The 57,671-nt window shown below is 51.4% G+C and carries 52 protein-coding genes (2 of these 52 running past the window's edge); 43 read left to right on the forward strand and 9 right to left on the reverse strand.

Annotated features, from left to right (window positions below; translation table 11 throughout):
- The 14 genes from L1N82_RS23375 to glnA form a co-directional block, all read left to right on the forward strand.
- On the forward strand, positions 1-118 hold the end of the coding sequence (locus tag L1N82_RS23375; protein ID WP_235285925.1) for a putative amidoligase domain-containing protein. It extends 1,238 nt beyond the left edge of the window; the window shows 118 of its 1,356 coding nt (coding positions 1,239-1,356); the start codon falls outside the window, past its left edge; it ends in the stop codon at positions 116-118.
- Between the two features lie 95 nt (positions 119-213).
- Entirely contained in the window at positions 214-2,928 is a 2,715-nt protein-coding gene (mutS, locus tag L1N82_RS03440; protein WP_235285926.1) for a DNA mismatch repair protein MutS, read from the forward strand.
- Positions 2,929-2,952: 24 nt separating this feature from the next.
- Positions 2,953-5,046, forward strand: coding sequence for a DNA mismatch repair endonuclease MutL (gene mutL / locus L1N82_RS03445; RefSeq protein ID WP_235285927.1), 2,094 nt, complete (start codon positions 2,953-2,955; stop codon positions 5,044-5,046).
- Complete coding sequence (locus L1N82_RS03450; protein WP_235285928.1) at positions 5,043-5,816, forward strand: class I SAM-dependent methyltransferase; 774 nt, start codon at positions 5,043-5,045, stop codon at positions 5,814-5,816. Before mutL ends, L1N82_RS03450 begins: the two co-directional genes overlap by 4 nt.
- Positions 5,817-5,827: 11 nt before the next feature.
- Positions 5,828-6,787 carry a tRNA (adenosine(37)-N6)-dimethylallyltransferase MiaA gene (miaA, locus tag L1N82_RS03455; protein ID WP_235286153.1) on the forward strand — a complete coding sequence of 320 codons (960 nt, stop codon included), beginning with the start codon at positions 5,828-5,830 and terminating at the stop codon, positions 6,785-6,787.
- Positions 6,788-6,823: 36 nt separating this feature from the next.
- Positions 6,824-7,063, forward strand: a complete 240-nt coding sequence (hfq, locus tag L1N82_RS03460) for an RNA chaperone Hfq (protein WP_111149308.1) — start codon at positions 6,824-6,826, stop codon at positions 7,061-7,063.
- 190 nt (positions 7,064-7,253) lie between these two features.
- The gene (locus L1N82_RS03465) at positions 7,254-9,980 is read left to right on the forward strand and encodes a PBP1A family penicillin-binding protein (RefSeq protein ID WP_235285929.1); all 2,727 of its coding nucleotides are present in this window, start codon (positions 7,254-7,256) and stop codon (positions 9,978-9,980) included.
- A 250-nt stretch (positions 9,981-10,230) separates the two neighbouring features.
- On the forward strand, positions 10,231-10,788 hold the full coding sequence (locus L1N82_RS03470) for a DUF402 domain-containing protein (RefSeq protein WP_235285930.1): 558 nt from the start codon (positions 10,231-10,233) through the stop codon (positions 10,786-10,788).
- Positions 10,785-11,462, forward strand: a complete 678-nt coding sequence (locus tag L1N82_RS03475; RefSeq protein ID WP_235285931.1) for a YdcF family protein — start codon at positions 10,785-10,787, stop codon at positions 11,460-11,462. The genes L1N82_RS03470 and L1N82_RS03475 overlap by 4 nt, the downstream gene beginning before the upstream one ends.
- 153 nt (positions 11,463-11,615) lie before the next feature.
- Positions 11,616-12,611 carry an AAA family ATPase gene (locus tag L1N82_RS03480; RefSeq protein ID WP_235285932.1) on the forward strand — a complete coding sequence of 332 codons (996 nt, stop codon included), beginning with the start codon at positions 11,616-11,618 and terminating at the stop codon, positions 12,609-12,611.
- Positions 12,612-12,650: 39 nt separating this feature from the next.
- Positions 12,651-13,958 (forward strand): GTPase HflX, encoded by a 1,308-nt coding sequence (hflX, locus tag L1N82_RS03485; RefSeq protein WP_235285933.1) that lies wholly within the window; start codon positions 12,651-12,653, stop codon positions 13,956-13,958.
- A 62-nt stretch (positions 13,959-14,020) separates the two neighbouring features.
- Positions 14,021-15,265, forward strand: coding sequence for a methionine gamma-lyase family protein (locus L1N82_RS03490; RefSeq protein WP_407946683.1), 1,245 nt, complete (start codon positions 14,021-14,023; stop codon positions 15,263-15,265).
- Between the two features lie 60 nt (positions 15,266-15,325).
- Positions 15,326-15,739, forward strand: a complete 414-nt coding sequence (locus L1N82_RS03495) for a MerR family transcriptional regulator (protein ID WP_235285935.1) — start codon at positions 15,326-15,328, stop codon at positions 15,737-15,739.
- Between the two features lie 23 nt (positions 15,740-15,762).
- Complete coding sequence (gene glnA / locus L1N82_RS03500; RefSeq protein WP_235285936.1) at positions 15,763-17,091, forward strand: type I glutamate--ammonia ligase; 1,329 nt, start codon at positions 15,763-15,765, stop codon at positions 17,089-17,091.
- 155 nt (positions 17,092-17,246) lie between these two features.
- On the opposite strand, the gene lexA is transcribed toward glnA, so the two are convergent.
- Complete coding sequence (lexA, locus tag L1N82_RS03505; RefSeq protein WP_235285937.1) at positions 17,247-17,870, reverse strand: transcriptional repressor LexA; 624 nt, start codon at positions 17,868-17,870, stop codon at positions 17,247-17,249.
- A 191-nt stretch (positions 17,871-18,061) separates the two neighbouring features.
- On the opposite strand from lexA, the gene L1N82_RS03510 reads away from it, so the two are divergent.
- The 5 genes from L1N82_RS03510 (at position 18,062) to L1N82_RS03530 (ending at position 21,252) form a co-directional block, all read left to right on the forward strand.
- Entirely contained in the window at positions 18,062-18,466 is a 405-nt protein-coding gene (locus tag L1N82_RS03510; RefSeq protein WP_235285938.1) for a LysM peptidoglycan-binding domain-containing protein, read from the forward strand.
- 181 nt (positions 18,467-18,647) lie between these two features.
- A complete protein-coding gene (locus L1N82_RS03515; RefSeq protein ID WP_235285939.1) occupies positions 18,648-18,839 on the forward strand; it encodes a DUF896 domain-containing protein in 192 nt (63 codons plus the stop codon).
- Between the two features lie 44 nt (positions 18,840-18,883).
- The gene (locus L1N82_RS03520) at positions 18,884-19,870 is read left to right on the forward strand and encodes an aldo/keto reductase (RefSeq protein ID WP_235285940.1); all 987 of its coding nucleotides are present in this window, start codon (positions 18,884-18,886) and stop codon (positions 19,868-19,870) included.
- A gap of 42 nt (positions 19,871-19,912) precedes the next feature.
- Positions 19,913-20,446 (forward strand): hypothetical protein, encoded by a 534-nt coding sequence (locus tag L1N82_RS03525; RefSeq protein WP_235285941.1) that lies wholly within the window; start codon positions 19,913-19,915, stop codon positions 20,444-20,446.
- Positions 20,447-20,466: 20 nt separating this feature from the next.
- Positions 20,467-21,252, forward strand: a complete 786-nt coding sequence (locus L1N82_RS03530) for an HAD family hydrolase (RefSeq protein ID WP_235285942.1) — start codon at positions 20,467-20,469, stop codon at positions 21,250-21,252.
- A 93-nt stretch (positions 21,253-21,345) separates the two neighbouring features.
- Here the strand turns inward: L1N82_RS03530 and L1N82_RS03535 are convergent, their stop codons facing one another.
- Positions 21,346-21,885 carry a 1,2-dihydroxy-3-keto-5-methylthiopentene dioxygenase gene (locus L1N82_RS03535; protein ID WP_235285943.1) on the reverse strand — a complete coding sequence of 180 codons (540 nt, stop codon included), beginning with the start codon at positions 21,883-21,885 and terminating at the stop codon, positions 21,346-21,348.
- A 158-nt stretch (positions 21,886-22,043) separates the two neighbouring features.
- Between L1N82_RS03535 and metH the strand changes: the two genes are divergently transcribed.
- Both metH and rnz read left to right on the forward strand, forming a co-directional pair.
- Entirely contained in the window at positions 22,044-25,484 is a 3,441-nt protein-coding gene (gene metH / locus L1N82_RS03540) for a methionine synthase (RefSeq protein ID WP_235285944.1), read from the forward strand.
- A gap of 158 nt (positions 25,485-25,642) precedes the next feature.
- Positions 25,643-26,584 (forward strand): ribonuclease Z, encoded by a 942-nt coding sequence (gene rnz / locus L1N82_RS03545; RefSeq protein WP_235285945.1) that lies wholly within the window; start codon positions 25,643-25,645, stop codon positions 26,582-26,584.
- Positions 26,585-26,708: 124 nt separating this feature from the next.
- Here rnz and tlp read toward each other — a convergent pair whose 3' ends face one another.
- Complete coding sequence (tlp, locus tag L1N82_RS03550; RefSeq protein WP_235285946.1) at positions 26,709-26,930, reverse strand: small acid-soluble spore protein Tlp; 222 nt, start codon at positions 26,928-26,930, stop codon at positions 26,709-26,711.
- 224 nt (positions 26,931-27,154) lie between these two features.
- Between tlp and L1N82_RS03555 the strand changes: the two genes are divergently transcribed.
- Positions 27,155-28,129 carry a metal-dependent hydrolase gene (locus L1N82_RS03555; RefSeq protein WP_235285947.1) on the forward strand — a complete coding sequence of 325 codons (975 nt, stop codon included), beginning with the start codon at positions 27,155-27,157 and terminating at the stop codon, positions 28,127-28,129.
- A gap of 59 nt (positions 28,130-28,188) precedes the next feature.
- On the opposite strand, the gene L1N82_RS03560 is transcribed toward L1N82_RS03555, so the two are convergent.
- Positions 28,189-28,602 carry a hypothetical protein gene (locus L1N82_RS03560; protein ID WP_235285948.1) on the reverse strand — a complete coding sequence of 138 codons (414 nt, stop codon included), beginning with the start codon at positions 28,600-28,602 and terminating at the stop codon, positions 28,189-28,191.
- Positions 28,603-28,804: 202 nt separating this feature from the next.
- Here L1N82_RS03560 and L1N82_RS03565 point away from each other — a divergent pair, with 202 nt between their 5' ends.
- From L1N82_RS03565 to L1N82_RS03630, 14 genes are all read left to right on the forward strand, one after another.
- Positions 28,805-30,781 carry a M28 family peptidase gene (locus L1N82_RS03565; protein WP_235285949.1) on the forward strand — a complete coding sequence of 659 codons (1,977 nt, stop codon included), beginning with the start codon at positions 28,805-28,807 and terminating at the stop codon, positions 30,779-30,781.
- A 311-nt stretch (positions 30,782-31,092) separates the two neighbouring features.
- Complete coding sequence (locus tag L1N82_RS03570; protein WP_328284419.1) at positions 31,093-33,378, forward strand: DEAD/DEAH box helicase; 2,286 nt, start codon at positions 31,093-31,095, stop codon at positions 33,376-33,378.
- Positions 33,375-34,658, forward strand: coding sequence for a ribonuclease H-like domain-containing protein (locus L1N82_RS03575; protein WP_235285950.1), 1,284 nt, complete (start codon positions 33,375-33,377; stop codon positions 34,656-34,658). The genes L1N82_RS03570 and L1N82_RS03575 overlap by 4 nt, the downstream gene beginning before the upstream one ends.
- Positions 34,655-35,740, forward strand: a complete 1,086-nt coding sequence (locus L1N82_RS03580) for a Gfo/Idh/MocA family protein (RefSeq protein WP_235285951.1) — start codon at positions 34,655-34,657, stop codon at positions 35,738-35,740. The genes L1N82_RS03575 and L1N82_RS03580 overlap by 4 nt, the downstream gene beginning before the upstream one ends.
- Positions 35,740-36,570 (forward strand): TIGR01457 family HAD-type hydrolase, encoded by an 831-nt coding sequence (locus L1N82_RS03585; protein WP_235285952.1) that lies wholly within the window; start codon positions 35,740-35,742, stop codon positions 36,568-36,570. The genes L1N82_RS03580 and L1N82_RS03585 overlap by 1 nt, the downstream gene beginning before the upstream one ends.
- Positions 36,571-36,622: 52 nt before the next feature.
- Positions 36,623-37,441 carry an Fpg/Nei family DNA glycosylase gene (locus tag L1N82_RS03590; RefSeq protein WP_235285953.1) on the forward strand — a complete coding sequence of 273 codons (819 nt, stop codon included), beginning with the start codon at positions 36,623-36,625 and terminating at the stop codon, positions 37,439-37,441.
- A 7-nt stretch (positions 37,442-37,448) separates the two neighbouring features.
- On the forward strand, positions 37,449-38,294 hold the full coding sequence (locus L1N82_RS03595) for a deoxyribonuclease IV (protein WP_235285954.1): 846 nt from the start codon (positions 37,449-37,451) through the stop codon (positions 38,292-38,294).
- 28 nt (positions 38,295-38,322) lie between these two features.
- Positions 38,323-38,667, forward strand: a complete 345-nt coding sequence (locus L1N82_RS03600; RefSeq protein WP_235285955.1) for a cyclic-phosphate processing receiver domain-containing protein — start codon at positions 38,323-38,325, stop codon at positions 38,665-38,667.
- A gap of 19 nt (positions 38,668-38,686) precedes the next feature.
- Positions 38,687-39,469 carry an ABC transporter ATP-binding protein gene (locus tag L1N82_RS03605; RefSeq protein ID WP_235285956.1) on the forward strand — a complete coding sequence of 261 codons (783 nt, stop codon included), beginning with the start codon at positions 38,687-38,689 and terminating at the stop codon, positions 39,467-39,469.
- Positions 39,469-40,485 (forward strand): SAM-dependent methyltransferase, encoded by a 1,017-nt coding sequence (locus L1N82_RS03610; protein ID WP_235285957.1) that lies wholly within the window; start codon positions 39,469-39,471, stop codon positions 40,483-40,485. The genes L1N82_RS03605 and L1N82_RS03610 overlap by 1 nt, the downstream gene beginning before the upstream one ends.
- A 115-nt stretch (positions 40,486-40,600) precedes the next feature.
- Positions 40,601-42,259 carry a serine/threonine-protein kinase gene (locus tag L1N82_RS03615; RefSeq protein WP_235285958.1) on the forward strand — a complete coding sequence of 553 codons (1,659 nt, stop codon included), beginning with the start codon at positions 40,601-40,603 and terminating at the stop codon, positions 42,257-42,259.
- Positions 42,260-42,412: 153 nt separating this feature from the next.
- Positions 42,413-43,969, forward strand: a complete 1,557-nt coding sequence (locus L1N82_RS03620) for an ABC-F family ATP-binding cassette domain-containing protein (protein ID WP_235285959.1) — start codon at positions 42,413-42,415, stop codon at positions 43,967-43,969.
- Positions 43,970-44,051: 82 nt separating this feature from the next.
- The gene (locus tag L1N82_RS03625) at positions 44,052-44,750 is read left to right on the forward strand and encodes a response regulator transcription factor (RefSeq protein ID WP_111149339.1); all 699 of its coding nucleotides are present in this window, start codon (positions 44,052-44,054) and stop codon (positions 44,748-44,750) included.
- Positions 44,747-46,105 carry a HAMP domain-containing sensor histidine kinase gene (locus L1N82_RS03630; RefSeq protein ID WP_235285960.1) on the forward strand — a complete coding sequence of 453 codons (1,359 nt, stop codon included), beginning with the start codon at positions 44,747-44,749 and terminating at the stop codon, positions 46,103-46,105. The genes L1N82_RS03625 and L1N82_RS03630 overlap by 4 nt, the downstream gene beginning before the upstream one ends.
- A 39-nt stretch (positions 46,106-46,144) precedes the next feature.
- Here L1N82_RS03630 and L1N82_RS03635 read toward each other — a convergent pair whose 3' ends face one another.
- Entirely contained in the window at positions 46,145-46,636 is a 492-nt protein-coding gene (locus tag L1N82_RS03635; protein ID WP_235286155.1) for a C40 family peptidase, read from the reverse strand.
- Between the two features lie 197 nt (positions 46,637-46,833).
- On the opposite strand from L1N82_RS03635, the gene L1N82_RS03640 reads away from it, so the two are divergent.
- Complete coding sequence (locus tag L1N82_RS03640; protein ID WP_235285961.1) at positions 46,834-47,613, forward strand: MBL fold metallo-hydrolase; 780 nt, start codon at positions 46,834-46,836, stop codon at positions 47,611-47,613.
- Here the strand turns inward: L1N82_RS03640 and L1N82_RS03645 are convergent.
- Both L1N82_RS03645 and L1N82_RS03650 read right to left on the reverse strand, forming a co-directional pair.
- Positions 47,578-49,155: a PH domain-containing protein gene (locus L1N82_RS03645; RefSeq protein WP_235285962.1), complete on the reverse strand. Its 1,578-nt coding sequence runs from the start codon at positions 49,153-49,155 to the stop codon at positions 47,578-47,580. The two genes, L1N82_RS03640 and L1N82_RS03645, sit on opposite strands and share 36 nt — an antisense overlap.
- On the reverse strand, positions 49,142-49,624 hold the full coding sequence (locus L1N82_RS03650) for a PH domain-containing protein (protein ID WP_235285963.1): 483 nt from the start codon (positions 49,622-49,624) through the stop codon (positions 49,142-49,144). Before L1N82_RS03650 ends, L1N82_RS03645 begins: the two co-directional genes overlap by 14 nt.
- A 480-nt stretch (positions 49,625-50,104) precedes the next feature.
- Between L1N82_RS03650 and L1N82_RS03655 the strand changes: the two genes are divergently transcribed.
- Complete coding sequence (locus tag L1N82_RS03655; RefSeq protein WP_235285964.1) at positions 50,105-52,099, forward strand: endonuclease MutS2; 1,995 nt, start codon at positions 50,105-50,107, stop codon at positions 52,097-52,099.
- Positions 52,100-52,133: 34 nt separating this feature from the next.
- On the opposite strand, the gene L1N82_RS03660 is transcribed toward L1N82_RS03655, so the two are convergent.
- Positions 52,134-52,772, reverse strand: coding sequence for a thiamine diphosphokinase (locus L1N82_RS03660; protein ID WP_235285965.1), 639 nt, complete (start codon positions 52,770-52,772; stop codon positions 52,134-52,136).
- 149 nt (positions 52,773-52,921) lie between these two features.
- Between L1N82_RS03660 and L1N82_RS03665 the strand changes: the two genes are divergently transcribed.
- Complete coding sequence (locus L1N82_RS03665; RefSeq protein WP_407946672.1) at positions 52,922-53,641, forward strand: trimeric intracellular cation channel family protein; 720 nt, start codon at positions 52,922-52,924, stop codon at positions 53,639-53,641.
- Positions 53,638-54,123 (forward strand): low molecular weight protein-tyrosine-phosphatase, encoded by a 486-nt coding sequence (locus L1N82_RS03670; protein ID WP_235285967.1) that lies wholly within the window; start codon positions 53,638-53,640, stop codon positions 54,121-54,123. The genes L1N82_RS03665 and L1N82_RS03670 overlap by 4 nt, the downstream gene beginning before the upstream one ends.
- Before the next feature lie 15 nt (positions 54,124-54,138).
- Here the strand turns inward: L1N82_RS03670 and L1N82_RS03675 are convergent, their stop codons facing one another.
- Complete coding sequence (locus L1N82_RS03675; RefSeq protein ID WP_235285968.1) at positions 54,139-54,882, reverse strand: alpha/beta hydrolase; 744 nt, start codon at positions 54,880-54,882, stop codon at positions 54,139-54,141.
- A 280-nt stretch (positions 54,883-55,162) separates the two neighbouring features.
- Here L1N82_RS03675 and pdhA point away from each other — a divergent pair, with 280 nt between their 5' ends.
- The 3 genes in view from pdhA to L1N82_RS03690 are tightly spaced (at most 52 nt apart) and all read left to right on the forward strand, a layout consistent with a single transcriptional unit that may run on beyond the window.
- Positions 55,163-56,230 carry a pyruvate dehydrogenase (acetyl-transferring) E1 component subunit alpha gene (gene pdhA, locus L1N82_RS03680; RefSeq protein WP_235285969.1) on the forward strand — a complete coding sequence of 356 codons (1,068 nt, stop codon included), beginning with the start codon at positions 55,163-55,165 and terminating at the stop codon, positions 56,228-56,230.
- 20 nt (positions 56,231-56,250) lie between these two features.
- Positions 56,251-57,228 (forward strand): alpha-ketoacid dehydrogenase subunit beta, encoded by a 978-nt coding sequence (locus L1N82_RS03685; protein ID WP_235285970.1) that lies wholly within the window; start codon positions 56,251-56,253, stop codon positions 57,226-57,228.
- 52 nt (positions 57,229-57,280) lie between these two features.
- Positions 57,281-57,671, forward strand: the 5' portion of a protein-coding gene (locus L1N82_RS03690) for a dihydrolipoamide acetyltransferase family protein (protein WP_235285971.1). The gene runs 926 nt beyond the window's last position; 391 of the gene's 1,317 nt are visible here — the first part of the coding sequence; it begins with the start codon at positions 57,281-57,283; its stop codon lies beyond the right edge, outside the window.

A 57,671-nucleotide genomic window follows, 5' to 3' on the forward strand; every position in this document is an offset into this window, starting at 1 on the left:
TTCCTATTCCGGGCTCAGCGGTTGGATCGAACCTCTTGCTCTGGCGGTCAGCAGGAAAGCGACATGGGGAGAAGGGAGAGACATCCGGGTGAAATGGAAGATACCGGTTCCCTTGTGATTGCCGTTTTCCCGGGTTGATGTTTTTCTGTTATAATAGCGGTTGATATGTTAAAGGCCATATGAGGCAAACAGTGAACCTACAGGAGGGGCGGCATGACTACGTATACCCCCATGATTCAACAATATCTCGCTATTAAGGAAGAAGCAAAGGATGCGTTCCTGTTCTTCCGACTTGGCGATTTTTATGAAATGTTCTTTGATGATGCGGTTCTCGCAGCGAGAGAGCTGGAAATTACCTTAACGGGCCGGGAGGGCGGAGGCGCTGAACGCATTCCGATGTGCGGTGTGCCTTATCACTCGGCGGATAATTATATCAGCAGACTGATCGAAAAGGGCTATAAGGTTGCGATCTGTGAGCAGGTTGAGGATCCTTCCGCATCCAAGGGCGTCGTCCGCAGAGAGATTGTTCGTGTTGTTACGCCCGGTACGGTAATGGAGAGCAAGTCGCTTGAAGGGAAAGGCAATAACTTCATTGCAGGCGTTGCACGTCTGGATGGCGAATGCGGCATTGCGGTCTGTGACCTCTCAACTGGCGAAATGTATGTGACCTCGTTTCCTGAATCGCCGGAGCTCGCCGCAGACGAGGTGAATGTCTATCTGCCTGCGGAGATTGTCGGTGATGAGGAGCTGCTTGCGCAGCTGAAGACACTGGCCGGCGGCTTTGGCCGTCCGGTCGTCTTCACACCGCGCGAGCCTATGGACGAGCAGCGGCTTGAGCAGCGCTTTGGCGCAGAGTCGCTGGGGCAGCTATCGGCAGTCAGACGCCGTTCAATAAGTCTGTTAACCGGGTATTTGGAAGACACACAGAAAAGGTCGCTGAGCCATGTAACCCGGTTCTCGGCGTATGAGACTAATCAGTTCATGATTCTGGACCAATTCACGAGGCGCAATCTGGAACTGACGGAAACCGTACAGGAACGAAGCAAAAAGGGCTCGCTGCTCTGGCTGCTGGATCGTACCTGCACATCAATGGGCTCCAGGCTTCTGAAACGCTGGATCGACAAGCCGCTGCTGAACCGGACGGCTATCGAGCAGCGGCTTGATGCAGTGGATAATCTTTACCGCGACCTCATTCTGCGTGAAGAGCTCCGTTCCAGCCTCAAAGATATCTACGATCTGGAGCGGCTCGTTGGACGGGTTGCCTACGGCAGCGCCGGCGGGCGTGATCTGAATGCATTGAAGCACTCGTTGCGGCAGGTTCCAGCGATTGTGCAGCAGTGTTCAGTTTCAGCCTCTTCCACCCTCCGCGAGATTGTTGACGGCCTTGACGGGTGCAGTGACCTGGCTGATCTGATCGACACCGTGCTTGTCGAGGATCCGCCGCTGTCCATCCGGGAGGGCGGATTAATTCGTCCGGGCTATGACGAGTATCTGGATCAGCTTCGTGAAGCGAGCACGAACGGGAAGAAGTGGCTGGCTGATCTTGAACGCCGGGAGCGTGAGGCTACCGGTATCAAGACGCTTAAAATCGGCTACAACAAGGTGTTCGGGTATTATCTGGAGGTTTCCAAGGCCAATATTGCAATGCTGCCGGAAGGCCGATATGAGCGCAAGCAGACGCTGGCCAATGCCGAGCGCTATGTTACTCCAGAGCTGAAGGAGAAGGAGAAGCTGATCCTCGAAGCTGAGGAAAAGATGGTCGATCTGGAATATGAGCGCTTCATTGAACTAAGGAATTATATCGCCGAGGGACTCGACAGGCTGCAGCGCCTGGCGGCTGTTCTCGCCGCTGTGGATGTGTATCAGTCGCTGGCCGCGGTCAGCGCCGAGCAGCGTTTCGTACGGCCGGTCATATCCGAAGGTTACGATCTGATAATAGAAGAAGGCAGGCATCCGGTTGTAGAAGCCGTTATGGAAGGATCGCCATTCATAGCCAATGGTACCCGCCTGACAGCAGACGGGCCGATGCTGCTGATTACCGGGCCGAATATGGCAGGCAAGAGCACTTATATGCGCCAAGTGGCTTTAATCTGTATGATGGCACAGATCGGCTGCTTTGTACCCGCACGCCGTGCGGAAATACCGCTTACAGACCGGATCTTTACCCGGATTGGAGCGGCTGATGATCTGATCGGCGGCCAGAGTACATTCATGGTTGAGATGAAGGACATTCAGGTAATGACCGAGAAGGCAACGCGCAGCAGCCTGGTCATCATAGACGAACTCGGAAGAGGCACATCGACAGGCGAGGGGATGGCCATTGCACAGGCCGTTATTGAATATGTTCATGATTCGATTGGCTGCAAGGCGCTGGTATCCACACATTTTCATGAACTTGCACACCTGGAGGAATCCTTGCCCGGCCTGTCAAACGGCTGTATGGCCGTCCAGGAGAGCGGCGATAATGTAACCTTCCTGCGCAAGCTGGTATCGGGCGCTGCCAGTACCAGCTATGGCATCTACTGTGCCCAGCTGGCCGGCTTGCCAAGCTCTGTTATCGGACGAGCCTATGAGCTGCTTCATGCCGGTGAGCAACCGGCAGCGTCCCGCATCCAGCCGGTGAAGGTACAGTCAGCAGCAGCTGACTATGAGGCCGAAAGCGCGGCAGCAGTCGAGACTACAGCCGTACAAGAACGGCGGATGTCAGAGCTTGACGGTCTGCAGACTTCAGAAGAAGCCGGTAAGACGGCAGAGGTCATGCAGCTGGCTCTCTTCGCCGAGAATTCGGGCACCAGCACCGCCAAGTCTAAGAAAACGGTAAAGGCGGAGCAGCTGGTAGAGCAGCTAAAAAAAGTGGATTTAATGAATATGACGCCTCTGCAGGCAATGCAGTGGATTCAAGATATGAAGATGAAGTGGACGGATTAAGAAGGAAAGGAGGCTTGCAGGCTTATGGGTAAAATCAATGTACTGGACGAGCAGCTGGCAAACCAGATTGCCGCGGGTGAGGTGGTGGAGCGGCCATCCTCGGTCGTCAAGGAGTTGGTCGAGAATGCGGTTGACGCGGGGAGCACAACTATCGACGTTGAGGTTGAGGAAGGCGGACTGACCCTCATCCGGGTCAAGGACAATGGGTCGGGGATCGACCCGGACGATATTGAGACGGCATTCCAGCGTCATGCCACGAGCAAGCTGCTCTCCAGCAAGGATTTATTCCGGATCGCAAGCCTCGGCTTCCGGGGAGAGGCACTGCCAAGTATTGCGGCTGTCGCCCGTGTAGAATGTGTAACCTCACCGGAAGAATCGGGGCTCGGCCGCCGGCTGGTTATGGAGGGCGGGTCCGTCAAGGCTCTGGAGGATGCCAATACGCCCCAGGGTACCGTCATGACGGTTAAAGATTTGTTTTATAACACACCCGCCAGGTTAAAGTACATGAAGTCCATTCAGACTGAGCTGGGGCATATATCCGATTACATCAACCGCCTGGCCCTCGCGCATCCGGGTATTGCTTTCACTCTGTCGCACAACGGAAATACGCTGCTTCGCACGCAGGGTACAGGAGACAGGCTTCAAGTTATAGCAGCTGTCTATGGAACCGGCGTAGCCAAGAGTATGCTGGCGGTATCCGGCGACCATCCGGATTATGATCTGATGGGTTACATTTCCAAACCGGAATTGACAAGGTCAAACCGCAACAGCATAACCGTTATTGTGAATGGCCGGTATATTCGCAGCTTTGTGTTGAACCAGGCGATTATGCAGGCTTACCATACGCTGCTGCCGATCAACCGGTTTCCCGTAGCGGTCCTTGAGATTGGCATGCATCCCGGGCTTGTAGATGTCAATGTGCACCCCTCCAAGATGGAGGTGCGCTTCAGTAAAGAACCGGAGCTGCGGACATTCATTGAACAGGTGCTGCGGGAGAAGCTGGGCAGCATGGCGCATATTCCCGGTCAAACGGCAGCTGAGCGTTCCAAGCCGATCTATGTGCAGGAGCGGATTTCGTTTCACAAACCTGAACCCGGCTTCCAGCTGCCTGTTGATCCCGAGAGGCCAAACAGGGATTCCAGGCTGCCGGAACAGCCAAACTTGGGCATGCGAGACACCAGAGATTACAGCGGCGGCGGCACAGGGGATAGAGGCCGTTCTTGGCAGCCGGCAGCAGGTTATCGCGACCAGCAGCAGGAGCAGCCCATTCCCCCGGATGCGGCTGAACGGCTGTACAAGCCGTCGTCAGCTTCGGGGCTAACGCCCGCCGTTCAAGAAGCCGCAGCAGCATGGGAGGCGGAAGCGCCGGTCATCCCGTCCGATGAGGGGGACAACCAGCGCCCGGCAATAGATTCCGGTATGCAGCCGGGAAGCGGCACACAGCGAGCGTATTCTTCCGGGCAGGGGGACTACGGTCAGTTTGGTCCAGGGAGCCAGGCGGCGATGGCAGCAGACAGGACGGACGGTGGCGGGTTCCCCGAGCTGTCGTGGATCGGTCAGCTGCACGGCACCTATTTTGTAGCCCAGAATGAAGATGGTTTGTACCTGATTGATCAGCATGCAGCCCATGAACGGATCAATTATGAGTACTATTTTCGAAAGTTTGGTGAACCTGAATCGCTGAGCCAGTCGCTGCTTGTTCCACTGACTCTAGAATTTACGGCAGGAGAAGCGGCACTGATCAGAGACAGGCTGGATGCCTTCCGCGAAGCCGGAGTCGAGCTGGAGCCGTTCGGACAGAATGCCTTTCTGGTACGCGCTTATCCACAGTGGCTCCCTGAAGGGGAGGAGCAGCCGATTCTGGAAGAGATGGCGGACTGGATTCTGTCTGAGAAGAAAGCAGTCGATCTTTATAAGTTGCGGGAGAAAGCCGCCATACTTTGCTCCTGCAAAGCTTCGATTAAAGCGAATCACCGGTTGAGCCGTGAGGAGGCGGAGGTGCTGCTGGCAAGGTTGGCTGCTTGTGAGCAGCCCTATACCTGCCCGCATGGCCGGCCGATCGTCGTTCATATATCTACGTATCAGCTGGAGAAGATGTTCAAGCGGGTGATGTCATGATTGTGACGACCTCCGAGAAGCCGGCACCGCTGACTGAGGAGAGGGCGCGGATGCTTGCGGCTGAACTGGCTGGCCGGTTCGTCCCTCGCAAGGATTCGACGCTTGCCAACCTGCGCAGGCGATATCAAGATGATTACCTTCTGGTCGTAACAGCAAATGAACTGCGTTATTATGAAGATGAAGGCTCGCCATTATACTTCCATCCGAGCATGGCCTTCGTCCGCGTGAAGCGGCTGCGTAAGGGCGAGCAGGACCCGCTGCTTGCTGTTTCCGGCTGCATGCCGGGCGATCGGGTGCTGGATTGCACAGCCGGCCTTGCTTCTGATTCTATAGTGTTCGCTTATGGGGTCGGACCGGCAGGCCATGTAACCGCACTGGAGAGTGAACAATTGCTGTATACCATCATTAGAGAAGGTCTGCAGCAATACATAACCGGGCTTAACGATGTCGATGATGCGCTGCGCCGGATTGAGGTTGTGCAGGATAATCATCTTCTGTACTTGTCCAAATTGCCGGATAAAAGCGTTGATGTCGTTTATTTTGACCCCATGTTCCGTGACCCTATCGCTGCTTCAGCCTCGTTAAGACCGCTGCGCGGGCTAGCCAACCATCAGGCGCTTGCCAAACAGGCGGTGACCGAGGCAGTCCGGGTTGCGCGAAAATCAGTCGTCCTGAAGGAAATGGCGTCGAGCGGTGAATTTGAAAGGCTCGGATTCGAAAGGCAGCGATACGGCAACGCGAAAACCGCCTATGGAGTGATACGAATTTGACAACCGGCAGCTTGGATAATCAGAAGAAAAAACGTCTGCTCGTGCTGATTGGACCGACAGCAGTGGGAAAGACGCGCTACAGTCTGGAAATTGCAAAGGCGTGGAACGCAGAGATTATTTCCGGAGATTCGATGCAGGTTTATAAGGGTATGGATATCGGTACGGCGAAGCTCCCCTTGGAAGAACAAGAGGGCATACCGCATCACATGATAGACATATGCGAACCGGAGCATCCGTTCTCGGTGGCCGAGTTTCAGGAGCGTAGCCGGAAGCTGATCGAAGAGATTTCCGGACGCGGCAGGCTGCCATTCATTGTTGGCGGGACAGGCCTGTATGTTGAATCGGTCTGTTACAATTATGTATTCTCGGAGAGCGGGTCAGATGAAGCCTTCCGGGAAGAGATGCGCGTGTATGCCGAACAGCATGGAGCAGAAGCTCTGCACAGACGTCTGCAGGACGTTGATTCTGTAACTGCGCTGCGAATTCACCCGAATGATACCCGCAGAGTAATTCGCGCTCTAGAGGTGTTTCATACTACGGGAACAACCATGTCCGAGCAGCTCGCCGGTCAAAAAAAGGAAAGTCCTTACGAACTCTGTATCGTTGGTTTGACGATGCCGCGAGAAAAGCTGTACGATAGAGTGGAAATTCGGATCGACCAGATGATGGAAGAAGGGCTGATTGACGAAGTCAAGGGCCTGCTGGAAGCCGGGGTGCCGGAGAATGCTATCGCTCTTCAAGGCCTGGGATACAAGGAAATCGTGCCTTATCTAAAGGGTAAAATCTCACTAGATGAGGCGGTGTACACGCTGAAACGTGATACCCGGCATTTCGCCAAGCGGCAGCTGTCCTGGTTTCGCCATATGAAGGGGATACATTGGGTTGATGTTGGCGATGAGCAAAATTTCTACGGGAACCTGCAGGAAATTCATGGTATACTAGAAGGAAAGTTTAAGCACCACCTTGAATAAACTAGTAATCAATCTTTTTGACGGGGGTACGGCCAAATGAACAAACCGATCAATATTCAAGATACGTTCTTAAATCAGCTGCGAAAGGACAGTGTACCGGTTACCGTATATCTGACCAACGGGTTTCAAATTCGCGGCGTAATCAAAGCATTTGACAATTTCACGATCGTTATTGACAGTGAAGGCCGCCAGCAAATGGTATACAAGCACGCCATCTCGACGTTCACCCCCCAGCGCAACGTGTCGCTGATGCAGGATAACAGCGGAGAAGGCTAAGCCGAGGTAGTTGAAACCTTTTGATAGTTAGTTTCGTTAAGATGAATAACGGATGCAGGAGCAACCCGTTTATTGATCGCGGCTCTACCCGCAAGGGTGTGGCTGCGGCGATTGGGTTGTTCTTTTCGTTCGGGAACTATATATAGTACGGGTGCTGCAATATTCACCCGGTATGGGAGGGGAGTCTGCTGTGACAGAACCTAGATCTGCAAGGACAGGCAGCAGCGAACGCGGCAGCAAGAAATCTGCGCCTAAGAAGAAGCCAAAGAAGAAATTTTCAGTCAAGAGAATGATGATATGGATGTTCTTTACCGGAGCGGTTGCGATCGTATGTGCGATTATCGGCTACCTGCTGATCGCTCTGAACGGTGAGCGGATTCTGGCTGCGAACCAGGATGAGTTCGTATTTGCCGAAGCATCCACAATCTATGATGCCAACGGGAACGAGATTACCAAGCTCTATAGAGAGAACAGGGAGTATGTAGAATTTTCGAAGATCCCCAAACTGCTGAGGGATGCCTTTGTGGCCACAGAGGATAAGCGGTTCTACGAGCATAACGGGGTCGACTTCTTCGCAATCGGACGCGCACTCGTGAAGGATGTTATCGCACGCAGCGCAGTTGAGGGTGGAAGTACGATCACGCAGCAGCTGGCCAAAAATATGTTCCTTAGCCATGAGAAAACATTTTTCCGCAAAGCGTCGGAGGCTTCCATCGCTGTTGCGCTGGAGAATAAAAAATCCAAGGACCAAATCTTGGAGATGTACCTTAACCGGATTTATTTCGGCAAGACCGCCTATGGTATACAGGCTGCTTCCGAGCTGTATTTTGGTAAAGAAAACCTCGAAGCCCTGAAGATATGGGAAATCGCTACACTTGCCGGTATGCCGAAGGCACCGAGCCGTTACAATCCCATCAGCAACCCTGAGAAATCTCAGGAGCGGATGGCAGTGGTGCTGTCCCTGATGGTTGAACAAGGCTTGATCACGCAGGCTGAGGCAGATGAAGCCAAAGCTGAGGCAGCTAAATATGAACCGCCGGCAGCCAAGGAGGAGAAAGTAGCTCAACCCTATCCTGCATTTATTGATTACGTTATCAACGAGGCTGAGCGAGTATCCGGGTTAACGGAGGAACAGCTGCGGCTAGGCGGTTACAAAATTTATACAACTTTGAACACGAAGGCCCAGCAGATCGTGGAGAAGGAATTTGCCGATCCGAGCAATTTTGAAGAGAGCGTGGACGACCAGATCGTTCAGGGTGCGATGATTATTATTGACCATCGCAGTGGCGAAGTACAGGCGATTGGCGGCGGACGGGACTATCAGATCAAAGGCACCAACCGTGTCCTTGATACCAGACAGCCCGGCTCGGCTTTCAAGCCGATAACCGTCTATGGCCCGGCTCTTGAGACGGGCGAGTGGTTTCCTTGGTCCACTCTGAGAGATGATAAGAAATGCTATGGCGATTATTGCCCGACTGACTCCAACCGGGTTAAGTATATCGGTCCGGTGAGTATGGAACAGTCGATAAAGGAATCGCGCAATGCGTCGGCTGTCTGGCTGCTGAATGAGATCGGTATCCAGCGGGGGCTTGATTTTGCCAAGACGCTCGGATTTAATCTGGCGCCTGAGGATCGTAACCTGGCGGTTGCTCTTGGCGGCTTATACAATGGGGTAACACCGATGCAGATGGCGACAGCCTACGGTGTGTTTGCCAACGGGGGCAAATCGGTTGACCCGCATGCCATCACCCGTATTGAAACCCGCGGCGGCGGTACGGAATATGAGTACAAAGCACCGAGATCCAAGCAGCTTATTGAGCCAGAGACGGCTTACTACATGACCGATATGCTTCAGAGCGTGGTGGAAAAGGGTGGAACTGGTACCCGCGCCAGGATTGACCGTCCGGTTGCAGGCAAGACGGGAACAACACAGCATGGTGTTCCAGGTCTGGTCTCAAGCGGTAACCGGGATGCCTGGTTTGTCGGCTATACACCAGAGTGGTCGGCTGCCGTCTGGATGGGATATGTAAGAACAGATGCCCAGCATGTTCTCAAGCAGAGCAGTGCGATGTCAGCAGCAATGTTCGGCAAGGTCATGGGCCAAGCGATGGAGGGAATGCCCGTAACCAGCTTCGACAAGCCGAGCAATGTGAAGGAAGTGGAGCAGCCGCCTAGGGTCGGTGGTTTCTCGGTAAAGTGGAGCGAGGATCAGATGGGGGTTCAAATTTCTTGGAGCCGCCAGAGCGATCAGAATCTGCTCTACAATGTTTACCGGAAAGAATCTTCAGAAAGCCAATACACGCTGATAACCCAAACCTCTGACACTTCGGTCTTGGATCAAGGCGTGATGGCCAACAAAACATATGTATATTACGTGGTTTCATATAACTCTGACATGGGGCTGGAGGGGGAAGAATCAACTAAAGTTTCCATTACGGTTCCAGAGCCTACGATGGAGTCACCATCAGATCTGGATGAGCCCGAGAACATGGGGAACGAGCCGATCGATGATTTACCGGAAAATATAGAGGATCTTCCGGATAATATTTCCGAGCCCGACTTATCCGAGCCTACGGATGCAAATGATCCCGCTGCAGGCGGCAATGCCGGAGGCGGCACCAACTCCGCAGGGGGAACAAACGGAAACGGGGGCAACAATACATCCGGCAGTACAGGGGGCGAGAGCACCGGCGGAGACACTGGAGCAGGCGCTAACGGATCAACGGGAGACAACGCCGGAGGAACTAGCACTCGGCCGGGCAGCACGACTGTTGAAGAGCCGGATGGCTCTGCTAATGGCACGGAAACGCCGCCATCAGGTGGAAGCAAGCCCACCAGCCGCAGCAGCCAAAATGTGCCTAAAGTTGATGTCAATCAAGGGGAGAATAATGCGGCAGCAAATGCTGTGCAGCCTTGATCAAGCTGAACAGAGGGATCTGTTTTTGGGAGAAGTGAACGATATGACAATGGCCGGTCGGGAGACTATTCCTGACCGGCCGTTGCCGTTTATGGAGATCGCTGTATGAGCCTATTTTCTCGGTCAAACTGGAGAAGGTGATCAAGATGTGGTAAGCTTTTTTTATGGAATTGTTTAGAAGCAATGTTTTTCAGGAAGGCCCGGCTAGAATGCGGGCGTATTATGATCCCAACGGAAAGGTACGTACCTTATGAAACGAAAATTTTCAGATCGGGCTAACTGGAGGCGTATCCTTCGTAAAAGCTACACATGCCTGTCCCTCGACGGGGATGATTTCAGGGGACTGGTAACCTTCTACCGTATTCACGAGCTGCGTGAACCATTGTGGAAGGAATATAACGGCAAGAGACTTTGTCTGGCGGACAAAGGGTTTCTGTGGATGCAGCATTTTCCCCGCGGGGAGCACTTCGTCGTGACGACCATGTTTGATGACAAGGGTAAAGTTGTACAGTGGTATATTGATATCTGCAAGACGCAGGGACTGACTGACCAGAAGGTGCCATGGTTTGATGATATGTACCTGGATATTGTTGTTCTGCCCTCGGGTGAAGTCTTCCTTCTGGATGAAGACGAGCTGGAGGATGCCGTTCAGGCTGGTGAAGTGACAGTCAGGGAAGCGGAAATGGCGAAGAAGACGGCAGGCCGGCTGTTGTCGCTGATCCGTAACGGACGGTTCCGATATTTTACATTAAGCTTGAAGCATCGGAAGTCGCTTGCTGAACGTGTAAGCGGGAAGGAGCTTTCGTGAAATCAAAAATTGAGACTGTAGCTGCGGTTCAGACAGCTGGGCTTACTCGCGGCCAAAGATTGCGTCGCCTTGTGGTACGCACTGCGCTTGCCATTGTGCTGCTCTTCGTCATCTGGGTGGGCTATCTGCTCTGGATCATTAACCGGTTTGATCCTGGTCCTGTTGGAGAAAGCTATGATGCGGGGATCGTACTGGGGGCATCGCTTTGGCATGATGTGCCAAGCCCGGGTTTAAGGGAGCGGCTGGATCATGCACTTAAGCTCTATGAAGAAGGCCGGTTCGAAACCTTCATTTTGACAGGAGGATACGGCGGGGTACGCTCAAGGCTGGCCGAAGCTGAAGGAATGCGTAATTATTTGCTTGAGCGAGGCGTGCCTGAATCAGATATCCTGCTTGAAACAACATCAACGAGCACTTATGATAATCTGCTGAATAGTAAAGCCATTATGAGAGAGAATGATATAAACAAGGTTGTCATTATTACGCATGAGTTTCATTCCGCACGCGCCTATGACATTGCCCGCTACCTTGACTATCAAGACCCTGATCTGTCCCCCGCAAAGTCGGTGGTCGTGCCGGAGCTTCAGCAGCAGCCACGAGAGGTACTGGCCTTCACCAAGTGGAAAATAGACAGCGTCCTGTTAAAGTTCGGGCTTCGTCTGCCGGATAATTAGCCCCCCTGCTCGGGACATTATGCGGACAAGGGTGCTCAAATCTTCTACTATGCAGGAAATCTGCCGCATATATTGTTCAAGCGGAACAGGACCGTAGAAGCAAGGGTCCTGTTAAGTTTGCAGCTTTGCAAGTGGAAGAGAGGGGTGCCTGTAATGAACGTACGTGCTGCGGCTTCAGCCAACCAACCGGCAGCGGGAAGGCCATCGAGACAGATTAATGTCGTGCTGCGTTCGATGGAGCAGACAGCTCCTGCAGCAGCTCCGCTGCCTGCTTCCGATATACAGGAATCTGCTGGCAACAGCTCTGCGAAGGCGAGCGCCGGCAGTCCGCTGTTTGCGGAGATTCAGAAGGATTTGGACCCCATGGTCGGCATGGAGAACGTCAAGACATTAGTATACGAAATTTATGCACTTCTGCATGTCTCACAGCTTCGGTCTGATGCAGGATTAGCAGGCGGATCACACGTCTATCATATGATTTTCAAGGGTAATCCCGGGACCGGTAAAACAACGATTGCGCGTATTGTTGCAAAGCTGTTTCAGAAGATGGGCGTGCTCCAGAAGGGGCATCTTGTGGAAGTAGAGAGAGCCGATCTGGTAGGCGAATATATCGGACACACGGCTCAAAAAACCCGCGATCTGGTTAAAAAAGCGCTTGGAGGGGTATTATTCGTCGATGAGGCCTATAGTCTCGCCCGCGGAGGGGAGAAGGATTTCGGCAAGGAAGCCATCGATACGCTTGTGAAGGCAATGGAGGACCACAAGAATCAATTTGTGCTAATACTTGCCGGCTACCCTGAGGAGATAGAGACATTCCTCATGACCAATCCAGGACTGCCTTCGCGCTTTCCTATACAAATCGATTTTCCTGATTATTCGGTTGATCAATTAATCCAGATCGCTGAGCTGATGGCAAGGGAGAGGGATTACACGCTTATGCCTCAGGCTGTTCTCAAGCTGAGGCAGCATCTTGCGCAGGAGAAGGAAGAGTCCTATTTTTCCTTCAGTAATGCGCGGTATGTACGCAATGTCATTGAGAAGGCATTTCGACACCAGGCCGTGCGGCTGCTCAATCAGTATGCGACAGGCTCGCCGGGTAAGCATGAGCTGATGTCAATCCGCGCAGAGGATCTCAAATGGGATGTCTGAGCAGATGAGTTTGATTTTAACAACAAAGGGGTATTGGCTATGGCTACGACAACCTATGAAACAAGACATGATATTCAGGACAGGGCAATACTTGTGAGCCTGATTACCGATGAAATCAAACGTGGCGGAAGCGATCCCGAGCATTCGCTTGATGAGTTGGTAAGCCTCGCCGAAACGGCAGGTGTAGAGGTGCTCAGTGCGATTACCCAGAACAGGGAGACGCCTGACAGCCGCTGGTTTATCGGTAAAGGGAAGGTCGAGGAGCTTCGGGCGGCTGCCGAGGAATTAGGTGCGACAACCGCGATCTTCGACCAGGAGCTATCCGGTGCGCAGGTCCGGAATCTGGAAGAAGCACTTGATCTAAAGATAATTGACCGCACCCAGCTCATTCTGGATATCTTCGCCGGCCGGGCGAAAACCCGTGAGGGCATTATCCAGGTTGAGCTGGCTCAGCTCAGCTACCTCCTGCCAAGGCTCGTGGGGCATGGCAAGAATCTCTCCAGGCTGGGCGGCGGCATCGGTACCCGCGGTCCGGGTGAGACAAAGCTGGAGACCGATCGCCGTCATATCCGCGATCGGATTTCCGATCTGAAGCGGCAGTTGGAAGAAGTAGTGCGGCACCGGAAGCTGCACCGTGAACGGCGCAAAAAAAGCGGTGTGACCCAGGTCGCGCTGGTAGGCTATACTAATGCGGGTAAGTCTACACTGCTGCGGGAATTGACCGCTGCAGATGTCTATGTGGAAAACCAGCTGTTCGCTACCCTTGACCCTACCTCAAGAAACTGGGAACTCCCAAGTGGAAAAGAAGTTGTTCTCACGGACACGGTTGGCTTCATCCAGAATCTCCCGCATGACCTGGTTGCTGCTTTCCGTGCTACCCTTGAGGAAGTAAATGAGGCTGACTTAATCCTGCATGTTATTGACAGTTCTTCTCCGATGCGTGAAGAACAGATAACCGTTGTGGGCGATATCCTTACACAGCTCGGTGCAGGGGATAAGCCGCAGCTGATGGTTTATAACAAGAAGGATTTATGCTCTTCAGATTGCCGGGAGCTGCTTGCCGGCGGCAAGGAGGCCCTTTTAATTAGCGCCTATGATAAAGAGGACCTAGACAGACTGAGCAATGCTGTCCAGGACAAGCTAATCGGAGACACCAAGTCATTCGCAATACCGGCCGAGCGTGGCGACTTAATTGCTTTGGCCTATCGCTGCGGAGAGGTGCTTCATCAGGAGGCAGAAGAGGATCTTGTCAGGCTTACCGTGCAGTTGAACAAGCATGAGTTTGAAGTGAGCGGGTACAAGCTTGAACCGTTCACCAGTATGGATGAGTTGAGATCGGAAGGATAATCAGAGGAGAGTCGTACATTTTCATGGGATATAACAGCGCGATATGGCAGACATTAGAACGAATGGCGGAGCCGGTAGAGAATAAGATCAGCAGCCGGTTCCGGCAGATTGACCGCATTGCGGAAAAGAACCAGTGGAAGGTCATCCGTGCCTTCCAGAAGCATCAAGTCAGTGATTTTCACTTTAACGGCTCAACAGGCTACGGCTATAATGATCGCGGACGCGAGGTTCTGGATGACGTTTATGCAGATGTTTTTGGAGCGGAGGCTGCGTTGGTACGACCTCATTTTGCATCAGGAACCCACACCATCAGCTGTGCATTATTCGGTATGCTACGTCCGGGTGATGAGCTGCTGTACATAACGGGTAAGCCCTATGATACCCTGCATAAAGTAATTGGTTCGCGAGGAGACGGAACCGGTTCTTTGCAGGACTGGGGTGTAAAGTACAAGGATGTGGCACTTCTTGATCAGGGAGAAATTGACTGGGAAGCGGTTGAAGCAGCTGTTAACGCGCAAACTACAGTTATCGGTATCCAGCGGTCAAGAGGCTACGACTGGAGACGCTCCTATACAGTTGACGATATTCGAATGATGGTCGAGCGGATCAGGGCCATCAAATCGGATGTCATTATTTTCGTGGATAACTGTTATGGAGAGTTTACTGAGGAACTGGAGCCAACGCAGGTTGGTGTTGACATCATGGCCGGTTCACTAATTAAGAATCCGGGCGGCGGCTTGGCGGCAACGGGTGGTTATATCTGCGGACGAGCCCCGTTAGTCTCGAAGGCTGCTTACCGGTTGACAGCACCGGGCATCGGCGGTGAGGTCGGTGCGATGCTGGATACATTGAGAAGCATGTATCAGGGGCTCTTCCTCGCTCCTCATGTCGTCGGTCAAGCCATTAAGGGCTCCGTGTTTGCGGCTGCCATGTTCGAAGAGCTTGGTTTTGAAACGATGCCGCGCTGGGATTCACCTCGCACGGATTTGATTCAAGCCGTACGTTTCGGTTCTTCCGAGCACCTTATTCATTTCGTGCAGGGCATTCAGCAGGCAGCGGCGGTAGACGCTCATGTCCTACCGGAGCCGTGGGACATGCCCGGCTATGAACACCCTGTCATCATGGCGGCAGGTACGTTCATACAGGGTGGCAGCTTGGAGCTGTCAGCGGATGCGCCGATTAGAAATCCTTACATCGCTTATATGCAGGGCGGCCTAACCTATTCACATGTTAAGTATGGGGTACTGACAGCCCTTTCGAACTTAGCCGAAAAAGGAAATATTGTAATTAAACCTCACACAACTTGACACCTTTAGGCAAGAAAGCTACAATGAACCCATACACAACAATTGGAAGGTTGATGCGGTATGGGGGATGATATTCGCAGGAATATGGCGTTGTTCCCAATTGGTATCGTCATGAAGCTGACGGATCTGACGGCACGCCAAATCCGGTATTATGAACAGCATGAGCTGATCGTACCGGCCAGAACGGCTGGTAACCAGCGTCTGTTCTCGTTTAATGATGTAGAGCGCCTGCTGGAGATCAAGGCATTGATCGAGAAGGGCGTGAACATCGCAGGCATCAAGCAGGTAATGAATCCGGTATCGAAGGAATCGGAAGAGGCAACAGTTATTACAGAACAGACAGAGAGCAAGCGAAGAGAACTGTCTGATATGCAGCTTCACCGGCTGCTTAAGCAGCAGCTTCTCGAGAAGAGACCGGGCAAAGCTTCGCTCATTCAAGGCCAGCTGTCCCGTTTCTATAGCAACAAACCTTAAAAGTTGTAGAAGGAGATGATCTCATGAGCTACACGAAAGAGGATATTTTACGCATTTCTCAAGAGCAAAACGTTCGTTTCATTCGATTGCAGTTTACAGACCTGCTCGGTACAATCAAGAACGTAGAAATTCCGGTGAGCCAGCTTGAGAAGGCTCTCGACAACAAAATGATGTTCGACGGCTCCTCGATCGAAGGCTATGTGCGCATTGAGGAATCCGATATGTACTTATATCCTGATCTTGATACTTGGGTTGTGTTCCCATGGGTTACGGAGAACCGTGTTGCCCGTCTGATCTGTGACATCTATATGCCGGATGGAACTCCATTTGCAGGCGACCCTCGCGGTATTCTGAAGCGTGCGCTTAAGGAAGCGGAAGAAATGGGCTTTACAGCGATGAATGTTGGCCCAGAGCCGGAATTCTTCCTGTTTAAGACGGATGAGAAGGGCAATCCGACTACAGAGCTGAATGACCAGGGCGGTTATTTCGATCTTGCTCCTACGGATCTTGGTGAAAACTGCCGTCGTGAGATCGTGCTGACGCTTGAAGAGATGGGCTTTGAAATCGAAGCATCTCACCATGAGGTGGCACCAGGCCAGCACGAAATCGACTTTAAGTATGCGGATGCCATTAAAGCCGCAGACCAGATTCAAACCTTTAAGCTAGTCGTCAAGACGGTTGCTCGTCAGCATGGCCTGCATGCTTCCTTTATGCCGAAGCCGCTATTCGGTGTTAATGGATCGGGTATGCATTGTCACCAGTCCTTGTTCCGCGGCAGCGAGAACGCATTCTATGATGAGAGCGACAAGCTCGGCCTGAGTGAAACGGCTCGTCAGTACATGGCAGGCGTTCTGCGTCATGCACGGGCATTCGCAGCAATCACCAACCCGACGGTTAACTCATATAAACGTCTTGTGCCTGGTTATGAAGCGCCTTGTTATGTTGCCTGGTCGGCAAGCAACCGTTCGCCTATGATCCGGATTCCAGCCTCCCGCGGTCTCAGCACACGTATTGAAGTGCGGAACCCGGACCCGGCAGCTAATCCTTATCTGGCTCTGGCTGTTATGTTGAAGGCTGGTTTGGATGGTATCAAGAACAAGATGCCGCTTCCTGCTCCAACGGACCGCAATATCTATGTCATGACAGATGAAGAGCGTATCGATGAAGGTATCCCAAGTCTGCCTTGGAACCTGAAGGAAGGCCTCGATGAAATGCTGCGTGACGAAGTTATCTGTGAGGCGCTTGGCGACCATGCCCTTGCTCACTTCTACGAACTGAAGGAGATTGAGTGGGATATGTACCGCACGCAGGTTCATCAGTGGGAACGCGATCAGTACATGACGTTATATTAAAAGCGATTAACCAAGAACCCTGACCATTCTGTGTCAGGGTTCTTATCTGTCTAGGGCTAGGTTCTGAGTTCTCTATCATTGTTAGCTGTGGAAAACCAGTATGCGCTTGAAAATAAAGCCGGCATCCCGTTCAGGATGCCGGCTTAGCTTATGAATTAATGGAAATCCCGGAAGAGTCCGATTACTTTGCCCAGAATGGAGACCTGCTTCAAGCGGATAGGCTCCATGGTGGCGTTTTCCGGCTGAAGCCGGATATGATCCTTTTCCTTATAAAAAGTCTTGACGGTTGCTTCGTCCTCATCGGTCAAAGCGACGACAATCTCACCGTTGTTGGCGGTCTGCTGCTGCCTGACAATGACATAATCCCCGTCATGAATTCCTGCCTCGATCATGCTCTCACCGATAACGTTCAGCATGAAAATCTGATCATCTCCGACAAAATGAGAGGGGAGCGGGAAATATTCTTCGATATTCTCGGTCGCTGTTATAGGAAGACCGGCAGTAACCTTACCAACAACCGGTACTTTGGATACCGCGAGAGGGAAATTAAATTCAGCCTCGCTCTCCTGGTCGAGAATTTCGATTGCCCGAGGCTTGGTCGGGTCTCGGCGGATCAGTCCCTTCTTCTCCAACCGGTCCAAATGCCCATGAACGGTGGAACTGGAAGCAAGTCCGACAGCTTCGCCAATCTCTCTTACGGACGGCGGATATCCTTTATCCCGGACTTCATTCTTGATAAATTCCAAGATGGCCTGCTGGCGGTTGGAAATTTTGGACACCTTCATCACTCCATCAACTTGTTTATTGTGACAAATTATAGCATAGAACCGGAGTTCGTACAAACATAAGTTCCTGAAAACAGAGGTTCGTACATGAAGGGGAACAAATGTTCCAAAAGTGGTTGACTACAAACATCTGTTCGTGATATGCTCATTTTAGCAATACAGAACAAATGTTTGGGGTGCTGAATATGATCATAAAAGTAAATGACATGTCCTACCGCAGCTTGTACAAGGAACAGAACAATAAGAGAACCCACATACATAGCAAGAGTGTTACGGCTGGGCGTACTTCACTACGGCTGAGCTGGAAGGTGGGCCGTTTGCTGGCCGCATTAATCCTCATTATTATCATCGTGACGGGTTTCACGCTCGTCCATTCGAACGCCCTCGGAACGCATGCGGAACCCGCACAGCCCAACGAACTGGCGGTTACGGTTTCTACAGGCGATACGCTGTGGTCACTGGCCCAAAGCCATGCACCAGAAGGTGCCGATATCCGACAAATCGTGTATCTGATGAAGAAGCGGAACCTGCTCACAGACAGCAACCTGCAGCCAGGTGACCAGATTATCATTCCTGTGGAGTCCTTCTAATTCGCTGTATAAGTCTATATTACAAGGTTATCATTAAATAGTTATTACGAGTTTTACCGTTCCGGCCTTGAGCTCCTGTGAACGGTTTTTTTGTTATTGCTGCTTGTTCCTCGCCTTGACAACCAAGGCGTGAAAGTGTCAAAGTAATATTGGACAAGAACCGCGCAAGGAGGAGACTCTCATGGAAAAACTGGTCGCACGGATCAATGAACTGTCGCGTAAAAATAAATCCGTTGGCTTGACTGAAGAGGAAATGGCAGAGCGTGAAGAATTGAGGCGCCAGTACCTCCAGCAATTCCGCAAAAATTTCAAGGATCAGCTGGATACGATTAAGTGGGCAGAAGATGAGGATAACGATAAGTTAAAGCACTAAACAAAACATCTGGTACGAAAGCATGATGAACGGGAGGAGTTAACATGGAATATCGTTTGCTTGGCAGAAGCGGACTGGCAGTATCTGAGGTTTGTCTTGGGACAATGACGTTTGGAAACACCACCAGTGAGTCGGATTCAATCGAGATGATCCATCGGTTCTTGGATGCCGGCGGCAATTTTCTTGATACGGCGGATGTTTATGTCGGCGGCAAATCGGAAGAGATCGTAGGCAAGGCGATAAAGGACCGCAGGTCAGAAGTCGTACTTGCAACGAAGGTCAGATTCCAGACGGAGCAGCATCCCAATGGCGTAGGGATATCACGCAAGCATATCATGGATGGTGTAGATGCAAGCCTGAAGCGGCTTGGCACGGATTACATCGATCTTTACCAGATGCATGTGTGGGATCATGCAACCCCAGTTGAAGAGACACTGCGCACGCTTGATGACCTTGTGTCATCAGGAAAAGTAAGGTATATCGGCTGTTCCAATTTTCTCGCCTGGCAGCTGATGAAGTCGCTTGCTTATAGCGATTACAGCCGTTTTGTACGATACATATCTATTCAACCGCAGTATAGCCTGGTCAGCAGAGAGATGGATCGGGAGATCATGTCCCTTTGTATCGAAGAACAGGTCGGTGTCATACCCTGGGCTCCGCTGGGCGGCGGATTTCTTACGGGTCGCTACACTAGAGAGGAGCCAACTTCCGGCAGGTTGACAGCAAAGACAGGTGAGAGCTCATGGGCGTTCCGTGCCACGGAGAAAAACTTTGCCATTTTGGAAGAGGTCCAGAGGGCTGCACGTGAGCTGGACAAAACACCGGCACAGGTTGCACTACGCTGGCTGATACAGCAGCAAGGAATTACTTCACCAATCTTCGGAGCAAGCACGCTGGAGCAGTACGAGGATGATATGGGGGCGGTAGGCTGGACGATGCCGCAGGAAATATGGGAGCGGCTGGATCAGGTGAGTGCGCTGCCGTCCGAATATCCGACCCGGTTCATCCAGAAATTCCGCAGGCCCTTATAACTAGAGAAGGACTGCCAATACAGATATTGAGGGGTGTCAGCGATGTCCCGATCATGGGAACGCAAGGTAAGGCGGAATAGTAATGTTATTAACCGCCAACGCAAGAAATCAGGAACGCAGAGTATTGCAGCTGCGGCGCAGCGGATAGACCGTTTCAAAGGACGCAATTTTATACTGCCGGTCTTTCTGCTGCTGTTTACCGGCGGTTATGCGTATCTGGCAACTATTCCTGCTGCAGCGCCGGAAGGAGAGAATGTAACGAGCTCCGGCATGTTTTGGCTGACAATCGGCTGTTATTTTCTGCTTGCCATGCTGTTCTTCTTCAGGCGTCCGTACTTAAGCGTTGCGAAGGATTATGTAGGCACACGCCGTATGACTGGCGATAAGACGCTTTATGCTTCTTCCATTAAGAGTATAAGTGTGCAGCCGGGTTATGTGGTCATAGAGCAGGCTAAGGGAGCGAACTGGGTATTTTCCCGGGCGATCAACCGGTTTCCTACTGAAGCGATGGCGGAGCGGTTGAGGGCGTTTGCGAAAGATCACAATATCGCTTTTCACGAGAAGGCAGTGAAATAGCAGATTGGGAGAGAGAATATATGGCGAAGAAAGCTGTGCTGTTTGACTTGGATGATACCTTGCTGTGGGATGAGCGGAGTGTGAAGGAGGCTTTTGAAGCAACCTGCCAGTATGCAGCCGACCGCACGGGGGTCAAGGAAGCTGAACTTGAGGAAGCAGTGCGCAGAGAAGCTAAGGCACTGTATGAATCCTATGAAACATTCACATTTACCAAGATGATAGGTATTAATCCTTTTGAAGGGCTGTGGGCTAATTTCCTGGAAGGCGAGCAGGCCGAGTTTCGCAAGCTGCAGGCGCTGGCGCCTGGCTATCGCAGGGATGCATGGACCCGCGGACTAAAGTCGCTCGGAGTAGATGATGAGGCGTTAGGAGCGGAGCTGGCTGAAAGGTTTCCGGCTGAGAGGCGTGCTAGACCTTATACTTATGAAGAGACGTTCAGCATTCTGGATGAGCTGCGCGGAAAGTATATGCTGCTGCTGCTCACAAATGGATCTCCTGATCTCCAACGTGAGAAGCTGGCTGGTGTGCCGGAACTTGTACCTTATTTCGATCATGTTATTATTTCGGGTGAATTCGGGGAAGGTAAGCCGGCGGCGAGTATATTCCGTCATGCTTTAACTATGCTTGGAATTGAACCGGAAGACGCGGTTATGGTGGGCGATAAGCTGACTACAGATATCAAGGGCGCTAACACGGTGGGGATGGATTCTGTCTGGGTAAACCGTCACGGCATGCAGCGCTCGGACGAGATTATACCAAAGTATGAAATCAAGCATCTTCATGAGCTTCTTGATATTCTGACATAATCCGTTCAACGTTTAACTCAAGAAGAGGGCTTCCATGCCGGTTGTTAACAACCGGCATGGAAGCCCTCTTGCGTTCTAAATGCGGTTATATTGCTACTTCTGGAAAGCAGGGTCAGCGAACGGATGCGCGATCCAGCCTTCTGTCTCAATAAAGAGGCGTACCGCAACAATTTGGCGGTTATCCATCAATGTGAAGAAATGGGGCTTGTGCTCAGGCACAGAAATGACATCTCCGGCTTCGAGCTCTACATCGAAATAGCCGACATCGTCTGAACCTTTAATAATGAAGATTCCGCGGCCGGCCGTGATTGCACGCACTTCATCCTCTGTATGGGTGTGGACATTCTCAAACTTCTTGAGCAGCTCATCCAGGTTGGGAGTAGCGTCCGAAAGGGCGATAACATCCCATGTCCGGTAACCGCGGCGCTTAGCCAAATCCTTGATTTCCGAATCAAATGTCGCAAGGATTTGGGATTTATCCTCATCATTTAATACGAATTTATTCTGCAGATCTTGAGGCAGCTTGGAAGCATCCCAATGCTCATATAAGACTTCCTGCTTAGAGAGAAATTCCCGTACATTCTCTTCACCGCTGATCCGCTCCTCGGTATTACGAATTCTGATCTCAGCCAATTTTAAATCCCTCTTTTCCTATCAGGTTTATTCTTATATAATTAGAATGATTCCATTATAAAGCATTTTATGTGCTCTGTCGACCAGGCTATGACTTTTCACACGGACATAGTTCTGTTACACTAAAGCTTAATGATTTGGCGGAAGGGTGTAGGAATATGACAAAACCCGGCTTACAAGAAATGCTATCGAAACGGATCCTGATTCTTGATGGTGCGATGGGCACGATGATCCAGCAGGCCAATTTAACGGAAGAAGATTTTGGCGGAGAGGAACTGGACGGCTGTAACGAAATTCTCGTGCTTACACGTCCTGATGTAATAAAGCAAATACATGAGGCATACCTCGAAGCAGGTGCTGATATTCTGGAAACCAACACCTTTGGCGCAACAAGCGTGGTGCTGGCTGAATATGATATACCTGAGAAAGCCCGGGAGATCAACCTCGCTGCCGCGAGGCTTGCTGTTGAGGCAGCTGCAAAATATACAACGCCTGAGAAGCCACGGTATGTAGCTGGAGCCCTTGGGCCGACGACCAAGACGCTATCGGTTACTGGCGGCGTAACTTTTGAGGAGCTCGTCGAGAGCTATCATGAACAAGTAGTTGCGCTAATGGAAGCAGGCGTAGATGCGCTGCTGCTGGAAACCTCTCAGGATACCTTGAATGTAAAGGCGGGAAGCCTGGGAATCCGCAAGGCATTTGAGGATCTTGGCTTCGAGCTTCCGATTATGATATCGGGCACGATCGAACCGATGGGTACGACACTCGCCGGTCAGAATATTGAATCATTCTACATTTCTCTGGAGCATCTGAAACCGGTTACGATCGGGTTGAACTGTGCCACAGGACCTGAGTTTATGCGCGATCATATCCGGAGCCTGGCCGCGATTGCAAAAACCAATATCAGCTGTTATCCGAATGCCGGATTGCCGGATGAGAACGGGAACTATCATGAATCCCCCGAGTCACTGGCACGCAAGCTTGGTGAGTTCGCCAAGCAGGGATGGCTTAATGTCGCGGGCGGCTGCTGCGGTACAACGCCGGAGCATATTAAGGCTATGGCAGATGAGATGGCTAAATATAAGCCAAGAACGGAATTTGGCGACCATCCGGCTGCCGTTGCCGGTATTGAAACAGTATATATTGAACCGGAGAACCGTCCTTACATGGTTGGAGAACGAACCAACGTGTCAGGTTCCCGTAAGTTCAAGCGTCTGATCAAGGAAGGAAAGTTTGAGGAAGCCTCCGAAATTGCCCGAGCTCAGGTAAAGGGCGGAGCCCACATTATTGACATTAACCTTCAGGATACGGATATTGATGAGGCTTATGCGATGGAGACGTTCCTCAGCTTCGTAACCAAGAAAATCAAGGCGCCTCTTATGATTGACTCGACCTATGACCATATCATCGAGCTTGGGCTTAAGCATTCCCAGGGTAAGGCGCTGATTAATTCCATTAACCTAGAAGACGGGGAGTCGAAGTTTGAGAAGATCGTACCGCTGATCCATAAATATGGGGCGGCTGTTGTCATGATTCTTATTGATGAACGCGGACAAGCAGTATCCCGCCAAGCGAAGCTTGAGGTTGCAGACCGTTCGTATGATCTGCTCGTTAACAAATACGGGTTAAATCCCGAAGACATTATATTCGATCCAAACATGTTTCCGATTGGCTCCGGCGATCCGCAGTATATCGGTTCGGCTGTGGAGACCATTGAGGGTATACGCTTGATTAAAGAACGTTACCCGGCCTGCAAAACCATTCTGGGCCTCAGCAACATCTCCTTTGGTCTGCCTGACGCAGGGCGTGAAGTGTTGAACGCCGTGTATCTGTACCACTGCACGAAAGCGGGGCTCGATTATGCGATCGTCAACACGGAGAAGCTGGAGCGTTATGCATCGATTCCGGAAGAAGAGCGCCAACTGGCAGAAGAACTGATTTTTAATACAACGGACGAAACACTTGCTAAATTTGTTGCCTTTTACAGAGAGAAGAAGGTCGACAAGAAGGAGAAGGTCTCCAACCTGACGCTGGAGGAACGCCTGGCTTCTTATATTATTGAAGGAACGAAGGAGGGGCTTCTACCGGATCTGGATGAGGCGCTGACTAAGTACCGTCCGCTGGATATTATTAATGGACCGCTCATGAAAGGCATGGAGGAAGTCGGCCGCCTGTTCAACAATAACGAGCTGATCGTGGCCGAGGTTCTGCAAAGTGCGGAGGTTATGAAGGCTTCCGTAGCCCACCTGGAGCCGCACATGGAGAAAAGCGAGACATCTGTCAAAGGCAAGATTATATTGGCCACCGTTAAAGGCGATGTACACGATATTGGTAAAAACCTCGTCGAAATCATCTTGTCCAATAATGGCTACAAGATCATCAACCTGGGCATCAAAGTACCGCCTGAACAGATCATTGAGGCTTATAGGCAAGAGAAAGCCGACGCAATTGGTCTCTCTGGTCTGCTTGTCAAATCGGCACAGCAGATGGTGCTGACAGCACAGGATATGCGGGCCGCAGGTATTGATGCTCCGATTCTGGTAGGGGGAGCGGCTCTGAGCCGCAAGTTCACGAAAACCAGAATTAGCCCGGAATACGATGGCTTGGTGTTATATGCCAAGGATGCTATGGACGGGCTGGATATCGCGAACAAGCTAATGAACCCCGAGCATCGCGCTCGCTATGAAGCAGAGCTGAAGGCCTTGAAGGAATCCGGTTATGCGGAAGCCGAAGAGAAGGCGCCGCTGCCGCAGCTCTCAAGAGCTGTCCGCTCTAACATCTCTACGGATGCGCCTGTCTTCGTACCGCCTGATCTGGAACGCCATGTACTGAGAGAAGTGCCGTTAGGCCATATCCTGCCTTATGTTAATATGCAGATGCTGTTAGGGCATCATCTTGGCCTGCGGGGCAAGGTGGAGGACCTGCTGGCTCAAGGCAACCCAAAGGCTGTCCAGCTGAAGGAAACCGTGGATAGTATTCTGGAAGAAGCTGCTGCGGAGAAAACGCTGCATGCCAATGCCATGTACCGGTTCTTCCCGGCTCAGTCATCCGGCAATGACATTATTATCTATGATCCTGAGGATACGAGCAGGGAAATTAAGCGGTTTACGTTCCCTAGACAGCAGGTGGAACCTTATCTCTGCTTGGCGGATTACTTGCGTTCCGTGGAAAGCGGCGTAATGGATTATGTAGGCTTCCTGGTCGTAACTGCGGGGCAGGGCATCCGCGAGCGGGCTACCGTACTGAAGGACAACGGAGATTATCTCCGTTCGCATGCCCTTCAGGCGGTTGCGCTTGAGGTGGCCGAAGGGCTGGCTGAGCGTGTCCATCACATGATGCGCGATGTCTGGGGCTTCCCGGATGCGCCTGATTTTACAATGAAGCAGCGTTTGGGTGCCCGTTATCAGGGTATTCGAGTATCCTTCGGGTATCCGGCTTGTCCGAATCTGGAGGACCAAGAGCTTCTCTTTGATCTCATGAAGCCAGAGGATATTGGTGTAGAGCTGACAGAAGGCTGTATGATGGAGCCGGAGGCTTCCGTATCGGCTATGGTATTTGCGCATCCTGAGGCCAATTACTTTAATGTAGACAAAGCTTAACCGGTTATGTAAAGGCAGCAGGCGCCATTCGGAAGCGGATGGGTTTGCTGCCTTTTGCCTCGAAGCAGGACTTTTTGCCCCAAATGCGATTGTTCAGGCTGGGTGCAGATTAATAATAGGATGGATGGTTGATGATAACAGGAGGAGGTGAAGCACTGATGGATATCACATTTTTGGGAACTGGAGCGGGTCGTCCGGTATCCGGACGTAATGTAACCTCATCGGCGCTGCGTCTCCCGGCCGCTAGAGGGACATTCTGGCTGTTTGACTGCGGTGAAGGAACACAGCATCAGCTGATGAAGACCTCGCATAAACTGAGCCGGCTGGAACGGATTTTCATAACCCATCTTCATGGTGATCACACGTTCGGGCTTCCGGGGCTGCTCAGCAGCAGGGCTTTTTCGGGCGGGACATCACCAGTGACTGTATACGGGCCGAACGGCATCAAGCAGTTAATCGAGATGAGCCTCAGATTGACACAAACCAACCTCGAATACGAGCTGCAAATTATAGAGATTGAGGAAGAGGGAGTCATCTACGAGGATGAACAGTTTACTGTTACGGCAGCGAAGCTGGAACACCGGGTACCCTGTTACGGCTATCGTATTGTCGAGAAGCCAGTTTCCGGCAAGCTTGATGCCATTAAGCTGCAAGGATTAGGTGTGAAGCCCGGTCCGGTATACGGGAGACTGAAGCAGGGACTTAATGCTGAGCTTCCTGATGGTCGGATGGTTTACGCTGATGAGGTTATAGGACCTTCCATACCCGGAAGAGTCATCACAATATTAGGGGATACGTCTCCATGTGAAAATGCCATCCTGCTCGGGGTTGGAGCGGACTTGCTCGTTCATGAGGCAACTTTCGCGGCTGAATTGGCTGATAAGGCGGTTGAATTCGGCCATTCCACAACCGCGCAGGCTGCCGAGGCAGCTGCAAAAGCAGGGGCTAAGAAACTGGTCATTACCCATTTCAGCTCAAGATACCGCGAGGATGATTTGGAAATGCTTGCTGATGAAGCAAGAACACTGTTCCCTGAGACGCTTCCGGCAACAGATCTTCTAACTGTACCCATTCCACGAATTGCCGAACCGAAGGAATAGAACGAATAAGAACAGGGAATAATGCTCCCTATAAGATATCCCCTGCATACCGGAACGGTTCCGGCTCATGCAGGGGATTTGTTAAATAATTGCCTGATAAGTTGTAACAAACTAGTTAACCACGTTAATCGTTTTTGTGAGCCTCATCTTTAATTTCAGAACGGAATCCTTGAATGGCCTCGCGTCTGCGCTCGTTCTTCGAACGAACCTGATTGAATTCAGTCGAACCGATTTCATCAGCATGCTCGGCAAGATAGTCCTCACCCTCATGCAGGTTTTGCAGGGTATTTTGGACTGCCTTTTGCAGGTGCTCTACGTTATCTGCACGGTTATCCGGTTTAGCCATTGCGTATCACGCCTCTCTGAATGGTGTACAGTTATCCGCACGGGATGTACTGCGGGAAGTGCTTCCCGACATTTAGCATGTGAAGACAACGCGCGTATTATGCCTGACAGGCCCATAGCAGGACTGCCGCTTACTTACAATTTCGTCATAACGGTTAAACACAGCGTTAACGAAAGTCTGTTAGGATGTGCGGGAGAACGCATTGCACGATAGGAGGACGGTTGATGGACACTTCTAGCCACCTTTTGTTTGGCGTTACGCTTGCTGGACTGGCAATGATCGATCCGGTAATCGCCGGTACGGACGGTGCTGCAGCGGCGATGATGGCCGCTTCCCTGGTCGGCAATAATGCCCCCGATTTTGACGGGGTAATGAGGGTGAAGGGCAAGGCGGCTTACCTGCGCAACCACCGCGGCTGGACTCATGCCCTGCCCGTGCTCCCTCTGTGGGCGCTGATTATTGGCCTCCCGGCAGCTTATTTGGCTGGGGCTGAAGGGGCGGCCTGGCATATCGCAGGCTGGACACTGGCTGCTGTTTGTCTGCATGTGCTTCTGGATCTGCTGAACGCCTATGGTGTCCAATGTTTAAGACCCATGACGAAGAAGTGGTTCCATCTGGACGTGATCAGCTTATTCGATCCTCTCCTGTTCTCTCTCCATTCGGCAGGTGCCTTATTATGGGCGGCTGGCATATTTGAACCCGGCCCTATGTTTGCCGCAATCTATGGTATAAGTATTGGCTATGTGTTACTGAAATTTTATTATAAACACCAGGCCGCCGGCCTTCTGAAGAAACAGGGGATTCCAACCGACGGGTTAACAATGATTCCTGGTTTGTTCGGAAGGTACTGGCAGTTCGCATCTGAGAATCATCAAGCTTTCAAGCTGGGCACGATTCAAGGTTCTAGGGTTATCGTGGAGGCAGAACTGCCGAAGCAGGAGCCGGGTCATCAGCTACACCCGGTTATTCAGGCAACGATGTCGACAGATGGCGTTCGTTCCTTCCTGAATTTTGCTGACCGCTATCAAGTGGAGTGGAAGGAACGGGAGGAGGGTTATGAGGTAACCTGGAGTGATATCCGTTTCTGGTATAATCACAAGATGCCATTCCAGGCAGCCGTCAGACTGGACCGTAATTTGAACGTGCTGGATGAGCGGATCGGGTGGTACAAGAAATCCTGGGAGCCGCCGCATGTTTAAGTGAATATAATAAAGACCCCGTTTTCCGGCACTGGAAAACGGGGTCTTTACATCTTTTCTTATGATTGCCCTATGTAGAGCGATATTGAGTAATGGCGAATACTATGAGAGGTGCTGGAAAAAGTTCGGCTACCATCATAGCCCTGACCGCAGGCACAGACATACCTAGAAACATTATAGTAATTAGTAATATCACAGGTTTTTGAAGAGGAACTTCCGTCTGGATTTTTAGTTACTACTACGTGGGAACCACCTGAGTCTTTAACTTGTTGTGACCCAGCCAGTACATATTTGTGTTGTCCACTGGAGTAGTAGTCACAAGGTATATACATGGCAGAAACTCCCGAGTTCAGTTCTAAGTTGCTTTTAATATTTCCTTTGTCAGATGCAACCTCTGCTTCAGAAGCTAATGCTGTACCAGCTATTGTAAAGGTAGCTAGTAGCGTTAGCAATGCTAGCATTAAGCGTTTCATTTTCTCACCTCCTTTTACTGATTAAGATACTATAAATATAAAAAAAGTAAACTATTTACATGTAAAATAATAGATGATATATTGGTTGTCATGACAGCAGATGAAGGCCTAATCCAACTAGGGGGAGCACCATGGGGTTAATCTATGCTCAGTCACTATGTAGAGATATTTTGATACATATATTAAAAAGCGAGGGAGTTAAATGCTAAGGAAATTTTTTCACCCCATCCTTATTGTTGTTTCTTTTGTGGTTATTTTATCTGGTTGTAATGAAACAGAAAGGGAAGTCAATAAATCTTTTGATCATACATATGAAGGCATCATTCAGGAATTATCCGATACCAGTTACAAGGGCAGGTTGACGGGTACAAAAGGTAATGAACAGGCGCAGAAGTATATTGAGAAACATTTTGAACGTATCGGGCTTGAACCATACCAAGGAGAATCGTTTGCCATCCCTTATACTCATCAATTTTTTGACCCTGATAAGCAAGCGTATCTTATTGTCATTAAGACTGGTACAGAAGAACGTGAATTAATTTACGGCAAGGACTACCTGGAGCAGCGTGTGACTGAAAGTTTTGACCAGACAGGAACGCCAGTTTTTGTAGAGAATAATTTTTCGAGTGTAAGAGGACATGTTGCAATATGGAATAACGGTGATAGCTGGAATGGATTATTGAACCTTAATCCAATGGCTATATTCATTAAGAAGAATGATTTTACGAAGCACCTGCCAACCGGCTATCATGATATTCCTGTATTTCAACTGTCCGAGGAAGTTTATGAGTGGCTGAATAAAAACAAGAACACTGTCACTGAGATCACAATCAAAATCCAAATGAAAGAGGAGCAGGTTCAGGCACATAATATAGTAGGTATGCTGAAAGGCACACCAAATCAAGATCATAAGGATCTCATTATATTATCAGCACATTTTGATTCGCTCGGCTGGTCCGGCAAGGAAATATACAGTGGGGCTGTAGATAACGCAACAGGTGTAAGTGCATTGATCCAATTGGCTGCCAATCTGAAAAACCATTATAGTGGACACGCGATGCAGCCGGATGTCGTATTTGCCGCTTTTAACGGAGAAGAGTCAGGGCTTCAGGGCAGCAGGGCGTTTGTTAAGCAGATGGACCAGCACTATGACCATATCTATGCTATTAATATGGATTGTATTGGACTGCAAGAAGGTGGAGATTTGCTGGTTATAGGCGATGGTGCGGGGGAGAGCCTGATGAACCAATTGCAAGAATATCTTACGGAGCATGGTGTCCAGGCTGAAGTAATGCCGAGGGGGTATTCAAGCGATCATCTGGCTTTCACGGAAAGCGGAATTCCTGCTGTTACATTAGGGCAGAGCAAGGTGGACATGATCCATACGACAAGGGATGCACCAGAATTGGTTGATCACGATTATCTGCATGATATTGTGACATCAGTCTTTAATTTTGTAGCTAACAGCAATCATATAGAGCTGCCTGTATCAAGTATGGAGACAGTAGTTCAGGTAGATGAAGGATTCCAAGAAGAAATAGAGGCTGAGTTAAATAAAATGACTCTTGGCGATTATCAGAAATATGGAAATGATAAAAACAGCGCTCTTCTCTTTAAATCGGAAGGGGAGTTTGACAAGATTGAAGAGGCTGAGAAGATGATAAAAGGACTGGATATCCCTGAAACGATTCAAGGGTATACATTTCATCGTGTAACTCTAAGTAGCAATTGGAGTCCAAATGAAGCAGACTATTCAATGATACCATACAACAAAATTCATCGTATTGACTCGATTGATGCAGCAGACACCAGCAGTTTGACCTTCATTTATAAAGACAAATCTAATGTAGGGTTTAATCTCACGCTTCAGAGAGAACCAATCGTTTATGAACACTCTGATGAAGTCGAGGGAGCAAGCGAGGTGGAGACTGAAGAGTTTCACGAGGACGGCAAGGAGTACTATTTGTATAAAATCGATGACTTGTTAATGGTGGGCAAAGAACTGCAGGTGGAAGGTAACACCTATTATCTTCAGATTTATAAGGGTAAAGTCGTGACAAATCAGGACAACACAAGTTACGTGACAATTGATTGGACTAAAGCACAGCAAGATGAAGCGTTAGATTTTGTACAAAGTCTTTCACTGGATACAGTGATTGGCGGCATGGGGTTAAAGTAACGAGCAATAAGACTTATCAATATGGCGTATTGTAATGAGTGGTGGACTTCGAAGAAACAAGGTACTTCATTAAAGCGAACAGCTGGTGAAGTGCCTGTTTTCTATGCCGTTATTTAATTATATTAAATATTAATGAGTATAAATAAAATATCATTGTCACCCGAACATGTATTCTGTAAAATATGACGTAGTATATAGGTATCATACTGCCTTTTATGAATTCGCGGCTCAAACCATATATAGATAAATATTTGAAATTGTTCCTATAAATAAGATTGTTCCTATAAATAAGAGATACAAGGAGGCAGCGTATGAACCGACTCACTGGAAAAGCGGAGAATCTGGAGGAATGGTTAAGCATCCTTCGCAAGCAGCCGGAAATTATGGAGAATGTTACGCACTGGCATACCATCCCGCCTAGGGAATCCAAAACTGCCGAGCTGCCAAACGATATGCATTCGAAGCTTGCAGAGGCGCTGCGGGCCAAGGGAATCCACAGTCTGTTCACGCATCAGCGGGATGCCTATCGGGCGGTGAGGAACGGCGAGCATATTGTCGCGGTGACCCCGACTGCATCGGGTAAAACAATGTGCTACAACCTGCCTGTGCTTCAGACTGTGCTTGAGGAGGAATCGGCCAGGGCGCTGTACATGTTCCCGACCAAGGCGCTGGCACAGGACCAGGTTGCTGAGCTGCAGCAGCTGGCTGATCTGATGGAGGCAGATATCAAGACTCACACCTATGACGGGGACACGCCGCCTAATGTGCGGCAGGCCATTCGCAATGCCGGTCATATTGTCGTGACCAATCCAGACATGCTGCATTCCGCGATCCTTCCGCATCATACCAAATGGGTCAAGCTGTTTGAGAATATCCGTTACATTGTAATCGATGAGCTGCACGCCTACAGAGGCGTATTCGGCAGTCACGTCGCAAACGTGATCCGCAGGCTGAAGAGGATCTGCCGCTTCTATGGCTCGAACCCTCAATTCATCTGTGCTTCCGCTACCATTGACAATCCCGGCGAGCATGCCGAGCGGCTGGTAGGGGGACCTGTACGGGTCGTAGACAATAACGGCGCGCCGATGGGGGAGAAGCATTTTGTATTCTATAATCCGCCGGTAGTGAACCGGCAGCTCGGCATCCGCCGCAGCAGTGTGCTGGAGACCAAGAATCTCGCGTCCATGCTGCTGAAGCAGGGCGTTCAGACGATTGTTTTTGCCCGCAGCCGGGTGAGGGTTGAACTGCTGCTGACGTATCTGCAGGACCTGGTACGCAAGGATGTCGGTCCGCAGACGATCCGCGGCTACCGCGGCGGCTACCTGCCGAAGCTTCGGCGTGAGATTGAGCGAGGCCTGCGCAGTGGGGAAATCCGCGGTGTGGTCAGCACGAATGCGCTCGAGCTCGGTATCGACATCGGCCAGCTGCAGGCCTGTGTGCTGAATGGCTATCCCGGAACGGTGGCCAGCACATGGCAGCAGTCCGGACGTGCAGGGAGGCGCCAGGGAAGCTCGGTTACCTTCATGGTGGCAAGCAGTAACCCGTTGGACCAGTATATTATTCAGAATCCGGAGTTCTTCTTCAACCGCCCGCCGGAGCGGGCGTTGATTAATCCGGATAATCTGCTGATCCTGATCGACCATATCAAGTGTGCGGCCTATGAGCTGCCCTTTGAAGAGCATGAAACCTTCGGCTCGGAGCCTCTGCGGGACATGCTGGAATTTCTCGTCGAGGAGAAGGTTCTGCATCACGTGAAGGGCCGCTGGTTCTGGATGGATCAATCCTTCCCGGCCCACAATATCTCCCTGCGTTCAGCAGCGCAGGAGAATTTCATCATTATTGATATGACGAACGGAAGCCGTGTTCTTGGGGAGGTCGATCAATTCAGCGCCCCTACCCTGATCCATGAAGAAGCGATATACATTCATGAAGGCGTTCAGTACCAAGTGGAGAAGCTGGACTTTCCCGAGAAGAAAGCCTATGTGAGGGAAGTGGATGTGGATTACTTCACGGATGCGAGCATGGCGGTAGAGCTTAAAGTGCTGCATGTGGACAAGGAGCTGCAGACAGGCGATATTGTCCGGCAGTACGGCGAAGTCACAGTGAACGCTAAGCCGACGATTTTTAAGAAGCTCCGTCTACGCACCCATGAGAATATCGGCTCGGGGCCAATTCACCTTCCGGAAGCGGAGCTTCATACCAGCGCCTACTGGTTTACGTTCAGCGAAGAGGCCGCTGCGCGCATGGGCACGAATGATATGCAGTTTGCGCTGCTCGGCATAGCGAATGTGCTGGTGCACATCGCGCCTGTCTATCTGATGTGTGATCCGATGGACATTCGGGTGTACCCGCAGGTAAAGGCTGTCCATACCCAGCGGCCGACGATTTACTTCTATGACCGGTATCCAGGCGGCATCGGGCTCAGCGAGCGTCTGTTCAACGTACACGACGAGCTTCTGGAGCGGGCGAAGGATTGGATACGGACCTGCGGCTGCATAAGCGGCTGTCCGGCCTGTGTCGGGCCGATCGAGGAAGTCGGCTTGATGGGCAAGACGCATGCACTGGAACTGCTTCAGGAGGGAGAGGGTAGGTCATGAGCAGCATAAGGGATCGGATGAACAAGCTGCGAGGACTGACGGGGGACAATGGACCAGTGGAGCAGAGGGAAGAAGCTGTTCCATTGGTACTAGCTGATGAAGCTGAGGAGCTCAGCAGCAGCTGGGAGCCGCTCGGAGTCCGCATGCTTCAGAATGACTGGGGCAGCTTCCTGATAAGGCGCAGGGTTTATCCGCTGCCCTACCGCCACGGTCATCATCAGCTGTCTGACCTGCATCTGTATGCGCCAGGGCTTAATGCCTTCCACCCTGGGCAGCCGGCTATCTCAGCCGGACAGATTCTGTTCCTTGACCTGGAGACAACAGGACTTGGTGTCGGAACCGGCAATGTACCCTTCATGACAGGCATTGCTTATGTGGAGGAGGAGCGCTTTGTCATTGAACAGTTGCTCATCCGTCATCCGGCGGAAGAGCGGGCGATGCTGGCTCACCTGAAACAGCGTGTCGAGCGGCATTCGTACCTGGCAACCTATAACGGCAAAACCTTCGACTGGCCTGTGCTGGCAGGACGGTATATCATGAACGGCTTGGGACGCGCCATGGCTGATCCGAAGCATCTGGACTTCCTCCATCCATCGAGAAGCATCTGGCGCAATACGCTGGCTTCCTGCCGGCTCAGTCATGTGGAGGAGGAGCGCTTAGGGATATTCCGTGTCAACGATCTGCCTGGCTCAGAGGCGCCCGCCCGTTATTTCCGGTTTCTGTCCGACAATGATCCCGGGCCGCTGGCTGAGGTATTCACCCATAATGAGCTGGATATGCTGGCGCTGGCATGCCTGGCTGTCCGCTTCGGCCTGCTGCTCGGCGGCGGGCTCGGAACTGCGCTGGAATATCCGGAAGGGTCTGAGGAGCTGCTCCGTACCGGTCTGTGGCTGGAACGAATGGGAATGCAGGAAGAAGCGGAGCGGCTGTATGACAGGCTGATTCACACGGACCCGTCACCATCCTGGTGTCTACCGCTGGCAGCACGGGACAAGAAATGTGGAAATTGGCAGCGTGCTGTGCTATTGTGGCAGAAGGCCGCTAACAGCGCCGAACAATCGCAGCTGCCGGTCAATGATGCACATATTGAACTGGCCATGTACTTCGAACACCGATCCAAGGATTATGAACGGGCGCTTCATTATACGGAGCATGCGCTTGAGCTTGCGATGAAGCGGCTCAGCCTGTACCGCAACGATCCGAAGCGGCGCTCGGAGGTCGATGCAATCCGCAAGCGGATAGAACGGCTGCGCAGAAAAGCCGGGAGGTATCATGCATGAAAGAAATTCGTTTTGCCATGATCGGATTTGGCAATATAGCCAAAACACATATGACTGCGCTGCGGGCGCTGCCTATTGTGAAGCAGCTGCCTGCAGTACCAGTGCTGGACACGCTTGTTACCCGCTCGCCTGAGCGGCATGCGGCCCAAGCAGCCGCAATCGGTTTCCGGAATGTAACGGACTCCATCATGGAGGCTGCTGCCGACCCTCAGGTTGATGTCTTCGATATCTGCACACCGAATGCTCGGCATTTGGAGGATGCTGAAGCGGCGGTGAGCCATCTTAAAGGCATTTACTGCGAGAAGCCTCTCGCAGATACATATGAACGGTCTGCTGCTCTGGTCCAGCTGACTGAAACTCAGCCTCAGCTGCCCTACCAGCTGGCCTTCACTTTCCGGTATCACCCTGCCGTCATGCGTATTCGTTCGCTTGTTCACGAAGGCGTGCTCGGTGACATCCTGCAGTGCAAGATATCGTACCGCAGATCCGGTTACCTGAACCCGGAGCGGCCGGTGAGCTGGCGTCTCGAAAGCGGGATGTCGGGCGGCGGTGCGATAACGGATCTCGGTGTACATGTGCTCGATATGATCCGGCACTGGTTTGGCGATTTCGCAAGCGTAAGCGGGGATGCCCTTACCTTCGTAGGCGAGCGCAAGGCAGCAAGCGGCGAGGGTATGGCTGCAGTTGATGTGGATGACTGGGCGATTATGCATTATCAGACGCAATCAGGCGTTCGCGGTATAGCTGAAGTGTCCAGGATCGCCTATGGGTCGGACGCATTTGATATCCAAATCGTCGGCTCTAAAGGCAGCATCACTTGTGATCTGGAGCGGCAAGCTGTTCCGGCTGTTCACCTGCTAAGCGGGTATACACCGGCATTGCCGGTTCCCGAAACGCTTGCTCTGCTGCCGGATGAGAAAGCTACGATGGGCTTTGCGGTTGACACACATTTTGCGGCCCTGCATCACTATGTACTGAGTTGTGCCGGTGAAATTCGCTATGCAGATCTTGTTCCTACCCTGCAGGATGGTCTTGCTGTTGAATACTGGATCGATCAGGTGCTGAAGGGGCGGGATCGCTGATGGCTGCTTACAGCTCGGAACAGACACAGACAGCGCTGCCTCAGGGGCTGCTGATTGATCTGGACGGAACCTTGTTTCACGGGTCCGTAATGATTGACGGGGCGGACCGGCTCATCCGGCTGCTGAAGGAGCTCGAGCTGCCTTATCTGTTCGTCACCAATAACTCCTCGGCTTCACCTGAGACCGTAGCGGAACGGATGCAGGCAATGGGTATTCCGGCTGAACCAGAAGACGTATGTACCAGTGCCCAAGGGGCGGCGGCATATATTGCGGGTGAGAAGCCAGGTGCCAAGGTAGCTGTTATAGGCGAAGAAGGGCTGCTTGAAGCTGTGCGGGGAGCAGGTCTTAACGTCGTTTACCAGAACCCGGATTATGTCCTGCAGGGCATCGACCGGGGGCTGACTTATGATAAGGTGGCGGAAGCCGTGAGGCTCATAAGGGGAGGTGCCGGTTCGATTATGACGAATCCGGATCTGCTGCTGCCTTCTGAAGGCGGCGTTATCCCTGGAGCAGGTTCAATCGGTGCGATGATCCAAGCAGCTTCCGGTGTCCAACCTGTTGTGATCGGTAAGCCTTCTCCAATATTAATGAATGTCGCGCTGGAGCGTTTGGGAATCGGGGCGGAGAGAGCACTTGTTATCGGTGATAATCTGGCAACTGACATCGCAGCCGGAAATAACGCGGGCTGCCGCTCGCTGCTGGTCATGACTGGGATTACGAATAAAGACAATTACGAGGCACTTCGCCTGCAGGCGGGTGCAGAGCCGGATCAAATCTGCGAGGATCTTAATGAACTAATTTCGTATATATCAGCCATGTTCAGGAAATGAGTATAGATACTAACAACTACACGATACGGTCAGAGAGAAAGAGGTTGATCCCATGCCGGAATGGCCGGAGATGGAGACGTACCGCCGTCTGCTGTCAGAGAAAATAGCGGGGGCCCGGATTACGGGAGCAGAAGTAACAAGAATTAAATCAGTCAACGTGGATGAGCAGCAGTTCGCAGCAGGCACTGTCGGTAGCATTGTCTTATATGTCGAACAGCGGGGCAAGCATCTAGTTTTTCACCTGGATAACGGAAACCGTCTGCTGCTGCATCTGATGCTGGGCGGGCTGCTTTACTGGAGTGTGGATGAAGAGGATAAGCCGGACAGAAGTGTGCAGGTGGCCTTGCGATTTGCGACTGGCACCCTGCATTTCATAGGTCTGAGACTGGGCTATCTGCATTTGCTCACGGCAAAAGAAACCAACAAGAAGCTGGCTGAGCTTGGTCCGGAGCCTTTTGACAAACGAATGGACGAGCAGCTGTTCAGAACCCGGTTTGCCAAGAAGAAGGGGAAGATCAAGACAGCATTGGTCGATCAGTCGGTGATAGCGGGTATTGGCAACTGTTATGCAGATGAAATGGCCTTCAAAGCTGGGATCCGGCCCGACCGGCCAATCCCGGATATATCGGAAGAAGAGTGGAAGAAGCTGTACGATGCCATGAAGGAAGTGCTCTATAATGCGGCCCGTCTCGGCGGATACATGGAGATGCCTCTGTTCAAGGGCGACACCCTCACGGGCGGATATAACGCAAACTGCCTCGTCTATGACCGGGAAGGGGAGCCATGCCACGTATGCGGTACACCAATTGTGAAGGAAGAGCTCTCGTCCCGCAAAGTTTTCTACTGCCCCAGCTGCCAGCAGAAAGGGTGATGGACAGGTGCAGGTACGGATTGGCAGCCACGTCAGCATCAAGCGCGGGTTTAAGGGCGCTGCAGAAGAAGCTAGAGGGCTTGGCGGTCTTGCTTACCAGTATTTCCCCAAGAATCCCCGGTCACTCGGCGTGAAGGAGCTTGACCGCAGGGAAGCGGAGCGCTGCGCGTCTTACTGCAGGGAGAACGGAATTGCTTCTATTGCCCACTCGCCTTACCCTGTCAATCTGGCATTTGCGCCAGGCTCGGATCATGCGCAGCGGACTGCAGTATCGCTGCTGAATGATCTTGAAATTGCAGAAGCCTGCGGTTCGCTGGGAACGGTCGTACATTTTGGCATCTACAAAGGCCCGGATATTCTTGAGGGATACCGGCATATCATCGCGTCGCTGGATCGCGTGCTGAAGGAATGGACAGGCGCTGCCAAGCTTCTGATCGAGAATCAGGCCGGTGACCATGCGCCGATGGGTACAACTTTCGACGAGCTGGTACAGATCCGCAGTCTTAGCCGTTATCCGGAGAAAATCGGTTTTTGCCTGGATACCTGTCACCTGTTTGCAAGCGGGGTGTGGAATGAGACCAATGGGGAGTGCTGGATGGAAAAAGCGAGGGAGCTGGAATATTTTGACCATCTCGCCGCCATTCATCTGAACGACTCCAGGTACGAAAGCGGGTCCCGCCGGGATCGTCATGCGGCTATCGGACAGGGGAGAATCGGGGAGCCGAATCTCCGCTGGCTGCTCGCGCAGCCGGAAATCCGCAGTGTACCGCTTATACTGGAGACACCTGAGCCAGAAGGTTATACGCACAGGAAGCAGCTGCTGAAGGTATCCGATCTGCTCGCCACGGAATAGAGCTATGGAGTACTGGAGGGATGAACGGATGATACATATTTACCTGGATGATTACAGGCGCTGTCCGGCAGGCTTCGTGCTTGCACGGAATGCAGAGGAATGCAAGCTGCTGCTCGATTCTGAAGATGTCGATCTGTTATCGCTGGACTTTGAGCTTGGATACGGAGAGCCGAACGGCATGGAGGTTGTGCGCCACATCCTGGAGACCGGCAAGTTTCCGCGGCGGATTTATCTGCACACCTCCAGCCCGTCCGGAAGGATGCAGATGTATGCGGCATTAATGGAGAGGGCGCCCAAGGATGTCCTCCTCGTTAACGGGCCGATGCCTGATTCGCTCGTTGAAGAGATTGGGCGAACAAGCAGCAATAAGTGAAGGTTGGGGGAACAACACGATGATATCATTATCACAGCTGGTCTTGCAGCGTGACAATAGAGTAATACTGGACGGAGTGAATCTCCAGGTTAATAAAGGCGAGCATTGGGTGATTCTCGGCAGGAACGGATCGGGCAAAACAACCATTCTGGAGATGATCACCGGGTATCTGTTTCCAACCTCGGGTACAGTGGATGTGCTTGGGCAGCGGTACGGACGTGTTGATGTACGGGAGGTAAGGAAGCGAATCGGTTACATCAGCCAATCCGTCATTGAGAAGATGTCATTAAGCGATCCCGTGTGGGAAATTGTCGCAACAGGCGAGTATGCTTTTCTCCGCTTCTATCAGGAGATCGATCCGGCGGTCATCCGCAAGGCGAAGGCTATGCTTGAGGATTTTGGAATCGGCCACTTAAGCAGCCAGCCGTTCGGAACACTCTCCCAGGGCGAGCGCAAGAAAGCTTTGCTTGCAAGAGCGCTTATGTCTTCTCCGGAGCTGCTCATTATGGACGAGCCGTGTGCGGGTCTCGATTTGTACGAGCGGGAGAAGCTTTTGAATGATCTGAACAAGCTTGGTAAACGGGATATGACCGTTCTGTATGTCACTCACCATATTGAAGAAATCATACCGCTCTTTACTCATGTGGCTTTAGTTCATGATGGCAGCATCGCGGCGGCCGGTCCTAAGCAAGAAGTGCTGACAGGCGATATATTGGGCTCGGCTTACGAGCTGCCGATTGAAGTGGATTGGGTGCATGACCGGCCATGGATCCGGGTTGCCCCGAAGGGAGATGCAAGCTGATGCGTTGGCTGTGCACGGCGAATCGCGGATTTGCAAACTACGCACTGGAGGAGCTGCGGCGGCTGGTTGATGTAACAGCCGTGAAGCAGATTGCTGCAGGTGAAATATTTACCATTGAGACAGACCTGGAACGCGAAGCAATGCTGGACGCCGTTCAGGCCAAAGAACCGATCTTCCTCCGTCATATCCAGCCTATTGACCGAACAGTCGCCATCCAGGGGAATACGGATGACCTGAATCATCTCTCCGAGCTGGTACGCAACGCCAAGCCGGTGTTCAGCGGCAAACGGACGGCGGTTCATATCCGGCGAAGCGAGTCGAGCCCTTATCATTATTCCGCTTCGGATACCAAGGCTGTTCTGGATGCCGTGTTGGATGAGCTGGACAGCGAGCCTGTCATGCAGAATCCTGATATTATTCTGTCTATTTATGCTGCCGGTGAGGAACTACTGGCAGGATGGGGAACTCCGATCGAACTCCTGTCTGACTGGCCCGGCGGGGCTGTTCGTTTTCAGCGGGAGGAAGGCCAGATTTCGCGGGCTAAGTTCAAGCTTCTGGAAGCGGAACGGGCTTTCGGTCTGCATTTGGGAGACTATAAGGAAGCTCTCGACATCGGAGCGGCTCCGGGCGGCTGGACATCGCTGCTGCTTGAGCGCGGTTGTGCGGTTACGGCTGTTGATCCTGCGGATCTGCATCCCTCCCTGCTGGATCATCCAAGGCTTGCCTATTTCAAGAAGAATGCCGGTGAAGTCAAGTTTCGGCCAGACACATTCGATCTTCTGGTGTGTGATATGAGTTGGAGTCCGATGTTAATGGTGAAGCTGGTTCTGGATTTGCGGGACTCCCTTGAACGCGGCGGTGCGGCCATCATAACGATTAAGTTGATGCACCGAAAGCCGCTGCAGACGATTCGGGATGTTATCCGGAAGCTGGAGGAATCGTCCTTCAAGCTTCGCAAGGCCAAGCAACTGTTTCACAATAGAGATGAGATTACGTTATACTTGAACAAGATATAGAATAAGTTACAGCAACACCATTCGGGAAAGCATCCCGGTTTGATGCCCAGGCATCAGACCGGGATTTTTTGTGGTTACGTCTGATATTGTTATGAAGGTCCAGGAGGAGAATAGTATGGAAATGTTCAACAGAGGTTTGAGTGCCGGCATCGAATCAGGAGACATTATAGCGGAGCGGTATGAAATACAAGCCCTCGTAGGCCAGGGGGGTATGGGGGCGGTATACGCAGCGGCTGATCTCAGGCTGGGCGGCAAAAAACGGGCTTTAAAACTGCTGCCCACGTCAAGCGGAGCAGGAGAAAATGCTGAAGCTGAAGTAGCCGTGTTGATGCGGATCAATCATCCGCGTCTTCCGCAGATCATTGATTACCTCCCGAGTGATACGCTTACCGGAATGCCGGCTGTTCTGGTGATGGACTTCGCAGAGGGAGTAACGTTGGAGGCATATTTCGAACGCAGCGGACGGAGAATGGAGCTCGACAGAGCGGTAGATATAGCCTGTCAGCTGTGTACGGCGCTAGATTATCTGCATCTCCAGGACCCTCCCATTATTCACCGGGACATTAAGCCCTCCAACATTATGCTGGATTCTACAGGCTTTGTCAGGCTGATCGACTTTGGGATCTCCCGGCTGGTGAAGCATAACCAGCAGCAGGATACAACGAAGCTCGGTACGCCCGGTTTTGCACCGCCGGAGCAGGGAGGTGACACAGGACAGACTGATGCGCGCAGTGATCTGTACAGCGTAGGAGCGCTTCTTTATTACATGCTTAGCGGAGGCTGCCTTCCGAATCTGCAAGCCAACGGGCTGGGGGCTGCTGAGCGTCGGCAGCTGTCGCCTGAGCTGCCGGCCGCAGTGCTTGACTTGTTGGACCGGCTGCTGCAGCATCTGCCCGTCAGACGGCCCTCATCAGCCGCTGAGCTGCAGGCATTACTGATCACGCTTATTGACGGGCATGACAAGCAGGTTACTGTTCGAGGGCGTATACAATATGAACAGCAGGCATCACCTGTTGTTGGTGTCGTTTCTATGTCTGCGGGATCGGGAGGGACCTATACTGCTATTACTATCGCAAAACTTCTTGGTGAAGCAGGCCGCCGGACAATCTATATCGAACATCCTGCCCTTGAGCCTGAAGCTTATATGCTGCTGGATGGAAGCCAGAGACAACGCGCAGTACAGGGCAGGGACAGATCAAATTTCAGGCCGCTCGATACGAGGTATACAGGCTGGATAGAGGGTGACTGCGGGTTTCAGACGTTATGCCCTGATGCTGGCAGGGGAGGGTTAGGCCGGTGTTCTGCCATACTGGAGCAGGCGGAGTTGATCAATGGGCAAGTAACGACTTTCGAAGGAGGGGAGCCTTGTACGTCAGTTCTCGATTTGTCCTCTGCGTGGATGGACCAGGCCGCTTCAGAGTGGCCAGGCAGATGTGATATCCTGTTGATGATAGCAGATCCAAGCATAGCAAGATGGACCCGCCGGCGGCTGGCGAAGTGGCAGGAGATACGCAGCTTCAGAAGCGTACACAGCAGGGCTACCTACTGGATAGCAAACAAGGATATTGACTTTGCCGGGCGCAGAGAGTGGCTGTCACTAATGGGAGAACCGCCGCTGGCTGTAATGGAGCTGCTAACTCCCCGGGAATGGATGGAATGGCAGTGGAAGGGCAGATGGGCTACCGAGCATCGCAAATGGCATGTCACGCTGGAGAAATCGCTTCGCCCAGTGCTGCAGGCAATTGTTTCTTATCAAGGTGAAGCTCAGCGGTAAATAACAGTATGTTAACCGTACCGCCTGCTATGGGCAGATTGTTAGCTGGCATCTTGCAGCACCGGGGGATTTTCTGGCTCAGTTATGATACAATGTTGTCCGGTGGCACTTTGCGGCCTATTTGATGATCTATTATGGATTGGAGCTTGAGAAATGAGTTTATTAACAGTAGAAGAACTGTCTCATAACTTTGGAGAGCGGACTCTCTTCAAAAATGTTTCATTCCGTCTGCTCGCAGGCGAGCATGTCGGATTGGTGGGAGCTAACGGTGCCGGCAAGTCAACCTTGATGAACATCCTGACCGGCAAAGTGCTTAAGGATAATGGCCGAGTGGAATGGACGCCCAAGATTCGTTACGGGTATCTGGATCAGCACACGGCATTGACACCTGGCCATACGATCCGGGACGTACTCAAGGATGCCTTCCTGCCGCTGCTGGAGCTGGAGCAGGAGATGAACGATATAGCCATGCAGATGGCTGAAGCAGATCCGGATACGCTGGAGCAGCTGCTGGAGCGTATGGGTGAAATACAAGAGGCGCTGGAGATCGGCGATTTTTATATGATTGACGTTAAAGTGGAAGAGATGGCGAACGGCCTTGGCCTTAACGCTATCGGTCTGGATCGTGACGTAGCATCACTAAGCGGCGGACAGCGCACGAAGGTACTGCTTGCCAAGCTGCTGCTTGAGAAGCCGGTTGTCCTTCTGCTCGATGAGCCGACGAACTACCTGGACGAAGAGCATATCACATGGCTTACCAATTATCTGCGCAATTATCCTTATGCATTCATGCTGATCTCCCACGATACAGGTTTTATGAATGAAGTGGTGGATGTGATCTATCATCTGGAATTTGCCAAGCTTACCCGTTACACGGCCAACTATGAGAAGTTCTTGCAGATGGCGGAGATGAACAAGAACCAGCATATTGATGCTTACGAGAAGCAGCAGGATTTCATCAAGAAGCAGGAAGATTTCATTCAGCGGAACAAGGCGAGGTATTCTACCTCCGGCCGGGCGAAGAGCCGTGAGAAGCAGCTCGACAGACTGGAGCGGATTGACCGTCCGGAAGAAGCGGCTAAGCCGACATTCCAGTTCAAGGAAGCCCGTACAAGCGGCAAGACGATCGTGGAGGCCACCGGCCTTGTAATTGGTTATAATAAGCCGCTTCTCCCTACAATGGACGTACTGATTGAGCGCGGGGAGAAAATCGCCATTGTCGGGATGAACGGTGTGGGCAAATCGACGCTTCTCAAGACATTACTCGGCAAAATTCAGCCACTGGATGGTAAAGTATACCGGGGCGACTACCTGCATCCGGCTTATTTCGAGCAGGAGGTAAAAGGACAGCCGATTTCTCCGCTTGATGATGTCTGGAACGAATTCTCGCATATGAACCAGCATGAGGTTCGAGCTGCTCTGGCTCGGTGCGGATTGAAGAATGAGCATATTACGCGAAATTTGAACCAACTAAGCGGCGGCGAGCAAGCTAAGGTGAGACTATGCAAGCTTATGCTTCGTGAAAGCAACTGGATTCTTTTTGACGAACCGACAAACCACCTGGATGTAGTGGCTAAGGCCGAGCTGAAGAGGGCCCTGCAGTCATACAAAGGCACTATCATACTGGTATCTCATGAACCTGACTTTTATGAGGATTGGGTTACGAAGGTATGGGATGTGGAAGCTTGGTCGCGGCAGACTGCCAACTAAGCTTGTATACAGGAGTATACACCGGCGATAAATACATTCAGTAAATGATTCTATCAGGCATACAAGGAAGCAGGTGAACACGATGAGTGAACGGTTGCTCGTGATTGAAGATGAAGAAGGCATTGCCCGCATACTGCAGCTAGAGCTGGAGCACGAAGGCTATGAGGTAGGACGCGCAGAGGATGGCCGAACAGGACTTGAGATGGCATCTTCGGGAGAGTGGGACTTGGTATTGCTTGATGTCATGCTGCCCGGAATCAATGGCATCGAGGTGCTGAGGAGACTCCGGAGTGCCGGAAATCCGATCCCTGTTGTCCTGCTGACTGCTCGTGATACGGTGCCTGACAAGGTAAGCGGCTTTGAGACAGGTGCGAATGATTATATAACAAAGCCCTTTGCAATGGAGGAGCTGCTGGCGCGGGTCCGTAATCTTCTCCGGATCTTCCAGCAGCAGTCCAAAGACAGCGAGGGCGCGGATGTTCTGAAGGCTGCAGAGCTGACGATCGAGCTGCGCACACGCAAAGTATTCCGCAAGGAGCTTGCGATCGAGCTGACGCCGCGGGAATTCGATCTGCTTGTCTATCTGGCTGAGAACAAGAACCGCGAGAAGACGCGTGAAGAAATTCTTTCAGACGTTTGGGGCTATGATTTTATCGGGGAAACCAATCTGGTTGATGTGTATATCCGGTACCTGAGACAGAAGATCGACAGAGGCTTCAGATATAAACTGATCCACACTATTCGGGGCGTTGGTTATATGCTGAAGGAGCCCGACGCATGACACTGCGCAAACGGTTTACACTCTTTACAATTTTCTGGCTTATCTTCATCCTCATCCTGTTTAACATTTTCGTTTACTTCTTTGTCATAAGGATCACTACACAAAGTGAAGAGCAGCTTGTCGCCAATAAGATCAGTCTGCTGCTTGAAAATGCAAAAATCAGTACGCCCGGCCGGCTGACGGATCCCAATCTGCTGAATGAATTTTATAACGTAAACGAAGTTATCCGAATCGTAGAGCCGACTGGAAATATTATTAATCAACAGGGTAGTGACCAGGAGCTGCTCCAGCGTCCTGTAGAATTCAGTCGGACACATGAATCGGGCATTACGTATGTCAGCGGCATGCGTGTCCTGTATATGAAGGTACCGATCTATCAGGACCTGAATGTAGTGGGTATGGTGGAGATTATGCGGAAGCTTAACCTGCTGGACAGTTATCTTCAGGTTCTGGTCGCTGCTCTGTCGGTTACGAGCCTTGGCGCCATCTTTTTCGCCATCTTCGGAACCTATTGGTTTACTTCCAGATTGACCGCACCTCTTCAGACGATGGTGCAGACGATGCGAGAAATTGACCGCAGCGGGAAGCTTCGCAAGATGGAGCACAAGGGCAAGGAAGAATCGGCTGAGCTGCTGCAGCTTATAAGGGCCTTCAATCAGATGATTGAACGGCTCGACCGGACATTTGCCGGTCAAAAGCAGTTTGTGGCAGATGCCTCACATGAACTGAAGACGCCCCTCACAGTTATAAGCAGCTATGCAGGCATGCTCAAGCGTTGGGGGCGCAATGACTCGGCGATACGGGATGAAGCAATCGAGGCAATCGCGAAGGAGTCGGAGAGGCTTCAGAAGCTGATTAAATCCATGCTTACCTTGGCAGAAGCCGAGCAGGAAGACTGGCTGAAGCTGGAGACCTTTGACACCGTCCAGTTAGTTGATGAGCTCTCGTCGATGCTTCAGAAGACCTTTAACCGCCCAATCCGTATTCATGCTGAAGGCGGAGGGGTTCGGCTTACAGCGGATAAGGACAAGTTCCGTCAGCTAATGGTCATCCTGATTGATAACGCGATTAAGTACAGCAAGGAACCGATCAATATTACGATAAGCCATACGAAGAATATGGTCCGTATTCTTGTATCCGACAAGGGAATCGGGATCCCCGAGCATGAAATTCCTCATCTGTTCGAGCGGTTCTTCCGGGTAGATGGAGCGCGCAGCCGTTCAACAGGCGGTGTGGGGCTTGGATTATCAATCGCCAAGCGAATTGTTGACCTGCACGATGGTCATATCGATGTGTTCAGCAAACCGGATAAAGGAACAACGATTGCCCTGCAATTTCCGAAAAAAAACAGCTGAACGGCATCAAGCCGTTCAGCTGTTTATTTAACTGCATGTTTATATCACACGCCGTGCTGTTACATAGTTTTTCTTCCAGTAGGAGGAGTCCAGCTTGGAGAACGTAACTCCGCCCTTGCCATAGGTGTGCAGGATTTTGTTCGAGCCTGCATAAATAGCGACATGACCGATTTTATTACCGGTACGGCCAGGGACTTTAAAGAATACGAGATCGCCCTTCTTCAGATTCGATTTAGCGACCTTCTTGCCCTTCGTAGCTTGCTTGGCAGAGGTGCGGGGCAGCTTGACGCCGTTTTTATTATAGACGTATTGGGTAAAGGAAGAACAGTCGAAAGCATATGTGACGCCTGAAGGCGCTCCAAAACGGTATTTAACTCCAAGATACTTCTTACCCGTCGCGATAATCTTATCACCAGTTGTTGTAGATGCTGCCGCAGCCTGATCCGCTTTTGTGAATCCAAGCGCTGAGAAGCCAATGGCAGCACACAGTCCGATCGTCATTACTTTACGGTAAAACTTATGCTGAATCATCACGTTGATGAGCTCCTTTTCTGCTATCATTCGAAAATAATAGGTATTGTGTTAGTCATCTCTGCAAGATTCACTATATCAGACTATAGATTTCATAGATTTTTCCAGGGAGAAACAAAACCTAGCAAGCTAGCGCTTTAAAGCTGCTTAATGAGAATTCCATGAGAATTTATTAATTTTGCTAAAAGGGTGATTCGATGACCGTTATTACGTTTAGGGGCACGGGCGATACGATGGGGGTACCACGTGTGTACTGCCGCTGTGCAGTATGTGAAGAGGCGCGGTCTGGCGGTGTAAACAGGAGGCTTCGTTCGCTGCTTCATATTGATGATCCGGAGAGTGGACATACCTTAATTGACTGTGGACCGGACTGGGGAAAGCAGATGGAGGATGCAGGTTTAAGGGATGTGGACCGGATTCTTGTTACCCATGCTCATTTTGACCATATTGGGGGCCTTGTGGAGTGGGCAGATGCATGCCGGTGGCTGAATAAGCGTGGTCAAATGTATGCGCCCGCTGAAGTGATAGAGGATATCGATGCGCGATTTCCTTGGATCAAAAATCATATTGACCGTCACGAAGCGGACAGAGGGGTACAATTCGGAGACTGGCTGGCAACGCCATGGAGAGTGAATCATGGCAAGAATGGCTATGCGTATGCTTACCGTTTTGATAACCGTGCTTCCGGATATTCCTGGGTGTATTGTTCGGATTCGATCGGCTTGTCCGTATCGGAGATGAAACCGATGGAAGGGTTGGATTTGCTAGTACTCGGGACAAGCTTCTATGAGGAGCCGTATCCCTATCCAACCCGTTCGGTGTATGACATTGTGGAGGCATTGGAATTAATTGATCAGTTAAAGCCCGTAATGACTGTATTTACGCATATGTCGCATGATATTGATCTTAATGCAGATTACTCGCTGCCAGAGCATGTCAGGCTATCCCATACGGGTATGACCCTGCCCGTTGGCTGAAGAAGAACCCCGTCTTAGCCAGTTCATCAGCTTAGCGCCATGTGCCCATGGCAGGTGACGAAGTTTCAACTGCACGAAGACCGCTCCGGAAGCAATTGCAAGACTTAACGTCCCTAGCTTCTTCCTCCTCTGGAAAGGGGTTGTTGCCAACGTGTGCCACTGCACCCTGTGTTTCGGAATAATCGAGTGATGGGTGCTGAAGCTTCCGTGCCGGATTGTCAGCATATCTTCGTCAACGGACCAGCCGGTTTGCCGGTATCGAAGCCAGCCCCATAATAGGGCAATCAGCGGCAGTGCGATCGTGATAAGCCCGTAACCGTCAGGTATCCATATGACTGCTGCAGCTGTGATAACGACTGCTGTCACAACTGGTACGGTGAGGAAGCTGGGAAGAGAGCGCAGCGTAAGTTTGTTTATTTGTTGTGGGAGCTGATATGCCGGCAGGAACTGTTCAAGCAGGCCGGGAAGCTCGGACTTTCGTATCATAGGGAACAGCAGAAAGGATTGTTCGTATTTCTCCGTCGTTCCGGCTATATATACATGAACGCTGGCATAGCCCAGCAAGCGTCTGATGGCATTCTCCTTAAAATAAAATCCTTGCACACGCTTCAAGCTAATGGATGCCTGCTTGCGCTCAAGCAGCCCCTTATAAGTTGTGAGCTTACCGTTATCAGCCTGCAGTGTGAAGCCGTATTCACGCAGTGTTGTCATGATAGCACTGAACAGCCATACCGCTAGCAGCAGAGCGGCTGCAACCCATACCAGTGAGGCGGCGCCAAGCGAGTTCATGACAAAGTTCCAGATGTCGAAGGACTCGGTTAGCCAATCGTCGATCTGCGAGTAAGCAGCCCCAATGACTGCGATAGCAATACCGACCCGACCGGAAGTAATGCTGTATAGCAGAAGCGTTCGCAGCGGGATACGGATCGACGGCAGCGGTTCGACTGACGCTTGCTGTTTGGTATTTTGAGCTCGTTCGTTATTTGTGCTTAAGTCATTGACTGATGCTGCTTCACCAGGGCCGAATGTATCATGTTCAGCCGACTGTAAATCTTCAGAAGTAACAGAGGGTTCATCTTGATCCCTGCGTCCGCTTTTGTACAGTGCTTCGCGAAGCCGGACCGATTCCTCTGTCGATATAGCGGACAGCACGACCTCAGGCTTAGTTCCGCCCGCCGTTTCAATCTGTACCTTCCATAAACCAAATATTCTGTGCAGCACGCCGGCCGACATGTCAAAGGACTGTACCCGTTCACGGTGGATGTACAGCTTTTTACGGATAAACAAACCATGATGCACATGCAGGATGTCATCGCTAATACGGTATGTAAATCGAAGCCAGGAGAGCCATCCGAGCACAGCCGATCCGGTAACCAGAATGAGAACCCCGCCAATAATCCACAATAAATTGATCTCTCCGCGCACGATAGTTGAAATAACAACAGCCAGCAGGGGATACAGCAGGTCCTTGACAAATTTAAATGTAAAGAAAAATATCGAGACGCCATGTAGTCGATGTGTATCAGGATCAAATTTCTTCATCAGTTATCCTCGCCAGCTGTGCGATTTGGTTGCGGACCTGCTCTGCCTTAGATTCCAGCAGGGCGGGGATTTCATGACTTCCCGCTGCTGTGGAGAAGGTTACAGTAGCAAGCTGGTATTTGCGAAGCAAAGGACCTTGTTTTGTATCCACATGCTGAATTTTCACCATGGGAATAATCGTTCTCTTACGAATAAAAAGGCCGTGCAGCAGATCGATCTCGTGCTCGCTGACATCGTAACGAAATCGCCGCCAGCGCCAGACAGGTATGTAGGCGATCTCGAATAAAGCAACCAACACGGCAATTAGGAGGGCGGTGCCAGCAATCCAATACGGCCAATCAAACCGGATCGTCAAAAATACCATTATCCCAATGATAACGGCGTAAACGGCTGCTGAAATCCAGCCTCCCAGCCGCCAAGCCTTTAGCGCATCCTCATCGATACGCTGCTGCGGATCTTGAAGTACCATATTTATACATCACTCCCTGGAAAATTTTCCTTCATTACTATAGCATAAGTACGTCCATTATGTCGCAAAGGTCGCATCGTTTTTAGGATTACAAGCGCTTGACGAACGATTGGTAAGTCGGTTAATATATGGTTATCTCAGGAAAAAAGGGGAATGTTATATGTTGGTGGTTGTTCTTAACTCGTAATTGGATAAGCGGTTGAACTTGCTGAACGCGTCTTTGACCAGCCTGTGTTTATGTACAGGTCTGTTTCAATATGTGGTTCTCAGTTTGTTCGCATCCGCTCCATGAGTTGAGAACATGATGATTTCCGCCTGAGACCGCTCTTTGGCGCATTCACCGTGCTCTTTACCGGCACGGTTTTTTTGTGTCTGCTAAAGGGGCTGTGAAGCTGTGCCTATACCGGCAGGATGGAACGCTCATACGTTCTGTCCTGCTTTTTTTATGTAAAAGAACATACGTTCGAGGAGGTTTGAAGCATGAATGATTCAACGTTAAACAATCTGGAATACGACAAGATTAAAGTTATGCTAATGGAGGAGGCAGCCTCACAAGCAGGCAGAGCGTTAATCAGGCAATCCGCGCCTTCATCCAATTACAGCCGGGTGACCGCACTGCTTAAGGAAACAGAAGAAGCGGCAGTATTGATTCGTCTTGGCGCCAGTATTCCCCTATCCGCTATGGAAGGCATAGATACCTTCTTGGAGCTGCTCGGAACGGGTTATCTGTTTCAGGAAACGGAGCTCTCCCAGCTGTCTGTATGGCTGACGTCAATCGCACAGATGAAGCGTTATATGCAATCCAAAGAGCAAGCGGCTCCAATCATCAGCGGGTACGCTGCTTCAATGGATGAATGCAAGGTGCTTCGGCAGGAGCTTGAGCGCTGCATTCGACACGGCTTAATCACGGACCAGGCAAGTCCTGAACTGGCCAAGATCAGGCGTAAGCTGGGTTTGCTTGAAGAGCAGCTGAAACGCAGGCTCGACCAGGCAATGAATAAGTACAGTCGTTATGTAATGGACCCGATCTCAAGCCGGCGCAGCGGACATTATGTGATCCCCGTCCGCAGGGAATTTCGCAAGCAGGTGCCGGGTACCGTATGGGATCAGTCTTCAAGCGGACAGACACTGTTCATTGAACCAGAGGAGCTTGCCCATTTGCAGGGTGAATGGGATCTGTACAAACAGGATGAAGCAAGAGCAGAGACAGTAGTTCTGGCCGCGCTGTCGGAGCTGGCAGAGGAATCGGCGGATTCACTGCGGCTTAACAGGGAGGTGCTAGCCGCCTATGACTACATTTTCGCAAGGGGGAGACTTGGAGTCCTTATGAAGGGAATTGCCCCTGTTGTCGTGGATAAACCGGTTCTCAGCTTCCTCGGAGCGAAGCATCCGCTGCTTGGTCCATCTGCGGTTCCCATCACGGTATCTATCGGACAGGAATACCGCCAGCTGATGATTACAGGACCCAACACAGGCGGCAAAACAGCTGCTCTAAAAACAATCGGGCTGCTGACGCTTATGGTGCAGTCCGGTCTTTTGATTCCTGTCGAAGAGGGAAGCTGTGCGGGTGTTTTTACACGGGTGCTTGCTGATATAGGGGATGGACAAAGTCTGGAACACTCCCTCAGCACGTTCTCAGCGCACCTGACGAATGTTGCTGGCATGCTGCGTCTTGCCGATGAGCGTTCTCTGCTGCTCATGGATGAATTGGCAGCCGGAACCGATCCGGGGGAGGGCATTGCGCTTTCGCTGGCGATACTGGAAGAGCTTCTGGCAAGACGGTCGATCGTCGCGGCAACTACGCATTTTAATGAAATCAAGGAGTTTGCACGGCGTACGCCCGGCTGCCGCAATGTACGAATGGCCTTTGATCCTGATACACTACAGCCTCTTTACAGGCTCGAGATCGGTGAAGCAGGCAGCAGCTTTGCTTTTGCTATTGCGCGGAAATATGGGATTCCCGAGAAGCTGGTCTCAAGGGCTGAGCAGTATGCTGCAGCCGGCACCCGGCAGGTTGAAGAGCGGAAGGCATCCGCAGGTTATTCTCAGGAATTTATGGGGACGGAGGGCAATGAGGATGAAGCAGGGAGCTCCAATCCGGGAGAGGACGTGATGCCGGTTAGCGCAGCAGGAAAGCGCAGCGGGGACACGGGAAATCCAAATCTTGATCCGGCTAGTTCACCACCCGGGCGGCCGCTCCAGCAGGGGGACCTCGTCTACATCCATCCCTTGAAGCAGACGGGAATTGTCTATAAGCCAGCCGACAGCAAAGGAGAGGTCGTGGTGCAGTTCAGGAACCGCAAGCTGACCTTTAATCACAAGCGGCTGTCCCTGCGGATCGCGCGTGAGCACCTGTACCCGGCTGACTATGACATGGATATCGTTTTTGAATCGGTGGAGAACCGGAAGAAGCGAAAGCAAATGAGCCGCAGGCATAACCCCAATCTTGAAATTATTAAGCCGCCTGAGGAGTAACATCGTTCGGTTTTTTGTAGACGGGTGCGGTTATTTAGTCCTTGCTCTGAATAACCATCAGCATGCCGCTCTTCACGGTTATAACGCCTTCTTCCTTCAACAGGATATTGCTGATACCCAGCGATTGGCCCATTTGCAGAACGGCATCTGTAAGTCCGTACTGAAAGCCCTTCAGCGTCACCCCGGTTACAACCGGCGTTAAGGGCAGAAGGGACACCTGTTCAAATCCAGCCTTGCGGATGACGAGTTCAGAGTCCGTAAGGCGGATTTCATTATGGGCGTCATCAATCACAGCGGGGATATTTGCTTCATGAGCCTTCACAAGCAGGTGAATATTGGCAATTGAATGGTCAAAGCGTGTGCCAAGCGCCCCGATAAACCGGATTTCCGAAGGCTGGTAACGAAGTGACTTAATCATGGCAAGCTCGGTATCCGTATAATCCTTGTCGACCGGATCACAGGCTTCTGTCTCGCGGCTCCGGCTTTGTATGAGCTCGAATTGGCCAGCCGTAACCGAATCGAAATCACCGATTGCAAGATGGGGCCTATATCCATTTTCGATTAAGAAAAGAGCACCGCTGTCGGCACCTATTAGGATATCGTCCTGACGGATTGATTTAAGGGCCCAGGGACCTAGCCGTCCGCCAGAAAAAATGAGTACGCGTGGTTGCATATCGATCCTACTTTCTACCTGAAATTCTGTCGAAGTTCCTGTCCTTCAGTATAACCCAAAATAAGGTTGCGTGCCTTAATCCGGGTCGCTACAATGAGGGAGGGCATTCTTAGAAAGCGCACTGTATACTAGCACAGCATCATTGAGAAATGCGGGAGGCTCATACTTTGGATTGGGAAATTTTTAGCATTTTCAGCTTGATTGGAACGATTGCCTTCGCGGTTTCAGGCGCAATCGTCGCGATGGAGGAAGAGTACGACATCTTGGGGGTATTCGTGCTTGGACTGGTGACAGCCTTTGGTGGTGGGGTCGTACGTAATCTGCTAATCGGGGTGCCTATCACAACCTTATGGAGTCAGGGATTCCTGCTTAAGACGGCTATTATAGCGATGGCTGTCGCGTTCATTCTTCCGGTGGGCTGGATTCAGCACTGGCGCCGAAGCGAAGCTTTCTTTGATGCAATTGGTTTATCGGCCTTTGCTATACAAGGCGCGCTCTATGCTACTCAAGAGGGCCATGCGCTAGCCGCAGTGATGGTTGCGGCCGTCATGACAGGTATAGGAGGCGGCATTATACGGGATGTGCTGGCTGGGCGCAAGCCCTTGGTGCTCCGGGATGAGATTTATGCTGTATGGGCAATGGCGGCCGGTGTCGTCATCGGACTTGGCTGGGTTCACCGGACAGGGGAGCTGTTGGTATTATTTATCGTTATTACGGTATTCCGGATGCTGTCTGTGCATTATAAGTGGAGACTGCCTCGACGTTCGCTGAAGTATGCGTTGTCGGAGTCGGTTCACCAGACTCACCAGATCTCACCCTCGGAGCTGCCAGGAGCAAGCGATGAGCAGAGAAAGGAGGAAATGAATTGATTCGCGTCCTGTTTGTCTGTTTGGGCAATATTTGCCGTTCCCCTATGGCTGAGGCGGTTCTGCGGCATCTGACGGCTGAAGCTGGTCTTGATGGTGAGATTCAAGTCGATTCTGCGGGTACGGGTGACTGGCATGTCGGCAAGCCTCCTCATGAAGGAACTAGACAGCTGCTGGATGGCCTCGGCATCCGTCATGAAGGGATGAAAGCCCGCCAGGTTACGGCGGGCGATCTGGACACGTTCGATTATGTGCTTTGTATGGATGCGAGTAATGAACGTAATGTTAGAGCTTTAAGGGAGGCAGCCGGCTCCGCGCGTTTATTCCGTTTTATGGAGCTGGTGGAAGGCCGGCAGGGAGAGGATGTGCCCGACCCGTACTACACAGGGAATTTCCAGGAAGTATACGATTTGGTCCGCACAGGTTGTGGCGCACTGCTTTCACGGATTATAAGGGATCATAATCTAGAGCGGAAATCCACCTAGACGACTCCTTATTATTCAGGATTCAGGAAAGAACCACTTTAGCGCACCTGGAATGTCTTTTTGCCAGAAGCCCCACAGGTGCTTGCCGTCCCGCTCGATATATTCGGGTCTGACGCCCTTGGATTCCAGAATTTGCCTAGCCTGCCGGTTCAGGTCCACGAAGTCGAACACTCCGCGGTCTGTTTCGAAGGCGTTCTCTTGCAGCCCGATTGTCATATAGAGCTTTATATTCTCCAACATTTCTGTCTCCGCATGCTTCAAAATCTCGAGCGATGCCGGATAGTAAGCTCCGGAGAGGGAGAGTACATTGCAAAATTTGGCGGGGTACCGCAGGGCGATATGCAGGGACACACTTCCGCCGAGGGATTCACCGGCAATCAGAATATGCTCGGGTTCCTGCCGGACCGGCAGCCGCGCTTCAATAGACGGGACTAGCTCTTCAGCGAAGAATCGTACATAAGAATCGTGACGGTCGCCGTCAGGGGCATACTCCGCGGTCCGAATCTTCTTGTCTACATCTACGCCAACAATAATCAGCGGCTCAATTTCGCCTTCGGCGATCATATTGGCTGCCTGGGTAGCGATGCGTCCGAAGTTAAAGAAGTCCTCTCCATCCTGGCAGTAGATGACCGGGTAGCTTAACACCTCATTGTAGCCAGGGGGCAGCATGATCCTTAAATTTCTCTCGCCCTCTGGAAGCCATTGGCTCGGTACCGTTTCTTTTACAATCGTGCGTTTGACATGAGGCATATTGGTCATGAAACATTCTCCTTTGTCATTGAATGGATTACTGCGGCTGAGGGTAAACAAAATAGGTAGGTCTTGACGTAGCGGCGGCGATTATGGATGTTGTATTAATCTGTACTACATCACTGCTGTCTCTGTTATACAAACATTCTGGCCGGAAAAGCGCGAAAAAGCAAAGAAACATATGAGTTTTATCATATTTCTCTTTGACCAAAGCGAATGAACAGGTTTATAATAATTCTATAACAGAGGCCTGTAAGATTTCAAATATTTAGATGGGGTGAACGATCTAATGAGCAAGCTGCCATATGAAGTGCAGACGGAGCCGGTTACACCGCTTACCGTCCTTTCACCTGAAGGTGAAGTTGTCAATCCGGATGCAATGCCGAATCTGACCGATGATCAATTGAAGGAAATTATGTACCGCATGGTTTTCACCCGCACTTGGGATGAGCGTGCCGTTAACCTTGGCCGTCAGGGCCGTCTTGGTTTTTACGCTCCAGTATCCGGCCAGGAAGCATCTATGGTCGGCAGTGAGTATGCATTGAATAAGGATGATTTCATATGTCCGGGCTACCGGGATATGCCTCAGCTGGTATGGCATGGCCTGCCGCTGTATCAGGCTTTCCTGTATTCCCGCGGCCACCAGCATGGTGGACAGATTCCAGAGGATGTACATGTACTCATGCCGCAAATCATCATCGGTGCACAGATTCTGCATGCAACCGGTGTTGGTATGGCATTCAAGAAACGCGGCGAGAAGCGCGTAGCTATTACCTATACGGGTGACGGCGGTTCGTCCGAAGGCGACTTCTATGAAGGCTTGAACTTCGCAGGCGTATACAAGCTGCCTGTTATCTACTGTGTACAAAACAACCGTTATGCAATTACAACTCCGTTCGAGAAACAGACTGCAGCTCTCTCGATCGCTCATAAGGCCGTAGCGGCCGGTGTGAAGGGCGTGCAGGTTGACGGTATGGATGTGCTTGCTGTTATCAAGGCTGTTCAAGAAGCGGCTGAGCGCGGTCGCAGCGGAGAAGGCGCAACTCTGATTGAGCTGCTGACTTACCGTTTCCGTCCACACTCGATGGCCGATGATACAACGAAGTACCGGACGAAGGATGAAGAAGGCGAGTGGAGCCTGAAGGATCCGATTATCCGTTTCGGCAAATTCCTTGAGAAGAAGGGACTTTGGTCGGAAGAGGATACAGCACGCGTCAAGGAAGAAGCGAAGGCGACCGTTAACGAGCATATCAAGAAAGCAGAAGCAACGGAGAAGATGACCGTAGCGGGCTTGATCGACTCCATGTTCGAAACGACGCCGAAGTATCTTGAAGAGCAAAAGGCCGATTTTGAATAATTGGGGAGGAACAAGCGATCATGGCTCAAATGAATATGAAAGAAGCAATCCGCGACGCGATGCGCGTGGAATTGAAGAACGATCCTAATGTACTTGTATTCGGTGAGGATGTCGGTAAAGTAGGCGGCGTGTTCCGCGCGACGGAAGGGCTGCAGAAGGAATTCGGCGAAGACCGTGTATTCGATACACCGCTTGCGGAATCTGCCATAGCTGGTATGGCTGTTGGTATGGGGATCCAAGGTTTCCGCCCGGTAGCAGAAATTCAGTTCGTTGGCTTCATCTTCGAAGCGCTGGACCAGATGTTCATCCAGGCAGCTCGTATGCGTTACCGTTCGGGCGGCCGCTACAACTCGCCAATCGTCTTCCGCACACCGTTCGGCGGCGGCGTTAAGGCTGCCGAGCTGCATACTGATGCGCTGGAAGGCCTCGCTCTTCAAACGCCGGGCATGAAGGTTATTGTTCCTTCTAACCCTTATGATGCGAAGGGGCTTCTTGTTGCAGCTATCCGCGATAACGATCCCGTATTCTTTATGGAACATCTCAACTTGTATCATGCATTCCGCCAGGAAGTGCCGGAAGAGGCATATACAGTCGAGATCGGTAAGGCCAATGTTGTCCGTGAAGGCAGTGACGTTACCATCATTGCTTACGGCATGATGGTACACACGGCACAGAAGGCTGCTGACGAGCTCGAAAAGCAGGGTGTAAAGGCGGAAGTGATCGACCTCCGTACGCTTATGCCGCTTGATATTGATACGATCGTTGCTTCTATTCAGAAGACTAACCGCGTTATTGTAGTGCAGGAAGCCCAGCGCTCTGCAGGGGCAGCGGCAGAAATTATTGCACAAATTAACGAGAAGGCCATTTTGCACCTGGAGGCTCCTGTTCTTCGTGTTGCAGGTCCGGATACGGTTTATCCGTTTGCCCAAATTGAGGATGCTTGGCTGCCTAGCCCTGCGAGAATTATCGCAGCGGTTAACAAAGTAATGGAGTTCTAATACTGCACCTCGTATAAGTGGTGCTGCGTAATACGATAAGGAGGTTTTCCAGGTGGCTAAATTTGAATACCGTTTCCCTGAGCTCGGCGAAGGCCTGCATGAAGGCGAGATCATCAAGATCAATATCAAAGCCGGCGATACGGTAACGGACGAAGATATAATCATGGAAGTACAGAATGACAAGGCGATCGTAGAGGTTCCTTGTCCGGTAAACGGCAAGGTTCTGGACGTTCTGGTGAAGGACGGTCAGGTATGCCACGTCGGTGAAGTAGTTGCGGTTATCGACGCAGAAGGCGATGTGCCTGAGCAGGCTGCTCCTGAAACGGCTCAAGGCCAAGAGAAGACTGAACTGCCGGAAACAAAGGATAACGCTGTTCAAAAAGAAGCTCAGCCGCAGTCGGTTGCAGCGAACGAACAGCCTGACAAATCAGACTCCGAGCAAG

Source organism: Paenibacillus tarimensis, from assembly GCF_021532315.1.
Lineage (GTDB): Bacteria > Bacillota > Bacilli > Paenibacillales > Paenibacillaceae > Paenibacillus_I > Paenibacillus_I tarimensis.

What these genes read in the sequence shown, in the direction of transcription:
- L1N82_RS03530 (WP_235285942.1), top strand. Translation starts at nt 20,467, where the DNA reads ATGGCGAAGAAAGCTGTGCTGTTTGACTTGGATGATACCTTGCTGTGG.
- hflX (WP_235285933.1), top strand. Translation starts at nt 12,651, where the DNA reads ATGGCTACGACAACCTATGAAACAAGACATGATATTCAGGACAGGGCA.
- L1N82_RS03585 (WP_235285952.1), top strand. Translation starts at nt 35,740, where the DNA reads ATGGCTGCTTACAGCTCGGAACAGACACAGACAGCGCTGCCTCAGGGG.
- glnA (WP_235285936.1), top strand. Translation starts at nt 15,763, where the DNA reads ATGAGCTACACGAAAGAGGATATTTTACGCATTTCTCAAGAGCAAAAC.
- L1N82_RS03610 (WP_235285957.1), top strand. Translation starts at nt 39,469, where the DNA reads ATGCGTTGGCTGTGCACGGCGAATCGCGGATTTGCAAACTACGCACTG.
- metH (WP_235285944.1), top strand. Translation starts at nt 22,044, where the DNA reads ATGACAAAACCCGGCTTACAAGAAATGCTATCGAAACGGATCCTGATT.
- L1N82_RS03510 (WP_235285938.1), top strand. Translation starts at nt 18,062, where the DNA reads ATGATCATAAAAGTAAATGACATGTCCTACCGCAGCTTGTACAAGGAA.
- L1N82_RS03625 (WP_111149339.1), top strand. Translation starts at nt 44,052, where the DNA reads ATGAGTGAACGGTTGCTCGTGATTGAAGATGAAGAAGGCATTGCCCGC.
- rnz (WP_235285945.1), top strand. Translation starts at nt 25,643, where the DNA reads ATGGATATCACATTTTTGGGAACTGGAGCGGGTCGTCCGGTATCCGGA.
- L1N82_RS03520 (WP_235285940.1), top strand. Translation starts at nt 18,884, where the DNA reads ATGGAATATCGTTTGCTTGGCAGAAGCGGACTGGCAGTATCTGAGGTT.
- L1N82_RS03675 (WP_235285968.1), bottom strand. Translation starts at nt 54,882, where the DNA reads ATGACCAATATGCCTCATGTCAAACGCACGATTGTAAAAGAAACGGTA.
- L1N82_RS03565 (WP_235285949.1), top strand. Translation starts at nt 28,805, where the DNA reads ATGCTAAGGAAATTTTTTCACCCCATCCTTATTGTTGTTTCTTTTGTG.
- L1N82_RS03590 (WP_235285953.1), top strand. Translation starts at nt 36,623, where the DNA reads ATGCCGGAATGGCCGGAGATGGAGACGTACCGCCGTCTGCTGTCAGAG.
- L1N82_RS03470 (WP_235285930.1), top strand. Translation starts at nt 10,231, where the DNA reads ATGAAACGAAAATTTTCAGATCGGGCTAACTGGAGGCGTATCCTTCGT.
- L1N82_RS03620 (WP_235285959.1), top strand. Translation starts at nt 42,413, where the DNA reads ATGAGTTTATTAACAGTAGAAGAACTGTCTCATAACTTTGGAGAGCGG.
- L1N82_RS03660 (WP_235285965.1), bottom strand. Translation starts at nt 52,772, where the DNA reads ATGCAACCACGCGTACTCATTTTTTCTGGCGGACGGCTAGGTCCCTGG.
- L1N82_RS03495 (WP_235285935.1), top strand. Translation starts at nt 15,326, where the DNA reads ATGGGGGATGATATTCGCAGGAATATGGCGTTGTTCCCAATTGGTATC.
- L1N82_RS03490 (WP_407946683.1), top strand. Translation starts at nt 14,021, where the DNA reads ATGGCGGAGCCGGTAGAGAATAAGATCAGCAGCCGGTTCCGGCAGATT.
- L1N82_RS03580 (WP_235285951.1), top strand. Translation starts at nt 34,655, where the DNA reads ATGAAAGAAATTCGTTTTGCCATGATCGGATTTGGCAATATAGCCAAA.
- L1N82_RS03560 (WP_235285948.1), bottom strand. Translation starts at nt 28,602, where the DNA reads ATGAAACGCTTAATGCTAGCATTGCTAACGCTACTAGCTACCTTTACA.
- L1N82_RS03685 (WP_235285970.1), top strand. Translation starts at nt 56,251, where the DNA reads ATGGCTCAAATGAATATGAAAGAAGCAATCCGCGACGCGATGCGCGTG.
- L1N82_RS03555 (WP_235285947.1), top strand. Translation starts at nt 27,155, where the DNA reads ATGGACACTTCTAGCCACCTTTTGTTTGGCGTTACGCTTGCTGGACTG.
- L1N82_RS03635 (WP_235286155.1), bottom strand. Translation starts at nt 46,636, where the DNA reads ATGATTCAGCATAAGTTTTACCGTAAAGTAATGACGATCGGACTGTGT.
- L1N82_RS03525 (WP_235285941.1), top strand. Translation starts at nt 19,913, where the DNA reads ATGTCCCGATCATGGGAACGCAAGGTAAGGCGGAATAGTAATGTTATT.
- L1N82_RS03605 (WP_235285956.1), top strand. Translation starts at nt 38,687, where the DNA reads ATGATATCATTATCACAGCTGGTCTTGCAGCGTGACAATAGAGTAATA.
- hfq (WP_111149308.1), top strand. Translation starts at nt 6,824, where the DNA reads ATGAACAAACCGATCAATATTCAAGATACGTTCTTAAATCAGCTGCGA.
- L1N82_RS03600 (WP_235285955.1), top strand. Translation starts at nt 38,323, where the DNA reads ATGATACATATTTACCTGGATGATTACAGGCGCTGTCCGGCAGGCTTC.
- pdhA (WP_235285969.1), top strand. Translation starts at nt 55,163, where the DNA reads ATGAGCAAGCTGCCATATGAAGTGCAGACGGAGCCGGTTACACCGCTT.
- L1N82_RS03650 (WP_235285963.1), bottom strand. Translation starts at nt 49,624, where the DNA reads ATGGTACTTCAAGATCCGCAGCAGCGTATCGATGAGGATGCGCTAAAG.
- L1N82_RS03515 (WP_235285939.1), top strand. Translation starts at nt 18,648, where the DNA reads ATGGAAAAACTGGTCGCACGGATCAATGAACTGTCGCGTAAAAATAAA.
- L1N82_RS03645 (WP_235285962.1), bottom strand. Translation starts at nt 49,155, where the DNA reads ATGAAGAAATTTGATCCTGATACACATCGACTACATGGCGTCTCGATA.
- L1N82_RS03450 (WP_235285928.1), top strand. Translation starts at nt 5,043, where the DNA reads ATGATTGTGACGACCTCCGAGAAGCCGGCACCGCTGACTGAGGAGAGG.
- L1N82_RS03665 (WP_407946672.1), top strand. Translation starts at nt 52,922, where the DNA reads ATGCGGGAGGCTCATACTTTGGATTGGGAAATTTTTAGCATTTTCAGC.
- L1N82_RS03480 (WP_235285932.1), top strand. Translation starts at nt 11,616, where the DNA reads ATGAACGTACGTGCTGCGGCTTCAGCCAACCAACCGGCAGCGGGAAGG.
- L1N82_RS03640 (WP_235285961.1), top strand. Translation starts at nt 46,834, where the DNA reads ATGACCGTTATTACGTTTAGGGGCACGGGCGATACGATGGGGGTACCA.
- mutL (WP_235285927.1), top strand. Translation starts at nt 2,953, where the DNA reads ATGGGTAAAATCAATGTACTGGACGAGCAGCTGGCAAACCAGATTGCC.
- L1N82_RS03575 (WP_235285950.1), top strand. Translation starts at nt 33,375, where the DNA reads ATGAGCAGCATAAGGGATCGGATGAACAAGCTGCGAGGACTGACGGGG.
- L1N82_RS03630 (WP_235285960.1), top strand. Translation starts at nt 44,747, where the DNA reads ATGACACTGCGCAAACGGTTTACACTCTTTACAATTTTCTGGCTTATC.
- L1N82_RS03655 (WP_235285964.1), top strand. Translation starts at nt 50,105, where the DNA reads ATGAATGATTCAACGTTAAACAATCTGGAATACGACAAGATTAAAGTT.
- tlp (WP_235285946.1), bottom strand. Translation starts at nt 26,930, where the DNA reads ATGGCTAAACCGGATAACCGTGCAGATAACGTAGAGCACCTGCAAAAG.
- mutS (WP_235285926.1), top strand. Translation starts at nt 214, where the DNA reads ATGACTACGTATACCCCCATGATTCAACAATATCTCGCTATTAAGGAA.
- L1N82_RS03615 (WP_235285958.1), top strand. Translation starts at nt 40,601, where the DNA reads ATGGAAATGTTCAACAGAGGTTTGAGTGCCGGCATCGAATCAGGAGAC.
- L1N82_RS03570 (WP_328284419.1), top strand. Translation starts at nt 31,093, where the DNA reads ATGAACCGACTCACTGGAAAAGCGGAGAATCTGGAGGAATGGTTAAGC.